Genomic DNA, 57,671 nt, shown 5'->3' with positions numbered 1-57,671 from the left:
CAGGCGCAGCTACAGGCTGCAACTCGAGGCGTAGTGTTCGTAGACGAATTTCTTCTGCGCACCCACGACTTTTATTATAGCTTCCGAGTTCCCCCAGGGCTGCGCTTTCGCAGCTACCTCTCCCGCGACTCGGTGCGGGTACTGCCGGGTGAGAAAGTCTGGCTGCTCCTCAACCGCAGCACCCTCACCAACGAAGAACTCACGCGCAAGCTCATCCGCTACTCCCCCGACTCGGTAACAACGTGGTTCCCTCAACGCAAACTAGTAGCGCAAGACGGCAAAGTGGAGCTGTATGAGGTTGTCAGGTGACACCTCGTGTCCCTTCCGCTTTAAGCCAAGAGAAGTGGCTGACTGTAGCTAACACCAATCAGGCTTGCCAAAAACGCATTTCCAGCGAAATACGCGTAGCATCGGCGTTTAGATTGACGGCACCGCCGTGGAGCAAGTAGGGCGAGAACAGCAGCACTTCCTCGAAACCAGGGTTAGGGCGGATAAGCGCTAAAGGTTCTGGAGCACCCTTCACGCCGGGCACCGTGTAGCTGATACCATTATAAACGGCTCCTTGTTGGGTGCGCTCGGTCTGGTTTTCGGGCCACCAATGGCTGCCGGGAATTAAGCTTAGGGAAGAATCGGTGGTGCTGCCCGCTACGGGCACGTAGATGTTGAGGCAGTTGTCGTAGTCGGGTAACCACACGTCCCGGTGTAGGGGATTGTTGTCGGAGCGGCCGGGCCGCACGATGCGCAGGTGGAAAATGCGGGCGTCGTCGAAGGGATTGTGCGCTTGCACGGGCCGGCCGCATAGCTCACCTACCCTGGCTTCCAGCAAGGCCGCGGGCACCGGCAGCCGGTCGAGCGTGTATTCTTTCGTCGTATTCACTACGGCCAAGTGCCGCGCTTGGTCGTCGCCGACTACACGGTGATACTCACTGACCGGAAAATCGGGGGCAACCGGCATACCCGCGCCTCGCAGCGCCTCCCGTACCAGTTCGGCCAAGCCTTCTTGCAATTGCTGCTGCTCAACCGGGGCCAGAAAAGGCGCAACAATGTAGCCCGCGTCCGTCCAGGTAGTACCGGCCGTAAGGTCGAGGCTGCTGGCCAGCAGCACCCGGTTTTCGCCCGGGTTGCTTTCCCCTTCTATCTGATAGGTAACGAGATGCTGATTGACGCTAACTTTCATTGATGAGCAATTTAAGGCTCGCAAGATACTAGGACGACTTGACGAACCATGCAATTCCTTTCTCAGTCAACACGAAGTTCGCCTTGTGGTTCAAGCCAAGGTTGATGCAATTGCCCACGTTGTTAAGCAGCCGCGTAGCGACTCAAGGTTTGTAGCTGAGTGGAGCATATTCCCTTCTCGCTCAGCTTTTCGCCCACAAGCGGCTCCACTGCCCTAGCACCCAATCCAGCGGCTGCTGTTTGCCGGTTTGCCGGAGCAGTTGGCAGAGAGTGGCGGCATCGGTGTTGCTACCCCAGCGGATAGCTTGGCGCATTTCCCAGCGCAGACGCACGGCCAGGGCATCCCACTCGTCGGGCGTTTCGCACAGGTGCAGGGCTTTGCGGCAGGTTTGGATGGTGGAAGCTAAATGCGGGTCGTGGGGGCGGTAGGCCCGGCGCGACATAGCCTGCGGGTGCACCCGTTTCTGGGTGGTCACCTCATCCAGGAAGTAGAACGCCCATTTACGCGCGGCGCGTACCCAGAAGTCGAAGTCCTCATAATAGAGCGTTTCGTCGTAGCCCTCGAGCTCGTCGAGCGTGGCCCGGCGCATCATCATGGTGGGAGTGCTGATGAAGTAGCGGCGCAGCACGTCGGCGAAAACGTAGCCCGAGGCGGGCCGGGGGTGCAATCCTTGCGGGGTACGACGAAAATGGAAGCGCACGTGTCGCGAGGCTTCATCAATCAGTTCAGCATCAGAGTACACCATCCCGTAGTGGGGCGGCAACTGCTGAAAGGCGGCTACTTGCTGGGCTATCCGCTGGGGCAGCAGCACATCATCAGTCGCGAAATCAAGCAGAAACTCGCCTTGTGATAATCGGTAAGCTTGGTTGAAAGCGGCGCACAAACCCAAGTTGCGCGGTTGGGCCAAGAGTTGCCACGTTGGGTTAGCCTGCGCGTATTGCCGCATGATAGCCAGGCTGCCATCGGTGCTGGCATTGTCCACCAGAATCACCTCCAGTTTCGGGTACGACTGCGCCAGAATGGAATCCAGCGCGGCCGGCAGGAAGCGGGCGTGGTTGTAGCACAGCGCCACTATACTGACGATGGGCAGGTCGGCGGGGTCAGGCACTAAATAAAAGGTAAGCTGAAAGGAATTGCGGTGTAGCTGCGGCTCAAAGATCAACAAAGCGCCGTTGTGTTGCTACTGCGCTCCTCTGCCTATATGAACAGGGCAGTTTGTCCTTCCGGCGCAGGAGGAATCTAAGTTAAAGTCGTTTAACTAGCATACGCAGATTCCTCTCGCCGCTTGATACGCGGAATGACAAACTCTCTCCTAAATGGCGGCCTCTCAATACGTGAGTGCCCACTTTTTCAGCGCAATTCAGCGTACCTGTGCGTGTGTACTTTTGCTCGTCAAAACGATGTAGAGCCGTCCTACTTGGCGTCTCGTCGTTGAACGACTGGTTTGAACGACCTCAGCAACGAGGAGACGCGAAGTGTCGCGTCTCTACAACAGGCCACAATCCTACAAACTCGGGCCTAGCTTCTTGCTTTGGCCGGGCTTTAGATTCAGGGTGATTACCTTTTCTCCGTAGCGCACTTTGGTGGTGGTTCCTTTGAGGCTGCGGATGGTGCTATTTACCAGTTTGCCGTTTTGCCAGGCCAGGTCCACTTCAAACCCGCCGCGGGCCCGCAACCCTTTCACGCTGCCTTCTTTCCAGGCATCGGGCAGGGCGGGCAGCAGGTGAATGGCGCCATCGTGGCTTTGCAGCAGCATCTCACTCATGCCCGCAATACCACCAAAGTTCCCGTCGATTTGGAAGGGCGGGTGGGCGCAAAACAGATTGGGATATGTTCCGCCGCCTTTACTATACTGGGTGTTTTCCAGGCCAGTGAGGTGCAGCAGGTTGCGGACCAGCTTGTAGGCGTGGTTGCCGTCGTGGAGGCGGGCCCAGAAGTTGATTTTCCAGGCGATGCTCCAACCCGTGCCTTCGTCGCCCCGAATTTCTAGGGTGCGACGGGCGGCGGCAGCCAGGCTCGGCGTGGTGAGCGGTGAAATCTCGCGGCCGGGGTGCAACCCAAACAGGTGCGACACGTGCCGGTGCTGGGGCTCGGCATCTTCCCAATCCTTGTACCACTCCTGCAAGTTGCCTTTCTTGCCCACATGAAATGGGAAAAGCTGCGCCTTTTTCTCGGTCAGCGTCTTGCGGAAGTCGGCATCTACCCCGAGCGTTTCCGAGGCTTCTATTACGTTGGTGAACAGGTCCCGGATGATGGACATGTCCATGGTGGAAGCCATGGATATGCTGCCCTTCGTGCCTTTTTCGGTGATGAACACGTTTTCCGGCGACGATGACGGCGCGGTAACCAAGAGGCCATTTTTGTCGGGCACGAGGTAGTCCAGGCAGAAGACGGCGGCTTCCTTCATGAGCGGATACGCCATGCTGCGCAGGTATTCGGGGTTGTTGGTGAAGCGGTAATGCTCCCACAAGTGCTGACTCAGCCAGGCACTGCCCATGTTCCAGTTGGCCCAGGTTGGCGCGCCTTTGCCCAGGTCGCCGACGGGGTTGGACGTGGCCCAGATGTCGGAGTTGTGGTGCACGGCCCAGCCCTTGGCGTTGTAGAAGTTCTTGGCCGTTTCGCGGCCGGTTTCGGCCGTAGCGCCAATCAGCTCCAGAAACGGCTCTTGCATTTCCGACAGGTTGGTGACTTCCGAAGGCCAGTAATTCATCTGGGCGTTGATATTGGTGGTGTAGTTGCTGCTCCACGGCGGCCGGACGCTGTTGTTCCAGATGCCTTGCAGATTGGCCGCCCGTCCGCCGGGCCGCGAACTGGAAACGAGTAGATAGCGCCCAAACTGAAAGTACAAGGCCTCCAACGCCGGATCGGTCCCACCGTCGGCGTACAATTTCATGCGCTCCAGCGTGGAAAGCTTAGGCTCCGGGCTCTTGTTGAGCGTGAGCGTAACCCGGTTGAAGTAGCGCTGATAGTCTTGCACGTGGCTCCGGCGAATGGCCGCGAAGCTTTTCGGGAAGGCCTTGGTCATGGCGGCCGTAGCCAGCTTGCTTTCGTCTTTGCCATCTTGGTCGGGGCACTTGTCGAAGCCGTTGAAGCTGGTGGCGGCGGAGAGGTAGAGCACCACTTCGGTGGCGTTGCGCACGTGCAGGCCGGTGGCATCGGTGGTTACGCGGCCGTCGGTGTTGCGGGCCTTGAGGCGTAACTCGTAGCGCATACCCCGGCAAGAACCAGTAGGCTCATAAAGTACCGGGTCGGCAGTGGAGCGCACGTAGTTGGGGTCGGCGTGCGAAGGGGCTTTGCCGCGCATTACCAGCTCGTCGGAGGCGCCGGGAGCCATCGTGAACTGGAGCTGGCTTTTGGTGGTGGCATCGAAGGTGAGGCCGCCTTTTTTGCTGCTCTTAAGTTGAATAACAATAACCTGGTCGGGTGCCGACGACAGAATTTCCCGGCTGTAGCGGGTATCCCCTACCGTAAACTGGGTGCTGGCGGTGGCCTCCGAGATGTTTAAGTCGCGGTAGTAGTTGGTGGGCGGGCCAGTGAAGTCCTGCTTGATAAGCAAGTCGCCGAGCGGCATGTAAGCTTCCGTGTATAGGCCCTGCATTTTGCGGCAGAGGTCTTCGGCTTTCTTGTAGTCTTCGTTGAAGAGCGCCTCCCGGATCTGGGGCAGGTAGCTGGCGGCCGTAGGATTGGGGTTCAGGTTGGCCGGCCCACCCGACCAAAGGCTGCTTTCATTGAGTTGAATCAGTTCCTCGCCGGGCCGCCCAAACACCATCGCGCCGAGCCGCCCGTTGCCCACGGGCAAGGCCTCGGTCCAGGTGCTGGCGGGTTCTTTGTACCACAGCTTCAGATTCTGCTGGGCTTGGCTTCCCGACAACGTGCTTATAACCAGACCGCCAATCAAGAGCAATATTTTCACCTGACGCATGACCATAGAAAACCGTGCTTGATAAGAAAAACCGGTAAGCGCCGCTGTTATTGTGCTTTACCGAACCGTGAGCGGCGGGAAATTACAAGAATTTCACCGCCGCCAGTATTCCCGGAAGTACCACGCGCACCACAGCAGCAGCAGTCCTTGGCGGCCTACCCCCGCCAAAAGTGCTCCGTACAGCCCATAGCTAGGCACCAGCACTGCCAGCGCCGCCGCGTACGCCACCGCCGAACCAGCTTGCACCGCCACGTAGCGCCCCACCCGGGCCTGGGCCGTAAACACCATGATAAGGGGCCAAGCTATAAAACGGAACCAATCGGCCAGCAGCTGAGGTGCCAGCAGGTCGGCGGCCGGCGCAAAACGGGCTTCGAAGAGCAGCGGCAGCAACCAGTTGCGCAGCCAGTAGAGCAGCAGGAAGCCACCGGCCAATACGGGCACCAGCAGGCGCAACACCGTACGCACCCATTGTTGCTGGGCCGCGGGTTGGGCCGCCAGAGCTGCTAAGCGCGGGTAGTACACGCTGCTCATGACGGCGGCTAGCACCATGGTGTAGTTGTCGCTGAGCTTGACGACGGCTTGCCACAAGTCGGTTTCGGCTAGCCCAAACTGACGCACCAGTACTTCGCGCACCGCAAAATCCACGGCTTTGCCGAACAGCAGCAACCCCACGGCCATCAGCAGAAACTTGCTTAGCTCCTGCAGAGCCACTTTGCTAAGGCGCCCGCGCAGGGGCGGCAGCAAGTCATGGCGGCGGGCTAGCCAAAGGGCCGGCAGCAGCGTGGCCCCTTGCGCCAAGAGGTAGGCTAGTAAGGCCTCGGAAACAGCAGGCGTTTCTTTGTTGCTCAAGAGTACCGCGGCCACGGCCGCTGGGCCCAATACGCTCAACGTGACAGTCAGACCTATGTAGGCCCGCAACTGGCCCGCCGCTAGCAGCATAACGCCCACCAAAGCGTTCAGAACAAGCAACATAATCCCGAGCCCAAACAGCGCCAGCCACCCGGCGGTGGGCTGGAACACACTCACCAAAGGCCCCGGCACCCACCACAGCAACCCCAGCCCGAGCAGCAACGCGGCGCCATTCAACACTACTGCCGCGCCGAGCCAGGCCCGATACCGCCCGCCCGCTGGCTGTAGCGGCGCCAGATACTTCACCGCTCCTACGTGCGTGCCGTCGTTGGGTAGGGTGGTAAATAAGGCCAGCAGGTTCTGAAAATGCGCCAGCAGCGTGAGGCCGCCGGGTCCGCCGTACACGGCCAGCAGCTTGTTGAGCAGCAACGCGCCGGCGGCCCGCGCGCCCAGCGCTACCCCCGACCCCAATGAGCCGCGCACGAATTGGCTGCCGCTCGGCGCCACGGCTGTTTTGGGGGCAGATGGTGAAGCAGGTGGCATCAAGCGCAAAAGTAGAAGAGTTGAGCCAGTAGCCCTTCTTGACAATTACCGGAACATCTTAGTCGAGCTTCCACCGTACAGTAATGCGGCTTAATTTTCTTTATGGATTCCTCGACCATCACTCCCGACCAACCGCTTGCCCCTGCTGGCCCCTTCGGCGACGAGCAGCTTTCTTCTATAGCCGACCGCTCCGCCACTCAGTTAGCGCGCGAGCAGCAGGTGGGCCGGCGTCCCGGCACGCTTACCATCCGGGCAGGTTCGCTGAAGCCGCGGCTGTTTCTGCTTTCCTACGACGAGCAACACTACGAAGAGCACGAATACGCCAGCTACGATGAGCTGCTAGCCCAATTTCAAGCGCAGCCGAAGCTGCGCCACTGGATCGACGTGCGGGGCTACGACGATCTTGCCTTGCTTGAGCGCCTTATCACTGATTTTCAACTGCACCCCTTGCAGATGGAAGACGTGCTCAACGACCACCAACGGGCCAAAGTGGACACGTTCGACAACAACCGCTTGTTCATGGTGTCCCGCATGACGGAATTCACGACGCTGCTCGAAATTGACGACGACCAGCTTTCCATCTTCACGGGTCCCAACTATGTGCTCACCTTCCAGGACGATTACCAGGACTGCCTGGAACCGGTGCGGCAACGGATTCGCTCGGGCTTCAGTCAAATCAAACGTAAGCCGCCGCTCTACCTCGCCTACGCCATCACCGATGTCGTGCTCGACCACTACTACCCCACCATGGCCGCCATCGGCGACTACATCGAGAAGCTGGAAAACCGCATTCTGGAAGACCGGCCCGACCGGCGGGTGCTCAACCGCATTCTGCGGGTCAAGAAAGACATCATCCGTTTTCGTCAGCTCGTGTACCCGGAGCGGGAGAAAATTGCGGAAATCCTGCGCCAGCCCGACGAGGTAGTATCAGAGGAAATGAAAATGTACTTCCGCGACTGCTACGACCACGCCATTCAGGCCTTGGAACTGGCCGAGAGCTACCGCGAATCGGTGAGCAGCCTAGTGGATTTGTTTATGTCCAACCAAAGCAACCGCATGAACGAGGTGATGAAAGTGCTGACCATCATCAGCTCGATCTTCATTCCGCTCAGCTTCGTGGCCGGCGTCTACGGCATGAATTTCTCGCGCGAGAATCCCGACGGCACCATCAACCGTCTCAACATGCCCGAACTGTACTCCCCTTGGGGCTACATCGGCGTCCTGACGTTGATGACCTTAATGGTGGCTGGCCAGATCTACTACTTCTACCGTAAAGGCTGGCTCACAAACCGGTAGCCCTTTGCTGGTTTAGTTGCAGACGCATTTTTCGTGGATTGTCCAACGCCTCTTACGAGGTGAATGGAAAGAGAATACTGGCTCTGATTACTTCGAGAGAATTGCCGTAGTAGGATATAAAGTTGGTTCTAAAGTCTTCTTTTGCTGGTTTGATGAACTGCTTGAGCGCGGGAAGTTCATCAATGTTGATTTCAGATTTCTGCTTGCTATATCCTCCCTTCTCTTCCCACTCTTCAATAATCTTAGTTAAATAATTTTCCATGAACCTAATACTTGAAACAATTAATATTTTATTCGCATCATAATCTTTTATAAAATCTTTATCTACTGACGGAACATTTCTCCTGGTTTCGCTACGGCTTTTGAAAATCTTTGCGGGTAAATCATTTAACTCCTTTTTAAGAATTTCCAGGTCTAGTTGAATATCGTTTAGCTTTATAAGCTGTTCGTCGTACTTCGACATGCTTATCATGCATTTGTCACCGGACTTGTAATTGAAAGGCGGTGTACAGGCTGTTGCTCGTAAAACCCTGCGTATCCGTTTAGTGTCGGCATAGTACTTATGCAGCTTTGTCAGTAAGGCTTTTCTAAACTGATCCAACCCTTTTTCGGTTGCTTTGTGAGCATCGTTTCCCTTTATAAAAAACGACACGATGGTTCCTATCACAAAAACCACTAAAAACTGAATAAGAGATTTATGTATTTCCGCAATTAATGGGTCTGAAACTATTCTCGATTTGTACCATGTGTTTAAAACAAATATTAATAGTATATCAATTAAAGCAAGCACAACAATTACCTTAACCAACAAGCTCAGAGGAATTCCCTGCTTGTATGACAGCAACTTCGCTTTTTTATCTTTCTTGTATTTTTCAAAGTTAGCTATATATGCCTGCGGGATTATCTCAGCTACCGCATTTAGCTCCTTCGTTCTTTGCATTTGTTCCATAACGTTGAATTTTACAAGTACACTATTGCTTTAAATCGGTTTAAGCTTTAATATATTAATTGTAATATAAAGCCAATTTGTGTTGCCTGTGGATAGGCCATACTTTATCCTAGACAAACGCCGGTCTGCGTTTTGTGTAGCAGAAGTCTTGGTTTGTATAGTCGGCGTTGCGCGCGTGACAGGATCTTTGTGGGGTAATTAAGATTAGTTGCCATTAGGAAATCCTTCCGAAACCTACTCGTATGAGCCTCACCTCCTTCCGTACCCTCGGCCGTTCCGGCCTGGTTGTTAGCCCACTCGCCCTCGGTACCATGACTTTCGGCACACCCCGCTGGGGCTCACCCGACGAGGTTTCCGAAGTCATTTTCCAGGCCTACGTCGAGGCCGGGGGCAACTTCATCGATACGGCCGATGTGTACGCCGGCGGGCGCAGCGAGGAATTGCTAGGCGGCTACATTGCCGCCCGCCGCCTGCGCGACCAGTTGGTACTCGCCACTAAGTTTTCTTTCAACACCAGCCCTGGCAACCCGCATGCCGGCGGCAACGGCCGCAAGAACATCTACCAGTCCCTTGAAAGCTCCCTAAAGCGCCTCAGAACCGATTATGTAGACCTCTACTGGCTGCACGCTTGGGACATGGTTACGCCCGTGGAAGAAGTGTTGCAGACACTCGGCGACCTGGTGCGCGCCGGCAAAATTCGCTACTTCGGCTTCTCGGATATGCCTGCCTGGTACGCTACTAAGGCCGCCACGCTGGCTGCGGTGCACGCCATTCCCGGGCCCATTGCCATGCAGCTAGAGTATTCGCTGGTGCAGCGCAGCATCGAGCAGGAATACGTGCCTGCTGCCCGCGAGTGTGGCTTAGGCATCACGCCGTGGAGCCCATTGGCCGCGGGTTTTCTGGCCGGCAAGTACCAGCCCGAAGGCGCAGCTGCCGCCGGCCAGGGCCGTCTTACTGGTCCCAATCCGTTCGGCAATACCAAGTTCACGGAGCGTAACTGGCGCGTGCTCGACACCTTGCGTACCGTAGCCACGCAACTCGACCGTTCACCGGCGCAAGTGGCCTTAGCTTGGGCCTCGGCGCAGCCGGGTATGACTTCCCTTATCATTGGGGCCAGCAAACTCGAACAGTTGCACGACAACCTTGGCTCTCTGGAAATCCGCCTTACTCCCGAGCAACTCCGAACGCTAGACGAAGCAAGTGCGCTTGATCCAGCCTTCCCTTATGGCATTTTCACGCCTGCTGTAAACCGCAGCATTTTCGGCGGCAACACCGTGCAAGGCTGGCAATAACTGCTTTCAATTGCCCGAACCCAGAGCATACAGGCCCCTAGGCTGGAAGAAGCAAAAGCCGCCGAACTTGCCCTCGTTTTGTGTAGCAGAAACGCCGGTTTGTATAACTCGCGGCCTGGGTGGCACTCAGATCTTTGTAGAGCAACTTGTTCCCCTCTACACCTTTATTGAAACAGCATGAGTATCATCAAAAAAGTAGCACTAGGAAGCCAAGGCCTGGAAGTGCCAGTGGAAGGCTTGGGCTGCATGGGCATGACCGGCTTTGCCGGTGGCAGTGTGTATGGCCAGGCCGACGAAGCGGAAAGCATTGCCACTATTCACCGGGCCCTGGAGTTAGGCGTGACCATGCTCGACACAGCCGACATCTACGGGCCGTTCGACAACGAGCGTCTGGTGGGCCGGGCCGTGGCCGGCCGGCGCGAGCAGGCCATCATTGCCAGCAAGTTTGGCTTTGAAGTAGACGACGCTGGCACGATGAGCGGAAAGATAAACGGCCGCCCGGAGTACGTGCGCTCGTCCGTCGAACGCTCTTTGCGCCACCTGAACACCGACTACCTCGACCTCTACTACTTGCACCGCCTCGACCCCAACACGCCCATCGAGGAAACCGTGGGCGCCATGAGCCGGCTGGTGGAAGAAGGCAAAGTGCGCTTTCTGGGTTTGTCCGAAGTGCCGGGCGACATTGTTCGCCGCGCTCATCAAACGCACCCCATCACTGCCTTGCAAACCGAATACTCCCTCTTCGACCGCCGGGTGGAAGAGGAAGGCATTGTGCAAACGGCCCGCGCGATGGGCATTGGGTTCGTGGCTTACTCGCCACTGGGCCGGGGCTTTTTGTCGGGGGAAATCAAGACGCCCGACGACTTCGAGCCCACCGACTCGCGCCGTTATTTCCCTCGCTATCAAGGCGAAAACTTCTACAAGAACCTGGCCTTGGTGGAGCAGCTGCAAACGCTGGCCACTGCCAAAGGCGTGACGGCCGCCCAACTGGCGCTGGCTTGGGTGCTGGCGCAGGGCGTAGTGACAATTCCGGGTACCAAGCGCCGCAAGAATCTAGAGCAGAACGTAGCTGCCGCGGCCATCTCGCTCAGCCCGGTGGAACTGGCGAACTTGGAAGCTAGTATGCCGGTCGGCAGCACGGTGGGAGCGGCGTACCCCGAGGGCTTCTAACCCCGCTTTCAAAAGGGTCGAAGAAAAGCTTTCCGCTCGGTTCGTACCAGCGTTTGGGATTACGCTCAATCGTTCTTCGGATTTCGTTGTTCAGCTTCTGAACATGCGTTATAATCACCGGGTTGAAAACAAGTTCAGCTCGGTGAATGCGCGACCATTCTAGCCCTTCTTCGATGAGACCCTGCCCTAAAGACATTCGCGTGCTGAACACGGTGACGGAATTCACTCACTACTACGGTTTTCCGGCCCCGGTGCATCCGCTGCTCACCATCGTTGACTTGACAAGCGCCAGCCACCAACCGGCTCCGGCCCCGGCGGCGCGCAATCTGTTTTCGGTGGCGCTCAAGAAAAACCTGCGGGGCAAGGTGCAGTATGGGCATCAGTCCTATGACTTCAGTGCGGGCGTGCTCGCCTTTTACGCCCCCGGCCAATTGTGCTCAGCCGACGACAGCCAGCACCAACCCGACCTGAGCGGCTGGATGCTGGTCTTCCACCCCGACCTGTTGCTGAAATACCCGCTGGGCAAAAAGATAGCCACCTACAACTTCTTTTCTTACGAAGTGCACGAAGCTCTGCACTTATCAAACCAGGAAGAAGACTTGTTGGATACGCTGTTGCACAGCATCCGGAGCGAGTACGAGCGGCCTATTGATGCCTTCAGCCAGGATGTACTGGTGGCCCAGCTCGACGTGCTGCTCAGCTATGCCAACCGCTTCTATCACCGCCAGTTCCTGACCCGGCGCACAGCCGAGCACGACTTGCTGAGTTGCTTCGAGTCGCTGCTAACTGCCTACTTCAGGCAAGATGGCGAGCAGCCTTTACCCACGGTACAGTACTTTGCCGACCACCTGAACGTGTCGCCCGCTTACCTGAGCGACATGCTCCGCTCCCTTACCGGCCAGAACACGCAGCAACACCTGCACCACGGCCTCATAGAGAAAGCCAAGCGCCTGCTGCTCACCACCTCCCTTTCCATCAACGAAACGGCCTTTCAGCTAGGCTTCGAGTATCCGCAGTACTTCTCCCGGCTATTCAAAAACAAGACGGGCCTTACCCCCGCGGCTTTCCGGTCGTCGGTGAATTAAGGTAGGCGGAAGTCATGCAGCATTTCAGAAAAGCACCCTGGATTTCTGCGGTAGCCCGCTTGTACAGATGCCAGACATTGCGTCTTCTAGTCGAGCCCATACCGATAGACAGGTAGGCCGATTCTATTTGCGGCCAGCGGCTGGCGTAACTTACTCGTTGATATCGGTGCGCCGCAGCTCGGTGCCGACGGTGCGGTAGAGATGAAAGATTTTAGTGCGCGCATCGTATTCCAGGCCCACGGCAGAGGCGCTGCTTTCGAAAGGCCGGCCACCGAGTAGGCGCCCTTGCCGGTCGTAGACGTAGGCCCGGCGCGGGCCCGGCTCGGTCAGGATGTACATGCGGCGGCCTCTGTCAAAATCAAAAAACTGCGCGGGCTTCACCCCTGAAGTCAGGAACTTCTGGCCGAGCAGGCGGCGGCCAGTTGGCTCGAACAAGTCGAGTTGGCCACCTTCTTCGCGGCTCACCACGTAGCCGCGTTGGCGCTGATCGGGAATAAGGCGAAACACGGAGTTACGGCTCCAGGTGGCCACGCGGGCCCGGCTTATCACATCGCCGGCCAAAGAGAAGGTAACCCGCTCGCCGTGCTGGCTAACCACCGTCAGATGGGTGCGGCTGAGCGTTGCGCCGATTTCGGCCAGAGCAGTGCTTTGCAGCCGCGCTCCCACGCTGATCGGGAAACCCGGATACACGCTTCCTTGCGGGTCGCAGGCATACACGTAGCCGTTTTCTAGGAGCACCACAATGATGTCGCGCCCCCCTACTACCAAGTAAAGCGGCGGCGCAGCCAAGTTGAAATCGAAGCGTTTGGGCTGCCAGCCGGGGTAAGCGTTGCCGTCGGTGTCGTAGAGAAACAGGTTGCCGCCGCCTCCGGCTATCAACAGGCGCGGTGCCCCATTGCCTGCCGGCGACACACTTAGCGCCGTAGCTTGCACCGAATCGGGTAGGTTGAGGGGGAAGTTGGACGCCGAGCGGCCGTTGGCATCAAGCAAGTGCAACTGCCCGGCCGTAGCCAGCAAATAGCTAGGCTGCCCCGCCACCACGCGCCGCTGCACCGTACCCACCACCGGCCCCGGCAACGAATCCGACCAAGCCACAACGTTTTCGGGCGTTACGTAGTGCAGCACCTGGGCCGAATCCTGCACCAGCACTCCTGCCCGCCCTGCGCCAGTCACCGCCACCAGTATCGGCGGGCCTTTTAGGGGCGTTTTGAAGGTAAGTGCTGCCCCGGAGGCGCTGGCTCCCTGCACTCGCGCTACGGCCGCCCCCGTCACGGGGCGGCGGAGCAACAGTTCTGTGAAGTATTGAGCATCCGCTTCGGTTTCGTCGCCGGTGGGCACAAACTGCAAGGCTACCTGAGGAAAGCGCTTAAACAACGCCTCGTTGCGCAGCAGCCCGGCCCGGCGCTCTTCAACCAAGCCCCGCAACAGCAGATTCCAGGCATTGCGGGTGTCCAGTAAAATGCGCAAACGGGCCAATGGCTGGGTTTCCTGCAAGAATCCAACTTGGGCCGGCGCCCGGGCCCATACCTCCCCCGCCGTTACGTCGGTTAGTAGCTGGCGCAGCGCCGCCGCATCTTGTCCGAAAACCAAATAATTACCAACTACCGCCACCACTGGCTGCCGAAATCCACTGAACAGCGGCCCCAATAAGCGCGCCGGTAGCTCGGACACGCCGGTGGCGTAAAACTGATACGGTCCTACCCGCTCGAAAGAGGGACTCGCGCCCACGGCTCGCCGCAGTTTTGCTAGCAGCAGCGCTTGTCTGGCGGGCTGTGGGCAGTACGCCAACGCTAGTCGCGTCGGGCTTACGCGCGCCGACGACTGCGTTAAGTAGCACAGAGCCACCTCTTGTTTGAAACCTGTTGTTAGGCTATCCAGCAGCGAATCAACACCCGGCGCCAACGTATCCGACGCCGAGGCGCGGCGCGCACCACGCAACACGTCGGCAGGTCCTACGCTTAGATGCACCAGCAAGGCCGTGCGCAAGCTGAGTATGTCGGCCATGCGCAGGCGCTGCGTGGGCTGGCCGCGGAGTTGCTCGTGCAAACTACCGCGGGTGGTTTCAGGGTTGGCAAAGCCGTTGAAAGCCACTTTGTTGCCGGTCAGCCTCATTTCCATCTGCCCTACGCTGGCCAAGCTGGTAAGGCTGCCTATATCGGAGAGCATCTCCCGCCGAAAAAATACGCCTAGCAACTGCGGCAGTCGGCGATAGTTGACGAGCAGCGTGGCATCCACGTCGCGGAGTCGAAAAAAATCGGTGTTCTGAAAATCGGCGGCTACGGTGGGCTGGGTCGGACCGGCCAGGCGGCGCACGACGGCTTCAATGAGCACCGGATTGGCGCTCAGCAGCAGGTGGTTGCGGTAGTTGAAGAAGGTGATGCCGCGGCCGGTACCCAGCTCACTCACTTCACTAAGAATAGTGCCCTCGTAGTCGCGCGTGGCCACCCGAAAGTGCGGATCGCGCGCAAGCGCGTCTGTCAGGCTGCGCACCTGCCGGTACTCCCGAATGCTGGTTACGGGTACCTGTAGCAGCACATCAAACTGGTTGGGACCGGTGACGTGCACCGAAGTCAGCACCTTTTTGCGGCCCAGAAACCGGCTTACTACGTCGCGGCTACCGGTGAGGCTGTCGATCAGGGCTACATTGTTTTGCAGGCTTTCGAAGTAGCGCACGGCCAGCAGATTGTCCCAGAGCTGGGTTTCCTTGAGGTGGCGCACCAGCATGGGATGGTCGCGGGTGGCCGCCACCAGCACGGCATCGTCGGGTACCAGCGCCCACGGATCAACGGGTACGGCGGCCACGGTGCGCCGGTAGTACACATAAGAGGCCAGAGCCGCCAGGAGCAACAGTGCGGTCAGAATAGCAAGCAGCTTCTTGGACATACGGCGAGACAGGGCGGCGAAAATAGCGTTTTGTTTGCTGGAACCGGGTTTCAAGCTGCACCCAGACCCAGGAGTTGTATCTATTCGATGTGAAAAGTGTATACGGCAATAGCTAACTTACTTGGTGTACCCTACACCCTGCCGCACTAGTACGAACGAGTTCCACTGCCGGGTGTCGTCGAGCTTGATAACCACAGTCCAGCGCATCCGGTTGCCAAGCCACGCTTCTGCTTTCTATCTAGTATATTTTGAGTGGCCTCCCTGATGCAGTCACTGCATTCTTCGTAAGAAAGCGGGTGCCTCCTGACCGCCGTCCAACGCTATGCCACGGTCCACGCTTTTGCTTGGTTGCACCAACAACATTTGACTTTAATGAGACGCAAAAACTTCTATCTCAAGCCGTTTTGTACAGTGTATTCGCTTCAAGAAAATGAAAACCAACTACCAGCAGCCTAATGCCGACGGTGTGGCTACCAGCCCAGCGGCTACCCTAGTATTGGCTGGCTTCCAGAGAAAAGCCTGGCGTTTTCTTTCGTTGCTGATCTTTCCTGGTCTTTCTTCCTGCTTCAGTTTGCGCGAACCCGAAACGCCCGACGCGGCCAGCGACTACCAGGCTCCAACTAATATCGAAATTCTGCTGGCCAACTTCACGGCGGCGGTCCAAACGCTCAACACCGTAAACTACGAGCGCAGCTTTAGCGGTCCGCAGTACCGCTTCGTGCCCGATCCTACGTCGGCGGGCACGGCCGCCACGCTTTTCACGAATTGGAGCGTCAGCGAGGAGCGCGACTACTTCAACAGTTTGCGCCGCCGCTCTGCTGCGCCGTCAAACCAACTTACGCTAACCACCCGGCCCTACCAGTTTTTCACCGCCGACTCGGCCGAAGTATCGGCACTCTACCAGTTGCGTATTGTGCAAACCGACACCGCTTTCCAATCAACGATGCTGGAAGGCAACATCCGGTTGCTGGTGCGCCGACGTAATAACGAATGGAAAATAGCTGGCTGGCGCGACCAACGCACCTCCAGCGCGCTTAGCTGGACCGACTTAAAAAAGTATTTCATTCGCAACTGACCAGCTAGCATGACCGATTGATTTTGCAACCAAGTAATATTTTAAAAATCTTATCTTTATTCGTGCCACCTACTGGCCCAGGCTGTTTCACTGCTTACGGCCTGCCTATGCTACTATTACTTTATGCCCCTGCTACCCCCATTCTTGTTCGTTAATCGCCGTTTTATAGGGCCGGGGCTGGCCGTAGGAGCTATACTGGTGGGCTGCAACCCCTTCGCCCCCGGCCTCGACGACGCGCCCACCGACCCCAACCAGCTCCTGGGAAACCCCGTCACGGTACGTGGCTTTTTCGATAGGTTCCGCAGCGCTTATCAGCTCCGTGACTCCACGCTCTACGGCCAGCTCCTAGACCGCCGTTTCAGCTTCACCTTCCGCGACTTTGCCGCCAACGTGGACCGCACCTGGAACCGCGACGTGGAAATTGCAACCACCTACAAGCTGTTCCGCGCCTCACGCACCACCAACTTGCAGTGGACTCAATATCTCCCCACCACCGACACGCTGTTCTCGGATACGCTGGTGTACGTTGACCGCGCTTTCCAGCTCAGCATCGAGCAAATTGATAACCAGCAATATGCCGGCTCTGGCTCAGCTCGCCTCGTGCTCGTCCGCAAGCAAAAAGGCGACCCGTGGCGCATGCGCAGCTGGTTCGACCGCAGCGAGTTTTAATGGGCTAGGCAATTTGCAAAGCCGTTACTCACCGAAAGAAATCCGCAGACGCTGGCAAAGGAAATTTCTAGTTCGCGAAATTACGCTTTCAACTTCAGCTACTGCGAAGACGAAAGCAAGACAACAAAGCACCGCCGGAATACGCCTGTTCGCCTAGAACAGGCTTTTCTTTTTCTATCTTCCGGCCTAAATCCTGATTCCTCTTCTATGTCCGAACAACAAGGCCACTTTCAGCGGGCCATAACACTTTTTGATGCTATCATGATTGTGACCGGTAGCATGATTGGCTCCGGCATTTTTATCGTTTCGGCCGACATTTCCCGGCAGGTGGGTTCAGCCGGTTGGCTGTTGGTCGTATGGGCAATCACAGGATTTATTACGTTGGCGGGGGCGGTTAGCTACGGCGAGTTAGCGGCCATGTTTCCGAAGGTGGGCGGGCAATACGTGTATCTGCGCGAGGCCTACAACAAGCTGGTTGCGTTTCTGTACGGCTGGTCGTTGTTTCTCGTGATTCAGACCGGCGTAATTGCGGCGGTGGCGGTGGCGTTTGCGCGGTTTGTGGGCGTGCTGCTTCCCTGGTTCAGTCAAACCCGCATATTGTTTAGCATCGGAGCGTTCAAGTTCAACTCCGTGCAACTACTGGCCATCATCATGCTAGTGGGTCTTACGTGGGTGAACTCACGCGGAGTGCGGGGCGGCAAGCTTATTTCCAACATCTTCGGCAGCACCAAGCTGGTAGCTTTGGCCCTGCTGATCCTCTTTGGCTTGGCGCTGGGCATCAATGACCAGGCCGTGAGTTTGAACTTCCAGGACATGTGGAAGGCGGCCAGCTTCTCGCCTACCGGCGAGTCGGTACCGCTTAGCGTTTGGGGGCTGATTGGCGCCATCGGCCTAGCCATGACGGGTTCGTTGTTTAGCTCGGACGCCTGGAACAACATCGGCTTTTCGGGCGACGAAATTGTACGCCCCGAGCGTACCATCGTGCTAAGCATGGCCATTGGCACAGGTATCGTTACGGCGCTCTACTTACTTATCAACCTCGTGTATCTACTGGTGCTGCCTCTGCACGGCGACCCCAACGCGGCGGCGACCGACGTCGTGAGCCGGGGCATCATGTACACCAACAACGACTTGGTGGCTACGGCCGTGGCGGAAAGCATTCTGGGCCGCGCCGGAGCGTACGTAATGGCCGTCCTGATTATGATTAGTACGTTCGGCGCCAACAACAGCATTATCCTCAGTGGGGCCCGGGCTTATTATGCCATGGCGAAAGACGGCTTGTTTTTCCCCGGCATGGCGCGGCTCAATAAAGCGGGTGTACCCGGCGTAGCCTTATGGGCGCAGTGTTTGTGGGCCTGCGGGCTGTGCCTGTCGGGTTCGTATGGGCAGTTGTTGAACTACGTAATGTTTTCGGTGATTCTATTCTACGTCATCACCATCATCGGCATCTTCATCTTGCGCCGCACTCGCCCCGACACGCCCCGGCCGTACCGCGCCCTCGGCTACCCCATAATACCGCTATTGTACGTGGTACTGGCCTCGGCTTTCTGCGTGGTATTGCTTGTGTCGCCCGCCACTGCCCGCGACTCAGGCATGGGTTTGCTACTCGTAGCGCTGGGAGTGCCAGCGTATTTTTTATTCGGCAAAGGCTTTGCCAACCCCAAATAAATCGGGTGGTAAGTTATACGCTCTAGCTGCTTATAGCGCTAAAGGCATTACGCTCATCACTGTCTTGTCAACAAAAAAGGCCGCGCTGGAAATTCAGCGCGGCCTTTTTACGAACTATAGCTTATCACTTAATTACGCCGCCGCTTACCGCCTTCGGTTGGCAACAGGGTTACGTTGACGGGCTGAGAACCGCGAGTATGTACTTCCTGGTCTTGGTAGCCACCGTAGCCGAATACCAGTTGATTGTCGCCGGCGGGGACTTCCAGGGCATAGATACCGTTAGCATCCGTGCCGGTACCTTTGCGCGAGCCTTTGAGCAGGACAGTGGCACCAGCCAGTGGCCGACCGTTTTCGTCGAGAATACGTCCCGACAGCGTATAAAAGGTAGGCGCAGTGGACGCCGCAACAGCAGGCGCAGCTTCTTCCACCACTTGCTCGGCTACTGGCTCCGCAGCCGGTAATTGCCGGCTGTCGAGGCTGGTTTCAACTATAGGCTGTGCTGTGCGCCGAGGAGTTGCTTTGGCAACAAGCAATTTTTCAGTTTCAGGAGTGGTGTCCTCTTGCGCGGCAGCTTCTTTTGCTTCTGCCGGAACTTCTTCTTTCGCTGGCTGGGCACCCGTAACACTAGCCTCACCAAGCATGACGGAAGGCATTACGCCATTAATAGCATTGCGGCCTCCGTCTTCGGGCAGGAAATAGCCAATTGTAGCTAGCAAAAAAATAACTCCTACTACAATGGCCAACCACTTATTGCCAGAGGACAGGGATTCTTCTTCCTCGCTGAGATAGGTGTTTTGATTGTCGGTTTTGGGCAGGGTAGAATTGTTGGGCATAGAAAAGAAGGTGAAATGAATGAGGGAATTTCGTTCAGCTAGCAGTATGCTTGGTAGTACAGAGAGTACGGGAAACGACCATAGAAATTAGCACTGGCTCCTAAAGATAGAATATTACTTTTCAGCTATCCTAACTTTACTAAACGCCGAGGTTCTATTGCTACCATATACTCGCATAAACACAATTTCAAATTGAGCTGATCCTACGTGGCCACAACGGAAACAGCTGCGGCACCCGGCGCTGATAAAGCTGATAAGCCTCACCGAACTGGCGCTTTAGTTTGCGTTCTTCTAGCTGCGCCCCAACCACTACATACGCTGCCGCGCAACCCACGAATATCAACCAAGGCACTGTGGGATAAAGCAATATCCAGCCTACAAGCAAAACTAGCATACCCAAGTAAAGCGGGTGCCGAACCACTGCATTTAAACCTGTAACGCGTAGCGGCCCGGCACCAGCACTGGAACCGTAACGCACATAACGCCAGCCAGCAAACTCACCCAAATCATATCCTCGCAGGGCTAGTATAGCCAGCACCAAGCCTGCTACCAACAACCCGCCACCCATACTTACAAATTCCACTTTATGCTTCCAAAGGGCAGTGGCTGGCAGCGTAGCCTGATACCGTAACACAGCCAAAAACAGCCACACGGATAGTTGATTGTAGGCGAGCCGGTAGAAGCGCACAGTGGCTGGCCAGCGCGCAAACACGGCAGCCTTCCACCGTGGAGCAGCCAACAGGCTGTGCACAGAATAATACAGAATCCAATAGGCCACAAGAAGCTCCAGCATAGCTGGCATAAACGAACAAGAGGCTACTTTCGGATTGCGTGATAATGCAAAAAGCCGACCTCCTGTATGGGAAGTCGGCTTTTTGCATTAAACACTTATGCGTTCTATCGCAAAACAGCGCGGTTAGTTAATCGTGTGCGGTGGTAGAGGGGCCGCTTGTCGTCTTGTCGCCAAACTCTTGGTGGCGAGTGCGCAAAGTGTGATCTAGCTCCACGCTGCCCTCCGACTCGAAGCCAGGACCCGATGAGGTTTCGCCGGAGTTGCTATGGTCGTTGCCGCCTTGCGGCTCCGTTTCACTGCCTCCAATGTGCAGGTTTTCGAGTTGGTCTTTTTGGTCGCTACGCTGCGTGTAGCCCTGAGCGCCGGTATTGCGTTGGGCCGAAGGGTCATTGGCTTCTTTGCCATTGCTCTGGTCGGCTTTGTACGCCTTTTCCTCTTCAAGCTGCTTGTTGTAAGGAGCGGGTTGATTATCGGTGATCTGGCTATTTTCTTTGTCCTCGTCGTTGACTTCGTCTTTGCCGAACAGTTTTTCGAATATCATGATCGTGAGAATTAAGGGTTAGGTGTTGCCTTGATTCTTACGAGTGGCTGGCGGTGAGGTTGTAAGGCACAGGAAATCAGCTGCACTCCAGCAATCGAATTTAGCGCGGGCGTCTGCTATTTCCGATCGTTCAGCGTCCAGTCGTAGGCGTAAAAATCGGTGGTGGCAGTGGCTGGAATACGCTTGGAGCCTCGGTACTGATTAATGTAAGCCAACGTAGACTTGCCAGTGGCTTTGAAATCCGCCTCGTACCACTTGAAAATTTCCGACACCAATACTTTTTTGCCGTTCGCATCAACCCGGATAAACTGCGGATCCTGCAACACCTTGCGGGCTTGGTCGGTGAGTTGGGCTTCGAGGGTGGCAGGCGCGTAGGCTTCGGCCCGTAGTCGGGGGCAGCCCCGCGCCCCGCACACCAACGCAAAATGAATGCGCGGATCGGCGTATACCTTGCGCAGTTTGTTGTTTTCCAGCTCGTTGAGCGTCAGCAATTCTCCAGCTATAGCATGCTCCTTTTTATCGAAAAAGCCGGGCATCTTCATCACTGACGCTAAGGGATACGCATCCACCACGGCTTTGATAACGGTTAGGTTGTAGGCATTCAAATAAAAGGATTTGCGTTCGGCGGGAGTTTTTCCATAAATATCAAAACTCTGCACTCGTTGTACTAGTGTTTGCAAGGTGGCGGCTTCCCGGTTAGCAGCGGTGTAGTTGACTTGTCCGTCGGGGGTCACTACTTTTTTCAGAAAGGCCGTAACGTCTTCATGAAATGGGCGCGGCGGGTTGCCCGCAACGGCTGGAAAGCTCGGCAACCACCCCAGTAGGAGCGTCCCCAGCAAGAAAGACACTAGGCAACTCACGGCGAGGCGGCGAGCAGCCAATAAGAAAGTCATAAGCAAATCAGTAAAAGAACAGGAAAGTAGAGCCCAGCACAACGCAACAGTAGGTAATATAAACCTAACGCCACTTACAAAATTAAAGCTCGGCGCTCAGTGGTAATTTCTGCCCAACTTTACGACAACTTGCTACCTACTGGGTTTTCTACCTCGTATATTTTTCACTTATGCATGTAGTTGTTATCGGTAATGGAATTACAGGCGTCACGGCGGCGGTTACGGTCCGGCGGCTGCGCCCCGACGCCCGCATCACGCTGGTATCCGACGAAACGACGCACCACTACTCGCGCACCGCGCTGATGTACTTGTATATGGGCCACTTGCGCTACCAGGATATCAAGCCGTTTGAAGACTGGTTTTGGACGGAAAACCGCCTGGAGTTGGTGCAGGCTACGGCCACCAACTTAAATACTACGCGCAAAGAGCTAAGCCTAAGCACAGACCAAACTCTATCCTACGACCAACTGTTGCTGGCCACTGGCTCGGTGAGCCGCTTCGCCGACTGGCCCGGCCAGCACTTGCGCGGCGTGCAAGGCCTCTACTCCTTGCCCGACCTCGAGCAGATGACCCGCGAGACGCACGGCATCCGGCAGGCAGTGGTGGTGGGCGGCGGGCTGATTGGCATAGAACTAGCCGAAATGCTCCACTCCAGAGGCATCCAAGTTACACTGCTGGTGCGCGACGACCGATACTGGGCTTCGGTATTGCCCAAGCCGGAAGCTGAACTTATCAACCTGCAATTACAAGCCCACAACATCAACGTCCGCTACCGCACCGAACTCGCCGAGCTTCTGCCCGATGGCGAGGGCCGGGTGCGCGCGGTGCGCACCACCGCTGGCGAGGAAATAGAAGCGCAGTGGGTAGGCTTGGCCACGGGCGTGAAACCCAACTTGGCCCTTGCCCAGGCGGCGGGCCTGGAAACCGACCGGGGAATTCTGGTGAGCGAGTTGCTCGAAACTAGTGCACCCGGCGTTTTTGCGGCCGGCGACTGTGCGCAACACCGCCAAGTTGGCACCCACGAAGTGCCGATAGAGCAGCTCTGGTACACTGGCCGGGCGCAGGGCGAAACCGTGGCGCACACCATTTGCGGGCAGCCTACTCCTTACCGGCGCGGCCCCTGGTTTAACTCGGCCAAGTTCTTCAACCTCGAATACCAGACCTATGGCCGCGTGCCCGCCGAACTTGTTGAAGGCGAAGAATCGTTTTATTGGCAACACCCCAATGCCCTGCACGCGCTGCGGATCAACTTCCAGCCCGCGGCGGGTTTTGCCGTGACGGGCATGAACACGATGGGGGTGCGGCAGCGCCACGAAGTATGGGAACAGTGGCTGCGCGCGAAGAAGCCCATACACGATGTGCTGCGGGAACTGGGGGCCGCCAATTTCGACCCGGAATTTTTTCGGCAACACGAGGCCGCTATTGTCGACCAGTTCAACAAGCAATTTCCGGGGCAGCCGGTTGTATTGCAGCGGCGCAAGGGGTTGGTTGCCCGTTTATTATCCGCATCTGGTACCTAAACGTGCGTCTTGTTGCTCGTTGCTAGCCTCATCGGAAGGTTGGCTCCACGACAAAAAGCTTGTTGTAAGCGTAGGTTAGATGCAGGACAGATTTTCTTAATGAACCACATGGATTTCAACAAACTATACCGGCCAAGCGCCCTCAACAGCTTTCAGTTCATTGCTGTCACGGGCCTGATCATGAGCGGCGCTGCCCATCTGATTTTGCATTACTTCACCCATAGCACGCCGGTGGGCTTCAACTGGCTCTACGTGTGCTGGTTGGCGTTGTATGCGGGGGGCACGCTGCTCAACTATTTCGGCAAACCCGATGAGCCCCATCATCACCATCACCACGATGACGACCATGACCATGACACCTAAGCTGTTGCCCTTCCGATGCAGGAGGAATCTGGGTGTACTAGTTGAACGCTTTTAACTCAGATTCCTTCTGCATCGCAAGGACAACAGCTTGAATGGATATGCTTTAATAAGTTTTAAGTAGACCACACTTACTGGTGCACCCAGTTTTGTGCACCTGTTATAAAGGAATGCTTTTTCATTGATTCATTATGCCCTCTCTCTCTCTTCCGCCGCCACCGCTGTCCGACACGTCGGCCATTGAAAAAATCTTACTTACGGTTATCGGGTTGGGACTACTGGCTCTTTCCACCGTAGCTTTTGATGCCGACGCAGAGCGGGCGCGACTAAGTATGTACGTAGCGCTGGCTCTTGTTAGCGGCGGAACGCTTGCTTGGGCTTGGTGGAAATTTGGGCGGGGTGATGCGGGCGTCAAGCAAGACAACCTGTGGTTGCGCAGCAGCACCGGCCGCGGCGCGGTGGCCTGGCTTACGGCCGTGGTGCTCACCGGCTTCTACGTGGTACTCTACTGGTTCAGCAGCCCCGACGACCAAGGTAACTTCGGTCCCTTCAACCAGTTAGTACACGCTCTGGACCCGTTCAGCGCATGGTTGCGTCACAAGCCCGCCGACCAATGGCTGCTCTACGGCACTTTTTACACCCTGGCGGTGCTGGTAATGGGGGGCCGGGCGCTGTGGAAGTATCGGCACTCGCCGTACCAGCGCATCCGCACGGTTTCGGTGATGTTCTTCCAGCTAGGCTTTGCCTTTCTGCTGCCTGGTTTGCTGCTGGCTTTTCAGAAGCCCGAGTACTATTTCAGTTATTTTTGGCCGCTGAAATACGACTACTTGTTTCCGGGCACGGTTGGCTACCTGCTGAAAGATGGCGGCCCCGGCCTCGGGGTGTTCATGGTGTTCTGGGGGGCGGTTATGTCGTTTGTGGGCACCCCCATCCTCACCTACTTCTACGGGAAACGCTGGTACTGCTCCTGGGTATGCGGCTGCGGCGGCCTGGCCGAAACGGCCGGCGACCCCTACCGCCATCTCTCCGACAAAAGCCGCACCGCCTGGCGCTGGGAAGTGCGCATCATCTACCCCATTCTGGTAATTATTGTGCTGCTCACCGCCATGCTGTGGCTGGCGGCCTCCGGCGCGGTACCGGCCTTGCAGCCCGTTGCCGAGCCCTTGTCCAAGGCCTACGGCTTTGCTATCGGCTCGGTGTTCTCGGGCGTAATTGGGGTGGGTTTCTACCCCTTGCTAGGCAACCGGGTGTGGTGCCGGTTTGGATGCCCGATGGCCGCGTATCTGGGGCTGTTGCAAAAGCACTTCTCCCGCTTCCGTATCACCACCAACGGTGCCCAGTGTATCTCGTGCGGCAACTGCTCGAACGTCTGCGAGATGGGCATTGACGTGAAGCAATACGCCCAGCGCGGTGAGCCCATCATCCGGGCCTCCTGCGTAGGCTGCGGTATGTGCAGCACCGCTTGCCCTCGTGGCGTGCTCAACCTTGAAAATGGCCCGCGGGAAGGCCGCTACCAAGCCTCATCCCTCATCCACGCGGATTCGTTGCGGATTTTGAGCTAGGGGGCGACGACTCTATGGTAAAGCTCAAGGGGCCCTTGGGTTTCAGCCACAGTTTGATGTCGGCGTAGGTGAGTTGATAATCGGAGTCCGGCTGCAAGGCTTCGATGAGGTGCGGGAAACCGAAATCGTAGTAGAGCACCAAACCAAACGAGGTAACGGCAAAGTCGTAGAGGCGAGGTTCGCCGGCTTGCAGCTCGACCGTGCTGGTGCTGTCGTTCCAGTACAGCCGATGCTTCACGTCGGCTAGCAAATTGGTGTCGGTTGCCAGCTGCGGATACTCTTCGGGCAGCGTACGCAAGTGCTCGGTTACGCGGCGGCTGATGGATTGCTGCCAGCGCTGCTGTAGGGCTAGCGTATCGGCCACCAAGTCGCGCACTGCCATAAGGCGGCCGGTGCGCAAGTCGAAAGTGGCATGGCGCTTCACGGTGGATGGGTACGCGCCACGATACTCGGAAGTGAATTCAACTGACAGCAAGCCGTGGTCATTATAAAGCACCTCGTAGCGGGACTCCGTGAAGTCGCTTTTCTTGCCCTCAAACTCGGTGTGCGCCTGCTCGATAGCCGTGCTGACGGTAAGCGGCTGCGGAACATCCTCCAGGTCTTCGCCCAGTGCCACATCAACCAGCCCAAGATTAACACGTGCGGCGGCGGCGGCATCTGGCAGTTGCACCTGCGGCACAATAAAGCGTCCTTTAACAGTGTCGCTCACACTCGTAACAATAGCCCTTTCAATTCGGGCAACCCCCGGCTTAGCAGTTGATTTCGATGCCTTCGCCTTGGTGGCTGGTCGCCGGACAGTGCCTTTGGAGGCTGGCTTCGGCGCCTGAGTGACTTTAGGCGAAACCGATGGTTGGGTTAAAGTAGGTAGAAGAGGATTAGGATTCTGCTGCTGTTGCGCCTGCGCAAGAGCGGCCATCAATAACAGCGCGGGCAGCAGCCCATGCAAATATGTATTAACCATAGAAGACGACAATCGCGCGAAACTGAGTGCAACTTACGGCTTGCCGCCCGAATGCTTGTCTGACCACGAAGAATTGCGCTCCGGCTGGGTGGCTGGCTGGTCGGGTAGGTACTGCTGTAAAGGCAGTTGCTGTACCCCGCCTCCCGCTCCTTCTCTACTCTGCGCGGCTGCCTGCGGCATTTTGCTACCCGCCGAGCTAGGCACGACAACACGGAGCGTATGCGGTTGACTACGGTACGAGTTGCCGGGTGCTAGCTGCGGCGGTTGCTGGGCAGTCACCCGCCCGGAAGACCGAGGCGGCAGCTTGAACTTTTCGCTTAGCCCTAACTGGCTCGGCGGGGCTGTTTGTGCCTGGACGAAACTCGGTGTAGCCAGCAAGAACAAGGAAAGCAGAAGAGTTTTCATTGATTTATTTCTAATTGCTTAGGGATAACACTCGCCTTTTCTATTGACTTGCTTGACCGCAAGAAGGTTGCATAACGAGTTCATTGCCAAGCAGTAGCGCACACCCTACAAACAACGACAGCCCTACCGCACAAACGCCAACAGCGCCGCCAGAAATTGCGGAGTGGCTTCCAAGTGCGGAATATGCCCAACGCCTGGCAGAGGCACTAGCTTTGCCCCCTTTATTTGGGCGGCCGTGCGCTGGCCTAGCGCCGGATACTGCCCCATACCAGCCAGTACCTTCGGGTTTTTGATGAGGCCCTTGCCTACCACTGTCCGGTCGTCTTGCCCAATAATCAGCAACGTGGGCGTGGCAATAGCACCGAACTCGTAGCTCACGGGCTGCTGATAAATCATGTCGAAGGTGAGGGCGTTGGCGCGGGCTACTTTCGGGAAATCGGGGTGGCGGGTTTGGGCCGCTAGCGGCAACAGCCACTCATCATGGGTTTTGGGGTACCCTTTGGGATAATAAGTGGCGTGGTATTTTCGGATGCTCTCCTCAGTGCTTTTTCGCTCGGTGGCTTCAGCCTCATCAACGGTTTGGAACGGCACGCCCACGCGGTAGTCTTCCAAACCAATAGGGTTTTCAAGCACCAGCTTCTCGGTAGCGGCGGGATAAAGCAGCGCGAACCGCGTCGCAAGCATACCGCCCATACTGTGCCCGACAATGGTGGCTTTCTGGATTCCTAGCGTATCGAGCAGGTGCTTGGTGTTGTGGGCTAGCTGGTGAAAGGAATAGTGAATGTCGGGCTTATCGGACTTGCCAAAGCCAACTTGGTCGGGTACCACCACGCGGAAACCGGCCGCCGCCAGCGCCTGGATGGTTTCGCGCCAGTACGCCCCAAAAAAGTTTTTGCCGTGCAGCAACACCACCGTACGGCCGTTGGCTTTGGCACTGGCGGGCACGTCCATGTACGCCATTCGAATGCGCTGGCCTTCCAGCGTAAGCGGCAGAGTACGCACCGGAAACGGGTACTCGTATCCGTCGAGGGTGGCGCTAAGAGAGGGGGGCGCGGTTTGGGCTACGCTTAGCGTGGCAGAAAACAGGGCGAAGAAAAGCAACAGCAACTGGCGGCAGCAACGCATAAAAACAATCGACATGAATTTCAATTCTCAGCTTACGCAAACCCGGTGGTTTTGGTGGTTCGGCCAAATTTGTGGCTGGACGTGTCGTCTTTCGGATAGCAGTACAAGGCAATGGCGCGCCGCACCCGTTGACCAACCAAGTGAAACGCTTCACCGATGGTTTTCAGAATGAAATCGGGGGCAGTGTCACTAAGCTAGAGCATCAAGGACACCGTTTAGGTTGAAACCACAAGAGTAGCGTGTGAGGTCAGAAGTTGAGTGAGTAAGATTTTATGGCCCTAGAAACCGCATCTTTGCACTCTCCCAACGCTTGTTGGAGGACGGAACAGGCGCGCAACAACCCAATTCAGTTACATAGAAACCGATGGAATGCCTTTGATTGATGTTATTATCCCGGCCTATAACGAGGAGCAGTCAATTGGGAAGGTGCTGGCGGAAATTCCGGCTGGGTTGGTGCGCGAAGTCATCGTCGTTGATAACAACTCCTCGGACCAGACCGGCGCGGTAGCACGCGCCGCGGGGGCCACCGTATTGCGCGAGCCCCGGCCGGGCTATGGCCACGCCTGTTTAGCCGGCATGGCGCGCTGCTATGCCCGCCCCGCCGCCGAGCAGCCCGAAATCATTGTCTTCCTCGATGGCGACCATTCCGATTATCCCGAGGAATTACCGCTGCTGCTGGCCCCTATTCTGCGCGGCGAAGCGGACATGGTGATTGGCTCACGGGCTTTGGGAGAGCGGGAGGCCGGCTCCATGATGCCTCAGCAGATCTTTGGCAACTGGCTGGCCACTACTTTATTGCGGCGTCTCTACGGAGCCAGCTTCACCGATCTAGGCCCCTTCCGAGCCATCAGAACATCGGCCCTCACGCGCATTGGCATGCAGGATACCACGTACGGCTGGACCGTGGAGATGCAGCTTAAAGCGGCCAAGCTCAAGATTCCCAGCACCGAAGTGGCCGTGCGCTACCGCCGCCGCATCGGCACGAGCAAGGTATCGGGTACGGTGCGCGGCACGTTGGGCGCCGGCTACAAGATCCTTTGGACTATTTTCCGGTATTTATGAGTAGCGTACCGCGTGCTCAAAGGTTATTCCAAGAGGAGCTGTCATTCCGTTGAGTTGGCACTTTATACCTTTGGCATGACGTTCTTTGTGTTCTTTTATTTCCTGCATGCTTTTTCTTGAAGTCACGCTGCTGGTGCTTTATGGGCTGTGTCTGGCTTTTATTCTGGGCTTCAGTGTCACGCAGTTTCAGCTGACCCAACTGGCCCGCCGGGCCTACGCACGCGGACTACCAACTGAGCCACCCGCGCCGGCTCCTTGGCCCCGCGTGGCAGTGCAGCTTCCTATCTACAACGAAGTGTTTGTGGTGGAACGCCTACTCGACGCTTGCGCCACCCTCGACTACCCCGCCGATAAGCTCCACCTGCAAGTCCTCGACGATTCCACCGACGAAACCGTGGGACTCGTGGCGGCGCGCGTTGCTCACTACCGGGCCCGCGGCCTGCGCATCGACCATGTGCGCCGCACCGACCGGCAGGGCTTCAAAGCCGGTGCCCTACGCCACGGCCTGGAGCTTACCAACGGCGAGTTCATAGCCATTTTCGATGCCGATTTCGTGCCCAAGCCGGACTTTCTGCGCCGGACCATCCCCTACTTTGATGCTCCCGACGTGGGCGTGGTGCAAACCCGCTGGGGCCACCTCAACGAATACTATTCCATCCTAACGCAGTTACAGGCCTTTGGCTTGAACGCCCACTTCTACCTCGAGCAAGTAGGCCGGACCAGCGGCGGATACTTTATCAACTTCAACGGTACGGGCGGCGTGTGGCGACGCTCCTGCATCGAGGATGCCGGCGGTTGGCACACCGATACGCTCACCGAAGACCTGGACCTGAGCTACCGCGCCCAACTCCGTGGCTGGCGCTTCCGCTACCTGCCCCAAGTGGTAGCCCCAGCCGAGTTGCCCGCCGCCATGGACGCCCTCAAGTCGCAACAGTTCCGCTGGACCAAGGGGGCCGCCGAAACGGCTCGTAAGCACCTGGGCACGGTGTTGCGCTCCAACCAAACCGCCGCTACCAAGCTGCACGCGGCGTTTCACTTGCTGAACAGTACCGTGTTCGTGGCTATTCTGCTGATGGCGCTGATAAGCGTGCCGTTGGTGTATGTGCGCGTCGATTTGCCGCAGCTCAAGCCTTTGCTACAACTATCGTCGGTGTTTCTGCTGGCCTTCGTTCCCCTTATTCACTACTACCACACGAGTTGGCGCCTCGATAAGCCAAAGGCTCCGGGTTGGCGGTTTGTCCCTAAGTTTTTGCTGTTCATGTCGATGTCGATGGGGCTGACGCTGCACAATGCGCGGGCAGTGCTGCTGGGCTGGCTCGGCAAACAGTCGGCCTTCGTCCGAACCCCCAAGCTCGGGCTGGTAAACCGGCAAGGTACCTGGCGGGGCCGGCGCTACCGCACTGGGTCCCTCCTCGACGGCCTGACCATTTCGGAGGGGGTGCTGACGCTGTATTTTGCTTTTGGCATCGGGGCCGGCCTTTATTTGAATGACTGGGGCTTGATTCCCTTCCACTTGATGCTAACCGTTGGCTACGGCCTAACTTTCTACTATTCTATGCGGCACCGTAAGTGAACGGTGGCTGCTATCCGTTAGGCAGGCCGCTACTAGTTGCCCACAGCGCACTGCTCATTGCCGGCCTGTTTATCTTAGCTTTTCTCTGCCCTTGCTTATTCGGTCTACTTTCCGCCCCGTTCACTTGCTCGCCCTGCTTCTTTCGGGGTTGGCGTACGGGGCGCTGGCGTATGCCACTCCCAGGGCAGAATTCAAGCAATTGCTGGCGTTACTGGCGGTTGCGTTTGGCTTGTACGCCTATTTGCTTGGGACGCACCTCCCGTTGCGGGCGGGGCTGGTAGCGGCGCTACTGCTGCGCCTACTCTGGCTCCCCGTCCTCCCCAATCTCTCCGACGACTACCACCGTTTCCGCTGGGACGGATTGCTGACAGCCCACGGCCTCAACCCCTTCCAATACCGCCCCGATGAGCTGGTTTCCAACTCAGTCAAAGCAAGCGTTGATCCGTCGGATTCCACCATTCTTCAACAGTCAACATTTCGCCAACAACTTCCGGCAAAGGTCAATCACCAACTAGCCACACTGTACCCAAAGCTGAACTCGCCGCACTACTACTCGGTGTATCCGCCGGTGTGCCAAGCGGCGTTCGGATTAGCGTCGGGCCTGTTCCCTACCACTGAACTAGGAGCGGTTCTGGTACTGCGGTTGGTGGTGTTGCTAGCAGAAGCAGGCACCGCCGCGCTGTTGCTGGCGTTGCTGCGCGCATTTGGGCAGCCAGCACATCGGGCGTTGTGGTACCTACTCAATCCGCTGGTAGTGGTGGAGCTGACCGGCAATCTGCACTTCGAAGCCCTGATGATTTGCTTTGGGCTGCTGGCCTTGTGGCTGCTTGTGCGGGGCCAACGGAACTGGTCGGCGGGGGCATTGGGATTGGCGGTGGGCACCAAACTGCTGCCACTGCTTATGCTGCCGCTACTGATACGGCGGCTGGGCTGGCAGCAGTTCTTGCGCTATTCGGCGGTGGCAGGCTTTGTTGTACTTATACTTTTTTTGCCTTTCATTTCGCTTGATTTACTGCGTAATATCAACCGCAGCCTCACGCTTTACTTTAGCAAGTTCGAGTTCAATGCCAGCGTGTATTACGTACTCCGCTCCATCGGCTATCACCTTACGGGCTACAACGAAATTGCTCTTATCGGGCCGGGCTTAGCGCGGGCTACGGCGGTGCTGGCTCTGTGGCTGGCGTGGCGGGAGAAGCCTGTTATCTGGGAGACCTTGCCCCGCACGCTGCTCTTCACGCTCACCATCTACTACTTGTTTGCCATCGTGGTGCATCCTTGGTATCTGGCCCCGCTGGTAGCCCTGAGCGTGTTCACCAGCTACCGTTACGCACTAGTCTGGTCGGGCATGGTTGGGCTGTCCTACGCCGCGTATCAAACCAGCGCCTACCTCGAAAACCTGTGGCTGCTGGCGCTAGAGTACCTCACGGTGCTGGCGGTGCTGGCTTGGGAGTTGCGGCGAAATGCCCGGAGCGCTTAACACTTAGGGTTTGGGGGTCAGTTAACTGCTTAACTGATACCGAGGCACGAAGCACTGTCCTTAGTTAGCCGGCACTGAACCGGTAGTAGGATGGGTCCAGTAGGCGTAGCGACTAACTTTCCTGAGCGTCAGCTGGCGGCCGTCCCAGGTGGTTTGGCGCAACAGCAGGTTAGGATATTGCTTGGCAAACCAATACCGGCTCGTCTTTTTCGGACCCAGTTGTACCCGCACTAGCCAGGCCGGCTCTGGCGTATCGGCAGCGGGGGCTTCCTGCACTTTGATTTCCGCATCGTAATACGTGGGAGGTGCGGCTTTGCTGGTTTGTTGCAACTCGCAGAGGGTAGCCTGAAAAGTGGGGAGCGTTGCAAAGCGCAAACTGCGCAACGTGTAGGGCAACGCATCTTCAAACAACAGGTCGCGGCGTAGGTTGCGCTGGCCGGCTCCCTGCGTGTCCCAGTAGGAGTTATAAGTTTGCACGTACTGCAAACCGTCGTCCTGAAATGCTTTGAACGTATTGCCGCACCACTCCTGCGACGAGTTCGTGAGCTTGTAGACACTCACCGGGTTATCACGGCGAAAAAACAGAGACGTAAGGAAATGATAGGGATACTGGTCGGTGGGAATACGGCAGAACTGGTTCACCTTCATCACCGGAAACAAGTCGGCACGCTGGTAGTCGTCGGTCTTGACCTTGTACTGGGCGTTGAATTCCTCTTTCACCGTAAGTTGCACGTATTCGAAGCGTCGCACTTTGTCGTACACAACCCGCTTGGCGTCGTAGAGCGCCACTTCCGCCAAGCCATCTTCCCACAGCTTGTTCATGGCCCACAAACGCTCGAAATAAGGATCTAAGCGCCGCAAAGCGTTAAGTGAATTCTCGGCCTGCAACCCGGTTGTGGCCGATGGGCCCGGCTTGGTGGTCGGGTCCGGTGATGAGCAGCCATTTACACCCAGGCCTACTATCAACCCTACACCTAGCAGCCAAAACTCAACGAGACAACGCATAACACAAAGTTGGAAAGTGACGCCTAAGTAAGTTGAAAGCAAGCAAACACGCTTCCGCTATGCTTTATCTGCCTTACTGCTTGCCCGCCACGCTTGCAAGTCATTGGCATCGTCGACATCGCGCAGGGTTGGCAACTGCGCTACTTCAAGGCCAAGCCGGTCGGCATCCGCTAGCGTATGGGCCAGAACTGAATCGGTGCTCCAACTTTTATTGCTAAACAAATCGGTATATAACTCTCTCATCCCTAACAAGTAATACCCACCATCCTCAGCCGGCCCTATAACTACTTCATGGGTTGCCAGCAACGTGTAGGCCTGCGTTAGAAGTTCGGTTGTTAGACCAGGGCAATCAGTGCCGATGATGAGGGCACTGGTGGTACCAGCCGCAAAAGCATGGGCAAAGGCCGTCTGCATCTTCTGTCCCAAGTCGCCTGGCAACTGGTGCAGTTGCTCGTAGCTGTTCCATGCTTCGGGGAAAGCAACGGGAGCAGCGAGAGGCTCGGCTAGCCACAGCGTTTTGTGCGCGGCTATCTCGGCGGTAACGGTGAAGGTGTGGTGCAGCAGTTCCTGGTACACGGCCAGCGCGGCTTCGTCGCCGATACCCGCCGCCAGCCGCGTTTTCACCCGCCCCAGCTCCGGATACCGGGCGAATATCAGCAGATGGGCCAAACTGCCCTTGTCGTTAATGGGTGCGGGTGCTGTCATGCAAATTGAGGATTCGACGGGGTGGTGCTGAGTAGATGTTGACCTGAATTCTTACTTGTAGCTGGAAATTTATTCCACCACCTAGCAAGGCGAAGCTTCGCCAGCCGAAAGGAATCAGCAACTAGTTGTACGCAAACTAGGACAAGCTGAAGCAGCTACCGGGGATAAAAACTAAGATAGCAATGACGGCAGACCAATACATTTGTCAGCATGAACTCGTCTTATACGCATGCAAGAATTGCCATTGTTTGGATTCTCCCTATCCTCTTGCTATCAACAACTTGGGTTATTTTTGGGTGCTATTACGAGACGAATGATGATGTTGCCATCACGCAGGTAGTACGTGGCGAAACGGCTTTAGGGCCGGTATCCAATCTGCATCTATATTTTCATGGTTTGTCCTACGGGTTAGCTGCGTTATATCGGCTACTACCTGCTATTCCTTGGTACGGCCTGCTACTTTACGCATTGCTTTATATAAGCCTAGTCTTGTTGTATGGGATGCTCTTCCACTTGCTAGCGCCCACCCTATCCCTGTTGGGAATTACCGCGTGTTTTATCGTCGTCTACTGGCTTACCTGGCAAGAAACTGCCCTGTTGATGAACTATACGCGGCTACCCATTTTGCTGGTAGCAACAGGGACACTATTTGCCGCCAGCCGACGGGGACAATTTTTACCGCTATTAATTGGGTTGGCTATAGTAGCCTTGGGATGGTCAATACGACCAAGCGCCGCCGTATTAGGTTTGCTAGTAGCCATTCCCGGTGCTTGGTGGCTGGCGGGCTTTCGGGCTACTATACCTCTTGCCAGTGCCGGCTTATTGATAGCCGTTGCCACGGTAGCAGTAGCAACTACTTATTCCCCTGTTGAAAAAACATATCGACAAATTGATATGCTGTTGGTGAGCTATACCGATTACTCATTGTACCAGCTCCGCCCAACTACTGCCGCTGATAGCCTAGGACAAATAGCCGTCGATAATTGGGCATTAGGAGATTCTACCATAGTCAATGAAAGGTTTTTTAAACGAAACGCCTATTTCGATAGCCCCTCTTTCCTACGGCAAACCTTAGTCCGCAAAGCCTTCACTTTCTACTATCTGTTGCGCAATCATTACCTAGGGTTGATTTTGTTTCCCATTGTGGTCGGGCTTTGGCTAAGCCTACGGGATACATGGCGGCGGCACTGGGAGTTCTGGGTGGCACAAGTGCTATTTGCAGCATTTTTACTGCTACTAGCAACGGCCCTGAAGCTGCCTTTGCGCATAGCATCACCACTTTTTAGCGTTTGGACAGTAAGCACTGTAATTTACATAGCCCGGCATAGCATTTGGATGTTGCATCTTACAACCGTTTGGCGCTTAGCGTTTTGCGGTGCGTTGTTTTTTTACAGCTTTGCTATCTGGCATGAAAGCAGAATGTACCACCGGCTACAAGAACAAAATGAGGCCTACATGAGCCAAGTGTACAAACTAGCTAAGCAGCACACGCTGGTTGTGGGTGGCGTGGAGTGGGCCTACATATATCTATCGCCCTTCACTACCTATGAACTATCTGACTCACCGGTTGTAACCCTAATGGGGTGGCTCACTTTGGAACCCTCCCTAGTAGAACTACGCCAACACCTGACGGGAACCCGGGACTTCAGGGAGAGTCTAAACAGGCTAGCTGCCACGCCCAATACTATCTGGATGATGCGCGATTCATTTGCTTCCTATCTACAGCTATATATGCAACGGCATAACTCAAACCCGGCAACTACACTTCGCTTTGTCAGCCAACAGTCATTGTCCTCTAATAGCGAATTCGCCAAAGTGTATGAGGCCAGGGTATCTACTCGCTAGAAAATTACCTTATCAATACCTCGGAGTTGACTGCTTGATGTGATAGCTAATACCAAGTGAAATGGCACTAAATCGGGCGGAGTTAAGCTTCTTGAAGTACATGTCTTCAAGAAGCTAGTACCTCTTCGTTTCCACCTTCTGGCAAAAGGAAACGGGCATTTGCATATACTAACCACTTTGATACTCTGCTGGCGTCCGGGTGTCGAGCAGCAACACGGCTCTTGGCTTCTTCTTTAGCATGGTTGCCAGCTCAGCCGGCCGAACTACAAGCACAGTGTTGCGGTAAAGCGTCCGCAACAGCCGGTCGTAGGTGGTAGGTTTCGTTACCAGTTGATTTACAGCCCAGCCCGGTTAGCGGGGCTGATAGCCCCGCAAAAGTCAAATACTATACATAGCCGCGAAGTATCCGTAAGCTGCTTTTCTCATCTAGAATCTTGTGAGAATATGCCGCTGTTTGGCATACAACAAACTTTTAGGTAGTAGCCCCACCACAACTAGAACCAGCTCCGGCCGTGCAGCCGTAGCAGTGCTGATTAACGACAATAGCGCGGGCGTTAAGAGCCGCTTCGTTGAAGTCGCGGATATGCTGGGGGGCGCGGCTATCCACGGGTAACTCCAACATCTGGTTGAAGTCGCAGTCGTAGAGGTGGCCGTCCCAGCCGATGCTCAGCGTCGAGCGGCACATTACGTTTTCGGCAGCGGCCGGATTGTAGGCCCCTACCAGCTTCTCCATGTAGCCTAGGTAGTTGCCGCTTTCCAGCAGGTATTCCAAAAAGCGACTGATCGGCAGGTTGGTGATGGTGAGCAAGTTGTTGAATACCACCCCATGCTCGCGAAGCAGGCGCTGCTTGAAGTCACGTTCTAGGCCGGTTTGGCTGCCTGGCAAAAACGCGCCCGAAGGGTTGTACACCAAGTCGAGCGGCAAGCCTGAGTTATCTACCCCATAGCCTACCTCGTTTAGCATTCGCAGAGCCCGAATCGAGCGTCCAAACACCCCGTCACCACGCTGGGCATCGGTACGGCTAGCCGAGAAGTGCGGCAACGACGAGACGACGCGTACGCCATGCCGGGCAAAGAACTCGGGTAGGTCGTGGTACTTTGAATTGGCCACAATGATGGTCAGGTTGCAGCGCACAATCACCTGCCGACCTAGCGCCACTATTTGCTCGACCAGCCACCGAAAATCAGGGTTCATTTCCGGCGCGCCACCCGTTAAATCAACCACTTCAATCTCGGTCTGGGCCAGCGCATCCAAGCAAAGCTGCATGGTTTCGCGGGTCATGATTTCGGTACGGTCGGGGCCGGCGTCAACGTGGCAGTGGCGGCAGGTTTGGTTGCACATCTTGCCCACGTTGATTTGCATCACCGTTGTTCTGGTAGGACGCAGCGGCAACAACCCTGTTTCACGCAGCTTACGGGCAAAAGGCATGATATGCGCTCCTTCCGCGTCGGCCTGCGAGAGTACCGTAAGTTGGTAACCAGTATCGGCCAACGGGTGATGTTGAGCGTGTAATGACTTCATACAACGAAACAGAATGTCCTCTCGGACCTAAAAGAAGAGCACCTTTAGTTGGGATAAGGCCGTCGGAGTAGCAAAACATAGCGCCCTGCTCCTGTACGCAACCAACACCATAACAATCCAAAGGCGGTTTATCTTCCAGCGAAAGCCAATCAATTTACATGCTTAATTCCTTGGCTTTATTCATCATTTGCACGCCATGCACCAGCACTGCGCCGCCTTTGATGGCCGCGGCTACGTGTACGGCTTCCATCATCTGCGCTTCATCAGCGCCTTTCTGAAGCGAGTCGGTGGTGTAGGCATCGATGCAATAAGGACACTGCACGGCATGAGCCACAGCCAAAGCAATCAAGGCTTTTTCGCGCTCTGAAAGGGCTCCCTCCTTGAACACCTCGCCGTAGTAAGCAAAGAACTTGCTGCCCATCTCGGCTTGCCACTCGGTGATGTTGCCGAACTTGGCTAGGTCAGCGGGATTGTAGTAGGTTGACTTTTCCATATGCTTTTAAACAAAAAGAGATAGTAAGAGAAAAAGAAATAGCCACTTGAACACGTCCTTTGGGCTACCCGGTAGTAGTATTAGTGACGCTTTAAGCGTGCCCAGCAGGCCGGCGCCGCACCCGAATTAGCACCCGCTCACCATTCTCGCTGGTTTCGGGCTCTACCACAATACGGTCGGCCTCATCGAAATAAGTGGCGAGACCCCGCACGATACCTACCGCCAAGGCGCCCATCCGCCGTTGCGACACGTAAGTTATTTCCAGTTCATCGGGTGAATGCCGCACTACATGCAGGACGGGAGGCGCGTTGTGGGTGTGCTCGCTGCGCACTTGCTTATGCATGGTGTTTTCGGTGTGCTCGATCATATCCAGCGTTTTCCAGTCGGGCTGAATAAGCTTCTGGTACATGTACATAAGGTCGGGCACCAGATATTCGCCGAACTTCTCGTGAAGCTCATCGACTGGAATTCCTGTCATTTCGGCGGCTTTTCCCACTAAAGCATACATGTGCTCATCCGGATACACCTCCTTATGATCGAAGTGACCGGAAGTGAGGTTAGCCGCTTCCACCAAGCGTACCCAAGTACTATGATCGTACTGGGTCTGGACGTAGCGCTTGAGAAGGATAAAGACAGTCCCGTGCATGGCTAATAACTATCAGCGGAAATAAGCCCCCAACTTAACACGAATTCGGTGAAGACAACTGAAAGGAAAAAGCAAGGAGCGCAGAAGGTGACTTCTGCGCTCCTTGCTTTTAATCTGTTAAAACTAAATATTCCCTACCACGGTCATCGTTGACAGCGTGGGGGTTGGACTGCCGCCCACATTTTCCACCGTCATAGCAAATGCTTGGGCGCTGGCAATGTCTTTCATTTGCTGTAGGCCTTCGCCAGCAGCCGTGGTAGCGGCTAGTACCCCGGCATCAACAGGCTTCCCTTTGTCGAGAGCCCATAGCTGGTATTGCTTGCCAGCCGGGGGGGTAGGCAGGCTGCGCACGTCCACATACACGGCGCGGGTGGTAGGGTTGTAAAGCACGCGGGCCTTGGCAGTAGGCGCAGCCGGCGTACCAGCCAACGTCACATGCCGAAACTGCTCGTCGCGCAGCACGGCCAACTCCTGGCGCTGCGTGGTCACGAGCTTTTGCGAAGCCTGCTGGGTGGCGGCAAAGCGAGCCTGCTCATTCTGCACCGCAAACAACTCGGACTGCGTATGCTGCCAACGGTTGTAGAGCACATAGTTGCCACCGAGGCTGAGCAGTAGGGCCACCGAGGCAGCCATCAACCAGTTAACTCCGCGGGCCGGAGCCTGCGTCTGTACCGGTTCAGGTGCACTGCTAATGGGCCGCACTACGGGCGCTGAGGCAGGTGTGTTAGCCGGCGAAGGAGTGGCTGCCACTGGTTGCGAAGTTGGCGTAGGCGCGGCAGGCCGCGGCAGCACCTCGTTTGCATTCTTCTCAGAATTCTGCTCGTGAATGGCTTGCTGCCAACCGGCCAATACCCGCTCCCGCATGTCCGCCGGGGGCGTTAGAGAGTGGGCTTCCGCATAGGCATCCAGACCTATGATAATGGCGTCCAGTTCGTGGCGAATTTCGGGATGAATGACGGCGAGACGCTCCACTTCGGAACGCTCGGATTCCGACAATATGCCCAGGGCATATTCCTCCAGAATACCTGATTCGATGTATTGCTGAGTGTCCACGGCTATCGAATCAATTTAGAAAGTACTTTAATAGCTGCCCTAGCACGGGTTTTTACCGTGCCAAGGGGCAGATTCAGCTCTTCGGCCACTTCGCTCTGGGTGTAACCTCCGAAGTACAGCATATCGACGACCTGCTGCTGGTCGGGGTTAAGTTTTTTGGTCATTTCCTGCAAGCCGATGTGCTCGGGCCGGAACGTAGGCGATGCGGGCTCACGTACTGCGGCACTGTCCTCAAGCGGTTGGGTACGACTACCTACGCGGTACTGTCGAGACCGGATTTTGTCAATAGCCAAATTCCGGCATACATTCATTACCCAGGTAAAGAGTCGCCCCTTTCCAGCATCATATGATCCAAAAGAGTTCCAAATTTTAACCATACTCTCTTGGAGCACGTCTTCGGCTTCCTCTTCTTTTTTGACGATGCGCATGATGACGCCGTAAAGCGCCGCCGAGTATCGGTCGTAGAACAAGGTCATGGCCGACTCATCCCGGTCTCGCAGGCGCTGCACCAGCAAGTCCTCGTCGGAGAGAGAGGGTACGGCTTCGGGGGGAATTACATTCACGGGCTACAGCAGTATGGAACGATGGGCAATCACGAACCCTTCGCCGGACGAAAGTACACTTCTAATGCATTTGTTTTGAAACGCCGGCTTCAAAATCACGCACGAGCTTTGTAACCTGCGTGCTACGGCTACGTTTTGCGGCTAGTTGCACGAGAGCGACGAAACAACGGAATAGCCGAGTGAAGTAATCTACGGCGCTATTTGCTTGGCCGTCAGTTATCGTAGACATCCACTCACCCGCCATTCATTTAGTCACTCAATCAGCCCTACCTTATACAGATGCCAATAGCTTCCATCAATCCGTATACTGGCCGCGTTGAGCGCCGTTTCCGCGCTTTTAGCTGGCTCCAAACCGAACGCATTCTGGCGCAGGCGCACCGGGCGGCGGCTCAGTGGCGCACCACCACTTTCGGGCACCGCGCCCAACTCATGCACCGCGCCGCCGAGTTGCTCCGGGAGCGACAAGACGAGTTGGCCCGCATTATGGCCCTGGAAATGGGCAAGCCCGTGGTAGATGGCCGCGCCGAAGCCCTAAAGTGTGCCCTTTGCTGCGACTACTACGCCGACCACGCCGAAGAATTTCTGGCCGACGACCTCATTGAAACAGAGGCGCAGCGCAGCTTTATCAGTCACGAACCGATTGGGGTGGTACTGGCCGTAATGCCCTGGAATTTTCCCCTCTGGCAAGTGGTGCGCTTTATTGCGCCGGCGCTGATGGCTGGCAATGTGGGTTTGCTTAAGCACGCTTCCAACGTACCGCAGTGCGCCTTGGCCCTGGAAAAAATTTATCATGATGCTGGCTTCCCGCCGGCCACATTCCGGGCGCTGCTGGTTGGTACGGAGATGGTGGAGAAGCTGATTGAAGACGACCGGGTACGGGCCGTGACCCTTACTGGCTCGGAGCCGGCCGGCGCGCAGGTAGCTGCTACCGCCGGCCGCCACATCAAGAAGACCGTGCTGGAGCTGGGCGGCTCTGATGCCTTCATTGTGCTAGCCGACGCCGACTTGGAGCTAGCCGCCAAAACCGCTGCCCAAGCCCGCATGATCAACGCCGGACAGAGCTGCATTGCGGCTAAGCGCTTCATCGTAGAGAAAGCAGTGGTTAAAGAGTTCATCAGTAAGATGAAAACGCACTTGCTGGCTTTTCGCACCGGCGACCCGCTGGCCGAGGACACCCAATACGGTCCCCTGGCCCGCCCCGACCTAGCCGACGAAATCACGCAGCAAGTCGAGGACTCGGTAAAGCAGGGTGCTAAGGTGGAGCTGCACGGCGGCCAAAGCAAGCCCGGCACTGCCCTGTTCCGGCCCATGATCCTGAGCAACATCAAGCCCAAGCAGCGCGCCTACCACGAAGAGCTATTCGGCCCCGTAGCCCTAATCTTTGAAGCCAACGACGCCAACGACGCCGTCCGCCTCGCCAACGATTCGCGTTTTGGCCTGGGCGGCTCGGTCTGGACCCGGAATGTGAAGCGCGGCGAAGAGCTAGCCCGCCAAGTGGAAGCCGGCGCCGTGTTTGTGAACAGCATGGTGAAGTCGTCGCCGGAAATGCCTTTTGGGGGCGTCAAAAAGTCGGGCTACGGCCGGGAGTTGTCGTACCTGGGCATCCGGGAGTTCGTCAACCAGAAATCTATCTGGATAGCCAAGGAAGAGAAGCCTGAAAAGCAGAAGAAGGTGGAGTAAGCAGTGAAATGGTGCGTTTGAGATTGGGGCCGCACAAGTGGCCCCAGCAAAGCGTTGAACCCGCCATTCCACTGCTTCAGCGCACGTAACCCAGCAGCCGATAAGTCAGGTAGCCGGCAATTTCGTGCAGGAGCAGGCCCCAGGCGCCGAGCGTATCGGTGCCGGGCACAAGCCAGTAATCGGGGGTGAAGGCACGGTCGGTGGAGCGGAAACCGGCGGGAAACGGCAGCGGGTGCAACCCAACTCGGTGGAAGCAGCCCAGGGCGCGGCGCTGATGAAAGGCCGAGGTCACCAGCACCAGGGTGTCCAGTTCGGGGCGGGCGGTTACTATTTGCTTGGTGAAGAGGGCATTTTCGCGGGTATTGCGGCTGCGGTCTTCTTTGATGATAACCGAATCAGGGACGCCGGCCAGATGCAGCAGACTGATAAGATCCGCAGCTTCGGTGTGGGCTTTCTTCAGCATGGCCCCCGAGCCACCCGACACCAAAATGTGCCGCACCCGGCCGGCCCGCCACAGCCACAACGCATTGGTTAGGCGGTCGGCGCCTTCGTGCAGATATACCCGGTCGTGGGGCGACTTGTTGACGCTGGTTATGCCCGTAAGCAACACGGCCGCGTCGGCGCGGCGCGGCAGACTCTTTAGCTTGACGGGAGGTAACTCCCACGCCAGCAGGGCCTCGTTGAGCAGGGCGTTGTTGGTGCCCAGCACAAGCAACAGCAAGGCGAGGCGCAGCAGGTTCCGCCGCCGCGCCGGACGGCGCGTTAGCAGGGCCGCTACCAGCAGCAAAAGCAGCCACAGCACCGGCAGCAACACAAAGTCGAGGAGTTTGGAAAGCAGGAAAAACACCAGTAAGTTCTTGGGCGAATGGGCGCTTGAATAACAAGGGCAGAAAGGACAACCGTCTTATGGCAGGTCTAGATCAACTTTCGCCTGGGAACAGCAGCATTAAAGGCGTGGCTGAAACGGGGCCGCGCCCACGCGTCTTTGTGCCACCGCAGTCTTTCACACCGATAAAGGCTCTAGCGCCCGCAACCGTTGCAGCATAGCCGCTACCTCCTGCTCCTCGGTTAGCGAGTCGCACTCCAGAATACGGCCTTGGCAATACGACACGAAAAACGGCGCTACTTTTTCCTGCATTATCTTCTTGGCCACAGGATTTTCGTCGGAGTTCAAGCGCAGAAACAAGACGGTCTTGAATTTGGGGTTGCTGGCAAACTTAGCGAAAGGGGGCGCCAGCAATTCACAGGTTTCGCAGCTCTCGGAGGTGAACTTGGCAAATACTTTCAGGTGCTCCTGCGTGAGTTGCCGTAACTCTTCGTCGTTGACATCATGCACTTGTTGACGATCCACTTCTTTCATAAGACAATCACTGTAATTAAACGAATAGACGTAACTAAACCAGTAAGTACGGGCAGAGCAGCCACTGAGATATCTAGGCTCAGGCGGCCTTTGCAAACAAAACGGCCCCAAACTTTGCAGCTTCGGGCCATTTTGCGTTGACTTGCAACCACTTACTTGCTTTAGGACTTTTTCAGCATCAGGGTCCGGATGTACTTCACGGGCGCACTACCAAAACTCAAAAACTGTTCGTTGAACGCTTTCAAATCGAAGTGAGTGCCCTCGGTTTTCTTCAGTTCTTCCCGCAAATCACTGATTTCAGTGTAGCCTGTGAAATAGCTACTAAGCTGCACTTGACTCAGAGTGGCGCGGCGCCATTTGTTGGTAGTTTCCGCTTCTTCCTGAAACCCGTCGCGGAGTAGTAGGCTTTTCACGGCTTGCTCGCTGCTATTGTTGACGTGGACCTCGTGGTCGAGGATGGCGTTAAGGGTTACGCGCATGTTCCACTTGTCCCACATCAGCCAAATTTCGTCGGAGTTGCTGCCGTAGCCGCTTTCCAGCATCATGCGCTCGGTGTACACGGCCCAGCCTTCCACCATGGCTCCATTGCCGAAGACAGATTTAATTAGGGAGGGGCTGCGGTTGGCATATACGAGCTGCGTGTAGTGCCCCGGAATGGCCTCGTGGATATTTAGAATTTGCAGCGTGTAGTTGTTGTATTCGCGCAAATAGCTCTCGGCGCTGGCGGCGGGCTGGCCGGTGAGCGGCTCTACGTTGTAATAAGTGTCAGCGGCTTTGTCGTAAGGGCCGGGGGCCGAAATGCTCGCGCCCGCACCGCTGCCACGCATGTAGAGTGGGGTTTCGCGCACCACCAGCGGCTTGGTGGGGTCCTGCGTGAGCAGCTTCTTATCGTTGACGAACTGCACCAACTGCGGAATCTGCGCCTTGACGGCCGCCACGAACCCGGCCGGCGTAGCATGCTCCCGCGACAACCGCTCAATCACTTGCTTAACTATGGCCACCGAATCGGTGGGTAGGGGCTGGTTGGGGAAGTATTTGGGGTACAGCCGGGTTGCCCGGGCTTTCATATCGCGCAACAACTCGGCCCGGTGCTGCTGCGCTTTGGCGTAGACTTGGTCGGCGGTGTAAGTGGACTGAATATCGTAGTGAAACTTCCGGTCGAAAAGGGCTTTACCGAGCCGGAAGCTGCGAAATTTGCCCGCTGGCAACACCTCGGCTTTCAAGAAGCGCAGGTAGTCTTCGATGCTGAGCCGCGTGGTAGCCACCCGGTTCTTGAAGTCCTCTTTCTCGCGCGCCGTCAGCCCCGACTTGGCAATGGAATCCTGCAAGGCTTTGCCGAATACCACCAGGCCGCCTTCGTTTTGCTTGATTCCCAGTTGCGTATGCTCCTTGGTCGGCTGCTGAATGCTGCTTTCGGCGGCGGCATAGTACTCGGCCGAACGAGAAATCTTGCTGCTGATAGCGCGCAGGCGGCGGTCGAGGGGCCAGTAGCGACCATTCAGGATTTCCGCCACCGAAGCGCCCAGGTTATACGCAGCGGGGTTCCACTCCCACTCCCGCAACGTATCCAACTGCCAGCGGCCGGCCTGCAAGTAGTTCTGCATCAGCCGCCAATCGGTTTGGTTGTTCACCGACAAGTCGGCGGGCTTGAACGTGGCTAGCTCTTTGCCGCGCCGCTTTAGCGCCTTGGTGTCGCCGAGCCGCCGGGCGGCCGTCGGAATCACCAGCACCGAATCGTAGCGGTGGTAGCCACTGCTACTAGCAAACTCCGGATTGTAGTACCACAACGAGTCGAGGAAGCGCGCCTTGTACCGCTCAAAGCTGGCATTGGCAGTTTCGGCATCCACGGTTTCGTTGATTTCACCGGATTGGGTGCAACTGCTCAAGTAAGCGAAACCCGTAAGGGCAGTGGCGGCTAACAAAAGTTTCAGGTGTAAGGGTTGAGGCATGAGGAGCAGTTATGAGAATCTAAATTTAAGAGACAAGGTAGTGGGCACTGACGAGGTTTGGGGTTTCATTGTTGCCGAGTGCCTTTTCTCTATTCTTCTTTTCGTTGAAAAACGCAATTGGTTTTATAGAGAAACTGAGCCACCGCCTATACGCAGGAGCTAGAGGTCCAGATGAATGCGCTGGTGGCAGTCCCACAAGGTTTAGCTTGCAAGGGCCTGCACTACTGGTCGCCCGAAACTACCCCGCCACAAAAAACCAAGCCTATCCGGCTGGGTTTCTCATGGCGAATCAATACGTTGATTTGTTTGCTGCTACTGGGGCTACGAACGTGGCTTTATCACTTATAAAGCACGCTGCTGGTGGAAGTGGTGTAGCGGACGGAACCGCCAAGTTCCTGGGCAATAGCTTCCAGCTCTTTCCATTCCGCACTGATTCCAGTGCAGGGTTGCGCCCACTATCAAGGAGGGAGGCGTGTTCAATTCGTACATGCGGAGGAGTAGCATCTGCCTGATAACCATCCCTGTCACGCGCACCAGAGAAGAGCTTTGGCCTACTACAGAATGCGTGGAAAGTGTCAGCAACTCTTTGTCGCTGTATTCATGCTGTAGCCTCGCTGCATAAGTACCTGCGCCAACCGTTTCCAACCGGCTTCGGGCGCACCCTCTAGCTCGAGCACAATAGTATCATCATTCTTGCTGAGGGCAGTGTGTGGAGCCACTGTGGCCGGTGTTTGGGCGTGGGCCCTTGGGAAAGCCCAGGCCACTATGGCGACGCAGAATAGTTTCTTCATAAGTCGAAAGAATGCTGAGCTTTAAATTAGTTTCGAGGCTAACGAGCCGCTTTATTATCCAACTTGCTACTGACAGCTACTTGCCGCGACCAATCAACGTCGCGCGCCCTAAGCGGAGCAGCATAGTTCACGCCACGGTCAGCCAACGATAGTTCAACACCCTTCTCTTATGCGCCTCCTGCCCGCCCTCCTATTCCCTTTGCTAGCTTGCTCGCAACAAGCCGCCGAAACCAGCCGTCCGCCCCTGCCTACCGGCCCGCCCGTCATTGATGTGCAGGCGTCCGCCCAGCAAGGTGCAGTTGGCAGCTTCCCCGAAACGTTCGAGGCAGGCGGCAAAGGTGGCTATGCCGAGGCCGATGAAACGCTGGGCTCCGGCTCGTGGCATTTTGTGGAAGCGTTGATTGGAAGCTCCGAGCAAGACCACAAAAACGGTCAGCACGCGGCCCGCCTTCGGGAACAGGGGCGGCTGCGAATGAATTTCAACGCGCCAAACGGGGTTCGTACTATCCGCATCAGCAGCGCTGCCTACGGCACCGACCCCGCCAGCACCTGGGAGTTGTGGGGTAGCGTAGACGGAGGCCGCAGCTTCCGGCGTATTGGGCAGCCGGTGCGAACGCAGGGCCCGCGCTTGGTGGCCACTCCGTTTCAGGGCGGCATTTCCGGCCCGTTGCGCCTGGAAATCCGCAAGACGGATACGGGCAAGGGGCGGCTCAATATCGATGATATCGTGCTGGAAACTGCCGGTGGCGCAGCCGTTACGGGCGTTGCTAGCACCCCGACCCCGGGTTCAACGCCGCCATCCGCCGCTCGGCAACAAGCTACGGCCATCGTAATGAGCCGGGACGATAACATGGCCCTTGGCAACCCGAGCGGCGCTACGGCCACCCTCGGCACGCCCAACAACTATCTGATGACCAAGCCGCAATACGTGCTGAGCTACAACAACCAGCGCGGTATTCCGAACTGGGTGAGTTGGCACCTGAACCGTGCTTGGATGGGCTCGGCGCCTCGGCAGGACGACTTCCGCCCCGATCCGGCCTTGCCCGGCACGTTCTACACCGTGACGCGCAATTCCTACACCGGCTCCGGCTTCGATAAAGGCCACAACTGCCCTTCTGCCGACCGCACCACCGACCTCGACGATAATTCGGCCACCTTCCTGATGACCAACATGCTTCCGCAGGCTCCCAACAACAACCAGCGCACCTGGGGCGACTTAGAAGAATGGACCCGGCAACAAGTTCGGAACGGGCAGGAAGTATACATCGTGATGGGCAGCTACGGCAAGGGCGGTACCGGCCTTAACGGCCCCAAAACCAGCATCGACAACGGCCGCGTGACGGTACCCGCCCACGTCTGGAAAGTCCTGGTTATTTTACCGGAAGGCGCCGACGACCTGCGCCGCATTGCTGCCGGCCAAGCCCGCATCATCGCCGTTGATACGCCAAACGACCAGTCCGTAAGCCCCGATTGGAGCCGCTACCGCGTAAGCATCGATGCCTTGGAGGCTGCTACGGGCCTGGATTTGCTAAGCAAGCTGCCCTTGGATGTACAAACCCGTCTGCAAGCGCCGGTTGATGCCGGACCGGTGCGGTAACTAAACGAATCTGACAGAAACACCCCGCCGGGGCGCGGAAAAGGCACACTAAGAGCCTGGGTGGTTGTCTTTCCGACGCAGGAGGAATCTGGGTATTGTCATTGAACGTCCTCAGATTCCTCCTGCGTCGGAAGGACAACCACCAACCATCCAGGCGGATAGGCTCTAAGACCTTCTCGCCGTGCCCCGGCAAGTTGTTTCCGGCTGTTCTTCCACTTCGAGTCTTCTTTTCGTAGAAGTAGTGCGTAATTTTTAGAATATCTTTGCCTTGGCTGCGCTTCTGGTGCGGCTGCCGTCCCTCCGCTTCCTTCCCGCCCATTATGCACTTGCCGGTGCGTCGTGGGCTTTTTTTATAGCTGCTTTGGGGTTACGACGCCTTTGCTACAAGTCATTTACTACGTTTTCGGCTCATTCTAAAGCGTGTGAACACGCTGCCACTCCTATTCGCTTCTTCGAAATGATTACCGAAACATATCAGTCGCAACCGCCCGCTACTTCGCGCCTTGTTCACCGGGTGGCCGTGGGCACATCGTTTTTTCTGCAAGGACTTTGTTTTTCCTCTTGGGCCGCCCGCATTCCTACCGTGCAGCAGCGTTTGCACCTCACCGATACCGAGTTGGGCGGCGTATTATTGGCCGTGCCAGTAGGGTTGCTGCTATCGTTGCCGCTTTCCGGGTGGTTGGTAGCGCGCTACGGCAGCCGGCGCCTCACCGTGCTGGGACTATCGATCTACGCTACCGTGCTTACGCTGCTAGGCTTAGCTGAAACCACCACGCAACTTATGGCAGGCCTAGTGTTTTTTGGCTTGGCCGCCAACATGTCCAACATTAGTGTCAACACCCAAGCTGTTGGCGTCGAAGCCCTCTACAGCAAGTCCATTATGGCTTCTTTCCACGGCATATGGAGTCTGGCGGGCTTTATTGGAGCGGCTATTGGCACGCTCATGATTGGCTACGGCGCGCCTATTCTGGTGCATTTCGCACTTATTACGGCCGCGGTGGCGCTCGGTATTTTGCTGATGCGCCCCTACCTGCTTCCCACCGATGCCGGCCACGACCCCAACCAGCCCGTCTTCGTGCTCCCCGATAAATCCTTGCTGCTACTGGGCATACTGGCGTTTTGCTCCTTGCTCGGCGAGGGCACCATGTTCGACTGGAGCGGGGTGTACTTCAACAAGGTAGTGCACGCTTCAACAGCCTGGGCAGGAGTTGGCTTCACGGCCTTTATGAGCACCATGGCCGCCGGCCGCTTCGTCGCGGACTGGTTTACCGACCGGTTTGGCCGGCAGCGTACCCTGCAACTGAGTGGCTTGTTCACGGCGGCCGGTTTGATGCTGGCCGTGCTGCTGCCTTCTTTGGTGCCCGCTACCATTGGCTTTATGCTGGTAGGCGTGGGCGTGTCGTCGGTGGTACCGCTGGTCTATGGGGCCGCGGGGCGCTCCACGGTGATGTCGCCGGGCATGGCGCTAGCGGCGGTATCCACGGTGGGGTTTGCGGGCTTTTTGCTGGGGCCGCCGCTCATCGGATTCGTGGCCGGGGCTACCAACCTGCGGGTATCATTTGCCATTATTGCCCTGATGGGGCTATGCGTTACGGCCCTGGCCAGCCGGGCCCGCGTGTAGGTGGTTGACTGGCGTGCTCACCAGCAGCAGCATTGATGTCGATGCATGTCACCTGTTAAACCGAGAGAGTTGTGTTGTCCTTACAACGACGCAGGAAGGTGAGGTAATTGTTGAAAGATCGTACCCAGATTCGTTTCGCCGCTTAATGCGCGTAATGTCGCAAGGACAATGTGTAAATTGGTGTACCTCCACCTTGTTCTACTCTCGCCATGGCTGATAATATCTACTCTAGCCGGCAACAGTCCGTGCTGCTGATTACCTGTTTGCTGGTGCTGGCGGGCCTTATCTTGTTTGGGCTCGGCGGCTATATCACCGGCTTTTTGGGTGCGGGTATTCTGTTCGTTGTGTTCCGGCCGTGGTTTAAGGCGTTGGTGCACCAGCGCGGTTGGAACCGGCAGGTAGTAACCATCGGAATCCTGATTTTCGCGCTGGTAGTCATCATTCTGCCCTTCACGGCGCTTACCCTGATGCTCGTCAACCGCATCAGCTACTACGGCCAGGACACCAGCCAGATCATGGCCGTGCTGCACACCATTGAGCGCAAGATCGGCTACACCTTTACCAACGAGCAAACCGTACGGTCGTTGCTGCAGCAAAGCGTGGCGTGGCTTAGTCAGCGGCTACCGTCGCTGGCTACCAGTTTGCTGCATTTTATAGTCATTATTGGCCTGATGCTGTTCACGCTGTACTTTATGTACACGCAGGAAGGCAGTTTTCTGAAAGGTTTGCGCCGCTACCTCCCCTTCCGGGATGGCACGTTGGAGGAGCTAGGCGAATCGTTGAAAAACAACGTGAATGCCAACGTGCTGGGGCAAGCTCTTATCTCGTTTGTACAAGCCGTACTCACGGGCGTTACACTCTGGATTTTTCAGGTTCCGGATGCGTTGTTCTGGGGGATGGTGTCGTTTTTTCTGGCTTTCGTACCGGTGCTGGGCACTCCGCTGGTTTGGGTGCCGGCAGCCGTTCTAAAGCTAACCCAAGGCGCCACCGGCCAGGGCGTAGGCATTTTGCTGGTCGGCCTCATCCTCATCATGAACATCGACAACCTATTGCGCATCATGTTGGCCCGCCGCATCGGCGATATTCACCCGCTTATCACCCTGGCCGGCGTGGTGTTAGGCGTGAATATCTTCGGCATCCTTGGCCTCGTTCTTGGTCCGTTGCTTCTCTCCTACTTCATTGTATTGATGAAGGTGTTCGAGCGGGAAAACCGGTTGCGCGCCATTACCAAAGCAAAAACCTCCAACTTAGAAAGCTGATCTTCAACCGCGCCTTGGTTGCAAAGTAAGATGGTCACCCGCTCAGAAGGTACTAATGCACAGATTACTTTAGAGTTGCTTACTTCTTTGCAAACCGCTCCCCAAAGAAATTGCCCGTGTTCCAGGTCGGGCGCGTGGAGTTATTCGCAATTAAGTAGCCAATCAGAAAGTTTAGTTGCGCGTATTTCCGGCCGGCGTTGAAGTCGAACTGGCCGTTCATGCCGTCCTGTGGCTTGTGGTAGTAACGGGCACGCCACTGCTGTACTTGCTGGCTGAGGTTGTTTTTACCGTCGGCGGTTTTGTTGCCGTATTTGATGTGCAACGCTGGAATGCCTTGGGTAACGAAGCTGTACTGATCGGAGCGGATGAAGCGGTTTTGGGTTGGCTCGGGGTCGGCTTCCACCGTCAGGTTGAGGGCTTTAGTGGCTTCAGCCACGGGAGCAGCCAGGGAAGAATTTTCAACTCCCAACGCCACCACCGACAGCAGCGGCGCAATGATAGTAGGCATATCGGTATTGATGTTGGCCACTATCTGGGTTTTAGGCACTGTGGGATTGCGCGCGAAATAAGTGGAACCGAGCAAGCCCATTTCTTCGCCGGTTACCATGGCAACAAGCACCGAGCGGAGCGGCTTCTGTTTCAGGCGGCTGTACACGCCCGCAATTTCCAGCAGGCTCGCTACGCCCGTAGCATTGTCGTGGGCGCCGTTGTAGATGGAGTCGCCTTCCACGGCTGCCCCTACGCCGAGGTGGTCGAGGTGGGCGGTGTGCACCACGTATTCATCGCGCAGTTGGGGGTCAGTGCCTTGGATTTTGCCTACCACATTGTAGCTGTCCACATCCTGGTAACGGCTGCGCTGGGTGGCCGTGAGGCGCGGCAGCAGAGCCACCGAAGCTGGTTTGCCAGCCCGCAACGACGCTAAAGCGCGCGTGGTATCAGTAGTGGCGCCGCTGAAAAGTTGCTGCAAAATGGCGGCACTCACGGAGCCTAACACGCGCAGCTGGGGGCCGCCGTAGGTCCGCGATACGGCCACTTTGCCGTCGGTGCCCAACACGCTGATTACGCCTTTAGGAGGTTCGGGCAGGTGAGCAGTCGGCTTCACCGCGGCCAGAAGTACGCCCACTGCGCCGTGGCGGGCCGCCGTTTGCAGAATGGTAAGCACATCGGTGTTGTAGAGGCGCACCGCGTCCGGAAACTGCTTGGGCTCTTGCCGGGTCACCACCACAATTTTACCGGTGGCATCTAGGCCGGCGTAGTCGTCGTAGCCTAACTCGGGAGCGCTGATGCCGAAGCCGGCAAACACCAGCGGCGCGGCCACCGTCGTGCTGGCCTCGGCCGGATTGGGATAGAGCGTGAAGTCGGGACCGTAGGCGAGCGTCTGCTCCGGGCCTTGCGACGGTTGCAGACGCAGCGTAGCGCCAGGCTCGGTGAAAGCGCGGCGCAGCCGGACGGTTTGCAGGTAAGTGCCGTTTTCGCCGGCGGGCAGTACCCCGCGCTTTTTATATTGCTCGACCACGTAGTCTACCGCCATCTGGTAGCCCGCCGTGCCGGGTAGCCGGCCTTGCAGCTTGTCGTCAGCCAAGTACTGCACATGCGCCTTGTAGTCGGCTGCACTGACTTTATCTAGAGGTTTGCGAAGCGGCTTGGGTAGCGCAGTGGATTGGGCGGTTGCTGATACTGCGGCCAGCAAGGTGCAATGCAGCAAAAGCAGAGTACTTCTTATCATGCGTATGTTCAGTCGGATTAGGGCAACAGTTGAAATACTAAGTTGAGTAAAACAAAGCAGTGACCAACGCAGCCGTGCTGCAAAGCACTGCTGCGCGGCCTTGCGGCACGGCTGCGTTGGCACGTCATCCTGGCAACTGGTTACGAAGCAGCACTTTGCGTTGCAATCTTTTTTTGCGGGCGCACCAACAGAACTTTCTGCTACGTTTCCGTCAGCACCGTTTTGAAGCCCGCTAACTTGCCATCCTCGGTGTTGCCCAGCGCATAAACTTTTATCTGCGGACCGGTGCCAACGCGGTACACCTTCGTGTCCTGCAACTCCTGCTTCATAAACATTTGCAGCGCCTTGAACCGGTTGGCTTGCGCCGGGTCGCCGAGCACGCCTTGCTCGGCGGTATGGTTGCGCAGAAAAACAGTTAGCTCCTTGGTTTCGACTTTGGTATCCGCGGGCTCACCAAGCAGTTCGAGCAGCGCCTCATTCGTTAGCTCGCCGTTGGGGGCTGCGTAGCTCACGGGCTCTAGCGGCGCATCCGATTCACTTATGAACACAAGGCCCTGCGTGAGTTGCTGCAACTGCCCCATCGCGCCATCGGGGGCAGTTTGGGTGGCGGAAGGCTCGTTGGCCTGGGTGGTTTCGCGGGTGCTCTTCGAATCGGGCGAAGCCGATTTTTGCGGCGACTCGCCAGCAGCGGAAGGCACTTGCGCGGCAATAGCCGCGGCCAACTCCTTCATGCGGCCTTCAGCTACTTTTATCTTGGGATTGGCAAAGTTCAGGTCCGACACCTTGTTCATCGGAATCAAATGGATGTGCGCGTGGGGCACTTCTAGGCCGATAACCGCGACGCCAATACGCTTGCACGGCACGGCCGCCGCTACGCCTTTGGCTACGCGTTGCGCGAACAGGTGCAACGCTGCCAACTCCGCGGCCGGCAAATCAAAAATGTAGTCCACTTCCCGCTTGGGAATTACTAGCGTGTGGCCTTCCACAAGGGGCGTGATGTCGAGAAACGCCAGGTGCTGGTCGTCCTCGGCCACCTTGTAAGCCGGTAGCTCGCCAGCCACAATACGGGAGAAAATGGAAGCCATACTTCAGGGAGAATAACTGAGAAGTGAGTAAGTAACTGAGTAAGTCAAGTACGAGGCTAAACGCAAAAGAGCGAAGCCGGTGGCTTCGCCCTTCCTTAGGTACGTGGTGCTCAGCTACTCAGCTTCTTTTATGCTAGCGGCTAATTTCCAAAATCTCGAAATGCAGTTTGCCAGCCGGCACCGTTATTTCGGCGGTATCACCGGCCGATTTACCGAGCAGTCCTTTGCCAATGGGCGACTTCACGGATATCTTCCCGGCGGCAAGGTTCGCTTCTTCCTCGGCCACGAGCGTGTAGTCGAGTACCATGTTGTTCTTCAAATTCTTGAGCTTCACTTTGCTCATGATGAGCACTTTAGTGGCGTCTAGATTCGACTCGTCGAGCAGACGAGCATTGCCAACTACTTCTTCCAGCTTCGAGATTTTGAGTTCGAGTAGACCTTGAGCGTCTTTGGCCGCGTCGTACTCGGCATTTTCGCTTAGGTCCCCTTTATCACGCGCTTCGCGCAGCTGCTCGGCGGCGTTGGCCCGGCCGCGAATTTTAAGGTCCTGCAACTCGTCTTTGAGTTTCTGCAGCCCCTCGGCGGTGTAGTAATTTATGGTGGCCATGGTTGGGTTGATGGTAAGCTAAAAAACAAGGAGAACGGTCAGCGGTGCCGACCGTTCTCCCAAACCTGGTTTAGGCAAATATACATAGTTTCTGCATTGAAGATACCCGCTGCCCCCACTTGCTTGCCGCCGACAACAAGTTCGGGCCACTAACTAGCAGCCAGTCAACCTTCCATCTTCGCTTGGCCCTCAGAAACCAAAAAATCTTTCAGCTTCCCCGCCAGCACTTCGTTTATGCGGCGGTACGACTGAAACGTCCAGCCCCCGATGTGCGGCGACAAGAGCACGTTCGAGGAACCGGCAAGGAAGTCGAAGCGGGCCTGCTGCTCTGGGGTCAGGGTCGCTAGCTTTTCATTGTCGAGCACATCCAAGGCCGCGCCGCGTACTTGGCCGCTTTGCAGGCTCTGCACGAAGGCGGCGTGGTCGAGCACTTCGCCGCGGGCCGTGTTGAGTAGCCAAATCGGGTTGCGGAAACCTTGCAGCAACGCTTCGTTCACAAAATGATGATTTGCTGGCGAGTACGGAATATGCAAACTAAAAACCTCTGCCCGCTCCTGTAGCTCGGCCAGATCAACCAGCGTGGCGTAGTCGTCGGGCAGTACAGCGGGGTCGTGGTCGTAAGCGAGTACCGTGCAGTTGAACGCCGACAGCCGGCGCGCAAATGCCCGGCCCATGTGGCCGTAGCCCAATAAGCCAATGGTTTTCCCTTGGATTTCCTCACCCCGGTTTGCTTCCCGTCGCCACTGCCCGGCCCGCACTTCGTGGTTGGCGCGCACGATGTTGCGGAACAAAGTCAGCAGCAGCCCTACCGCATATTCCCCCACCGCGTCCCGGTTGCCTTCCGGCGCGTTGAGCAGCGTCACGCCCGCCGCCGCCATAGCTTCCTCGTCGATGTTATCAACCCCTGCTCCGGCCCGCGCTACATAGCGCAACTGTGGTCCATGAGTCAGCAGCTCAGCCGTTACGCGCAGCTTCGAGCGGACCATCAGCCCGTCGTAGGGATGCGCGGCAAGGGCAGCGGGTACTTCCGCAGCTTTCAGGTTGGGACGGTAGTGCAGCGTCACCCCTATCTCCTGCATATAGTCAGGCAAACTAGGGTGCATTTCGTCGATGACGAGGCAGAGGGACATTTTTTAATTAAGAATTAAAAATTAGGAATTAAGAATTGGGGAGGAATTTGTTGGCGGTTTGCCAGCAGAACACTGCGTCCTTCTGCGCTTTCCTCTGCGCCCTCTGCGAAAACCAACGTCAGCTACTATGTGCTTCCACCCGCTTCGTCAAGCCCACGAAATCGGCAACGCTCAATTGTTCAGCGCGCTTATCGAAAAGAGGGTCCGTAGTGGCTTCCGGCGGCATACCAAACGGCTTCAGCGCGTTGCGCAGCGTTTTGCGCCGCGTGGAAAAGGCCTGCTTCACTACTTTGAAAAACAGCTTCTCGTCGCAATCTAAGTGCTTGGTATTGTTGCGGGTGAGGCGGATAACGGCCGACTGCACCTTGGGCGGCGGGTTGAAAACGTGCGGCGGCACCGTAAACAGGTACTCGATATGATAGTAGGCTTGCAGTAGTACGCTCAGGATGCCGTAGGTTTTCGAGCCCGGTCCCTCGGCCAGCCGGTCGGCCACTTCCTTCTGAATCATTCCAACCACCTCGCGCACTTGCTGCCGGTGGGCCAGCACCTGGAAATAAATCTGGCTGCTGATGTTGTAGGGAAAGTTGCCGATGATGCTGATGGGCTGCTGGTTGTAGAGCTTGCCTAAATCCATCTTCAAGAAGTCCTGGCTATGAATCCGGTCGGTCAGCGCCGGAAAGTGCTTTTGCAGGTAGGCCACCGAATCCCGATCAATTTCCACTACCGATGTCCGGTAATTCGAGTTTTGCAGCAGGGTTTCCGTCAACACTCCCATGCCCGGCCCAATTTCCAGCACTTCCGTTACGCCGTCGGGCAGCTGCAAGGCTCCTACTATTTTGCGGGCGATATTGGTGTCGGCCAGAAAGTGCTGACCTAAGTGCTTTTTGGCTTTAACGGAATCCATAGGACGCGGGAATTTTTGGTTTTCGGTTAACAGCTACTGTAGCTGTATCCATCAGTTTACTATCGTTGTGACGGTACTAACTCGTTTTCGTGACAGGGTTGTATCCGTCTGGCGGCGCTAGTCGAAGCAGCCTTCTCACGGTACCAATCAGCTTGCTTCGGCAACGAAGCAGACAAAACACTTCGGCCAGCGCCGCCTTTCGATTACGTTGGCAACCCCAGGATTCGGGAGGCTTCGAGGCGGCCCCGCCCCCAGAAGCTTACTACTAGCTCTCGGTGCATCCACCAGAAACTAGCAACCAGCTACTAGAAACTTCAATTACCTTCACGCCCAAAGGTACGCCGACGTCGTTAAAACCGACGGTGGCGAGCTTACCCTCCGGCTTTCACTGCTTTTTGTGCTTCCCATGTCGCTTGAACTTGCCCACGCCGCCGATTTTCCTTCCATTGCGGACACCGTTTTTATTCTGCCCGCCGGCACTACGGAACTGCCCATTTCCGCCGCTGCCGACTTACCCGAAGCCGCCCGCCGCTACGTAGCCGACCAGCTAGCCGCCGAATCCAAGCTGATTCGCCTCAATCAGTACTCGCACCATCATTATTATATAGTGGCGCCGGCCACCGACAAAATCACGACGCATCTCGCCGCCGAATCGTTGCGCAAAAGCGGCCACCAACTGCATGCCCAACTGAAAACCGACAAAGTGCATGAGCTATACGTCTGCGACCTAACCGAAACTGGGGCTTTGCCTTTGGCCGAGGGCTTGGCACTTACGGCCTACCAGTTTGAAGGCTACAAAACCGATGAAAAAGCCAAGAAAGCCCCCGATCTTCAGAAGCTAATCTTGGTCGGCTCCTATATAACGGCGGCGCAAGTGCAGGAGTTAGCCGGTGTGCTGCAAGGAGTATTTCTGGCGCGTGACTTAGTGAATGCGCCGCTCAACAAGCTCAACGCCACGCAGTTTGCCGAGCGCATGGCCGCTGCCGGCGAAGAAGTGGGTTACCACACTGAAATCCTGGATTTAGTCCGCATCGAGGCGTTGCGCATGGGCGGTTTGCTAGCCGTCAATCAGGGCAGCCCCGAGCCGCCCACGTTTACCATCATGGAATACAAGCCCGCCGGCGCCACCAACGCCAAGCCGTACGTGCTAGTTGGCAAAGGGGTGGTGTTTGATACGGGTGGCCTGAGTTTGAAGCCTACGCCTAACAGCATGGACATGATGAAGCTCGATATGGCCGGCGGCGCAGCCGTTACGGGTGTGCTCTACGCGCTAGCCAAAAACCAGGTACCCCTGCACGTCATCGGCTTGGTGCCCGCCACCGACAACCGTCCTGGCGGCCTTGCCTTCGCCCCCGGCGACGTCATCACGATGTACAGCGGCCTGACGGTGGAAGTATTGAACACCGACGCCGAAGGCCGCTTGCTGCTGGCCGATGCCCTGGCGTTTGCCAAGAAATATGACCCCGAACTAGTCCTCGACTTCGCGACGCTCACGGGCGCTGCTGCCCGCGCCATCGGCAAGGAAGGCATTGTGGTGATGGGCACCGCCGGAGACGAGTGGATGCTGGAGTTGAAGCAGGCCGGCCACCGCGCGCACGAGCGGCTGGTGGAGTTTCCGCTCTGGGAAGAGTACGCCGACCACATCAAATCCGACATTGCCGACATCAATAACGTCGGCAAAGGCGAAGCTGGCGCTATTTCCGCTGGCAAATTCCTGGAGCGCTTCATTGAAGGCTACCCGTGGGTGCACTTCGACATTGCGGGCCCAGCCTACCTCACCGCTCCCGACTCGTACCGCGGCAAAGGCGGCACCGGCACGGCCGTTCGCCTCACGTACGACTTCTTGAAAAGCAAGGCGTAAACTGATTGCACATCCTTAGGCGGTCGTGCTTGATCTGGCGTTTGCTTGCTGGCATGACCGTCTTACTTTCCTTACACACCTACTCTCCTTCCATGCTCCCACGCATTGGCATATCCGTTGGCGACTTAGCTGGCATCGGGCCGGAAATCATTTATAAAACTTTCCTCGACGCGCGGCTGCTCAGGTTCTGCACGCCGGTTGTATACGGCACGGCTTCGGTGCTCTTCGACGATTTTCCGGTAGCCAAAGACGGTGAATCCCTTACTTTCCGCCAGGTACGCGAGGCCGCCGACATTGCTCCCGGAAAGCACAATGCAGTAACTTGTTGGGACGAGGATTTCGTGCTTACCCCCGGCCAGCCTACCGCCGCTAGTGGCACCGCCGCCCGCCTAAGTTTGCTCGCTGCTTCCCGCGACTTGAAAGCCGGTCTGCTCGATGCCCTCGTCACCGCTCCTATCAGCAAGGAAAACACGCAGGCAGACGACTTTCGCTACCCTGGCCACACGGAATTCCTCACCAGTTTCTTCGGTGCCTCCGAAAGTCTGATGCTGCTCACGAGCGAGGAATTGCGCGTAGCCACTGCCAC

General features: G+C 56.7%; 49 protein-coding genes (1 of these 49 running past the window's edge). 21 read left to right on the top strand and 28 right to left on the bottom strand.

The genetic code is table 11. The features are described from left to right. Positions 1–309: the final stretch of an ArnT family glycosyltransferase gene (locus tag ACFE7X_RS11560; protein ID WP_375435824.1), read on the top strand. 1,368 nt of this gene lie to the left of the window's left edge; 309 of the gene's 1,677 nt are visible here — the last part of the coding sequence; the start codon falls outside the window, past its left edge; its stop codon occupies positions 307–309. Between the two features lie 58 nt (positions 310–367). On the opposite strand, the gene ACFE7X_RS11555 is transcribed toward ACFE7X_RS11560, so the two are convergent. The 4 genes from ACFE7X_RS11555 to ACFE7X_RS11540 all read right to left on the bottom strand — a co-directional run bounded on the left by ACFE7X_RS11555 (position 368) and on the right by ACFE7X_RS11540 (position 6,491). Then, positions 368–1,177 (bottom strand): phytanoyl-CoA dioxygenase family protein, encoded by an 810-nt coding sequence (locus tag ACFE7X_RS11555; RefSeq protein WP_375435823.1) that lies wholly within the window; start codon positions 1,175–1,177, stop codon positions 368–370. A gap of 181 nt (positions 1,178–1,358) precedes the next feature. Continuing rightward, the gene (locus tag ACFE7X_RS11550) at positions 1,359–2,285 is read right to left on the bottom strand and encodes a glycosyltransferase family 2 protein (RefSeq protein ID WP_375435822.1); all 927 of its coding nucleotides are present in this window, start codon (positions 2,283–2,285) and stop codon (positions 1,359–1,361) included. 396 nt (positions 2,286–2,681) lie between these two features. Continuing rightward, the gene (locus tag ACFE7X_RS11545) at positions 2,682–5,105 is read right to left on the bottom strand and encodes a glycoside hydrolase N-terminal domain-containing protein (RefSeq protein ID WP_375435821.1); all 2,424 of its coding nucleotides are present in this window, start codon (positions 5,103–5,105) and stop codon (positions 2,682–2,684) included. Between the two features lie 87 nt (positions 5,106–5,192). After that, entirely contained in the window at positions 5,193–6,491 is a 1,299-nt protein-coding gene (locus ACFE7X_RS11540; protein ID WP_375435820.1) for a hypothetical protein, read from the bottom strand. Positions 6,492–6,593: 102 nt separating this feature from the next. Between ACFE7X_RS11540 and corA the strand changes: the two genes are divergently transcribed. Continuing rightward, complete coding sequence (corA, locus tag ACFE7X_RS11535) at positions 6,594–7,787, top strand: magnesium/cobalt transporter CorA (protein ID WP_375435819.1); 1,194 nt, start codon at positions 6,594–6,596, stop codon at positions 7,785–7,787. 52 nt (positions 7,788–7,839) lie between these two features. Here corA and ACFE7X_RS11530 read toward each other — a convergent pair whose 3' ends face one another. After that, entirely contained in the window at positions 7,840–8,736 is an 897-nt protein-coding gene (locus ACFE7X_RS11530) for a hypothetical protein (protein WP_375435818.1), read from the bottom strand. Between the two features lie 242 nt (positions 8,737–8,978). On the opposite strand from ACFE7X_RS11530, the gene ACFE7X_RS11525 reads away from it, so the two are divergent. The 3 genes from ACFE7X_RS11525 to ACFE7X_RS11515 all read left to right on the top strand — a co-directional run bounded on the left by ACFE7X_RS11525 (position 8,979) and on the right by ACFE7X_RS11515 (position 12,283). Continuing rightward, on the top strand, positions 8,979–10,028 hold the full coding sequence (locus ACFE7X_RS11525; RefSeq protein ID WP_375435817.1) for an aldo/keto reductase: 1,050 nt from the start codon (positions 8,979–8,981) through the stop codon (positions 10,026–10,028). A gap of 177 nt (positions 10,029–10,205) precedes the next feature. Beyond that, positions 10,206–11,198 (top strand): aldo/keto reductase, encoded by a 993-nt coding sequence (locus ACFE7X_RS11520; protein WP_375435816.1) that lies wholly within the window; start codon positions 10,206–10,208, stop codon positions 11,196–11,198. A 173-nt stretch (positions 11,199–11,371) separates the two neighbouring features. Beyond that, positions 11,372–12,283 (top strand): helix-turn-helix domain-containing protein, encoded by a 912-nt coding sequence (locus ACFE7X_RS11515; protein ID WP_375435815.1) that lies wholly within the window; start codon positions 11,372–11,374, stop codon positions 12,281–12,283. Between the two features lie 150 nt (positions 12,284–12,433). Here ACFE7X_RS11515 and ACFE7X_RS11510 read toward each other — a convergent pair whose 3' ends face one another. Next, complete coding sequence (locus tag ACFE7X_RS11510) at positions 12,434–15,166, bottom strand: hypothetical protein (RefSeq protein ID WP_375435814.1); 2,733 nt, start codon at positions 15,164–15,166, stop codon at positions 12,434–12,436. 430 nt (positions 15,167–15,596) lie between these two features. On the opposite strand from ACFE7X_RS11510, the gene ACFE7X_RS11505 reads away from it, so the two are divergent. From ACFE7X_RS11505 to ACFE7X_RS11495, 3 genes are all read left to right on the top strand, one after another. Beyond that, entirely contained in the window at positions 15,597–16,241 is a 645-nt protein-coding gene (locus ACFE7X_RS11505; RefSeq protein WP_375435813.1) for a hypothetical protein, read from the top strand. A gap of 123 nt (positions 16,242–16,364) precedes the next feature. Beyond that, a complete protein-coding gene (locus ACFE7X_RS11500; protein ID WP_375435812.1) occupies positions 16,365–16,910 on the top strand; it encodes a hypothetical protein in 546 nt (181 codons plus the stop codon). 207 nt (positions 16,911–17,117) lie between these two features. Beyond that, complete coding sequence (locus ACFE7X_RS11495) at positions 17,118–18,578, top strand: APC family permease (RefSeq protein WP_375435811.1); 1,461 nt, start codon at positions 17,118–17,120, stop codon at positions 18,576–18,578. 128 nt (positions 18,579–18,706) lie between these two features. Here ACFE7X_RS11495 and ACFE7X_RS11490 read toward each other — a convergent pair whose 3' ends face one another. The 4 genes from ACFE7X_RS11490 to ACFE7X_RS11475 all read right to left on the bottom strand — a co-directional run bounded on the left by ACFE7X_RS11490 (position 18,707) and on the right by ACFE7X_RS11475 (position 21,638). Continuing rightward, positions 18,707–19,411, bottom strand: a complete 705-nt coding sequence (locus ACFE7X_RS11490) for a carboxypeptidase-like regulatory domain-containing protein (RefSeq protein ID WP_375435810.1) — start codon at positions 19,409–19,411, stop codon at positions 18,707–18,709. A gap of 187 nt (positions 19,412–19,598) precedes the next feature. Continuing rightward, complete coding sequence (locus ACFE7X_RS11485) at positions 19,599–20,204, bottom strand: methyltransferase family protein (RefSeq protein WP_375435809.1); 606 nt, start codon at positions 20,202–20,204, stop codon at positions 19,599–19,601. 127 nt (positions 20,205–20,331) lie between these two features. Beyond that, on the bottom strand, positions 20,332–20,745 hold the full coding sequence (locus tag ACFE7X_RS11480) for a hypothetical protein (protein WP_375435808.1): 414 nt from the start codon (positions 20,743–20,745) through the stop codon (positions 20,332–20,334). Positions 20,746–20,861: 116 nt separating this feature from the next. Beyond that, positions 20,862–21,638: a DUF547 domain-containing protein gene (locus ACFE7X_RS11475; RefSeq protein WP_375435807.1), complete on the bottom strand. Its 777-nt coding sequence runs from the start codon at positions 21,636–21,638 to the stop codon at positions 20,862–20,864. Between the two features lie 170 nt (positions 21,639–21,808). On the opposite strand from ACFE7X_RS11475, the gene ACFE7X_RS11470 reads away from it, so the two are divergent. From ACFE7X_RS11470 to ACFE7X_RS11460, 3 genes are all read left to right on the top strand, one after another. Next, entirely contained in the window at positions 21,809–23,158 is a 1,350-nt protein-coding gene (locus tag ACFE7X_RS11470; protein ID WP_375435806.1) for an NAD(P)/FAD-dependent oxidoreductase, read from the top strand. A 108-nt stretch (positions 23,159–23,266) separates the two neighbouring features. Then, on the top strand, positions 23,267–23,521 hold the full coding sequence (locus ACFE7X_RS11465) for a hypothetical protein (protein ID WP_375435805.1): 255 nt from the start codon (positions 23,267–23,269) through the stop codon (positions 23,519–23,521). Between the two features lie 188 nt (positions 23,522–23,709). Next, entirely contained in the window at positions 23,710–25,080 is a 1,371-nt protein-coding gene (locus ACFE7X_RS11460; RefSeq protein ID WP_375435804.1) for a 4Fe-4S binding protein, read from the top strand. Here ACFE7X_RS11460 and ACFE7X_RS11455 read toward each other — a convergent pair. The 3 genes from ACFE7X_RS11455 to ACFE7X_RS11445 all read right to left on the bottom strand — a co-directional run bounded on the left by ACFE7X_RS11455 (position 25,046) and on the right by ACFE7X_RS11445 (position 27,586). Next, positions 25,046–26,041, bottom strand: coding sequence for a hypothetical protein (locus tag ACFE7X_RS11455; RefSeq protein ID WP_375435803.1), 996 nt, complete (start codon positions 26,039–26,041; stop codon positions 25,046–25,048). The genes ACFE7X_RS11460 and ACFE7X_RS11455 overlap by 35 nt on opposite strands. A 33-nt stretch (positions 26,042–26,074) precedes the next feature. After that, the gene (locus ACFE7X_RS11450; protein WP_375435802.1) at positions 26,075–26,446 is read right to left on the bottom strand and encodes a hypothetical protein; all 372 of its coding nucleotides are present in this window, start codon (positions 26,444–26,446) and stop codon (positions 26,075–26,077) included. Between the two features lie 123 nt (positions 26,447–26,569). Continuing rightward, the gene (locus tag ACFE7X_RS11445; protein WP_375435801.1) at positions 26,570–27,586 is read right to left on the bottom strand and encodes an alpha/beta fold hydrolase; all 1,017 of its coding nucleotides are present in this window, start codon (positions 27,584–27,586) and stop codon (positions 26,570–26,572) included. Positions 27,587–27,940: 354 nt separating this feature from the next. Here ACFE7X_RS11445 and ACFE7X_RS11440 point away from each other — a divergent pair, with 354 nt between their 5' ends. From ACFE7X_RS11440 to ACFE7X_RS11430, 3 genes are all read left to right on the top strand, one after another. Further along, positions 27,941–28,633 carry a glycosyltransferase family 2 protein gene (locus ACFE7X_RS11440; protein ID WP_375435800.1) on the top strand — a complete coding sequence of 231 codons (693 nt, stop codon included), beginning with the start codon at positions 27,941–27,943 and terminating at the stop codon, positions 28,631–28,633. 106 nt (positions 28,634–28,739) lie between these two features. Then, positions 28,740–30,206, top strand: coding sequence for a glycosyltransferase (locus ACFE7X_RS11435; protein ID WP_375435799.1), 1,467 nt, complete (start codon positions 28,740–28,742; stop codon positions 30,204–30,206). Positions 30,207–30,297: 91 nt separating this feature from the next. Further along, positions 30,298–31,683 (top strand): hypothetical protein, encoded by a 1,386-nt coding sequence (locus tag ACFE7X_RS11430; RefSeq protein WP_375435798.1) that lies wholly within the window; start codon positions 30,298–30,300, stop codon positions 31,681–31,683. Between the two features lie 60 nt (positions 31,684–31,743). On the opposite strand, the gene ACFE7X_RS11425 is transcribed toward ACFE7X_RS11430, so the two are convergent. Both ACFE7X_RS11425 and ACFE7X_RS11420 read right to left on the bottom strand, forming a co-directional pair. Further along, positions 31,744–32,688 (bottom strand): hypothetical protein, encoded by a 945-nt coding sequence (locus tag ACFE7X_RS11425; protein WP_375435797.1) that lies wholly within the window; start codon positions 32,686–32,688, stop codon positions 31,744–31,746. 57 nt (positions 32,689–32,745) lie between these two features. Then, the gene (locus ACFE7X_RS11420) at positions 32,746–33,393 is read right to left on the bottom strand and encodes a TIGR04282 family arsenosugar biosynthesis glycosyltransferase (protein ID WP_375435796.1); all 648 of its coding nucleotides are present in this window, start codon (positions 33,391–33,393) and stop codon (positions 32,746–32,748) included. A 210-nt stretch (positions 33,394–33,603) separates the two neighbouring features. Between ACFE7X_RS11420 and ACFE7X_RS11415 the strand changes: the two genes are divergently transcribed. Next, positions 33,604–35,238 (top strand): hypothetical protein, encoded by a 1,635-nt coding sequence (locus ACFE7X_RS11415; protein WP_375435795.1) that lies wholly within the window; start codon positions 33,604–33,606, stop codon positions 35,236–35,238. A 472-nt stretch (positions 35,239–35,710) separates the two neighbouring features. Here the strand turns inward: ACFE7X_RS11415 and arsS are convergent, their stop codons facing one another. From arsS to ACFE7X_RS11390, 5 genes are all read right to left on the bottom strand, one after another. Then, on the bottom strand, positions 35,711–36,760 hold the full coding sequence (gene arsS / locus ACFE7X_RS11410; RefSeq protein WP_375435794.1) for an arsenosugar biosynthesis radical SAM (seleno)protein ArsS: 1,050 nt from the start codon (positions 36,758–36,760) through the stop codon (positions 35,711–35,713). Between the two features lie 154 nt (positions 36,761–36,914). After that, positions 36,915–37,253, bottom strand: coding sequence for an arsenosugar biosynthesis-associated peroxidase-like protein (locus ACFE7X_RS11405; RefSeq protein WP_375435793.1), 339 nt, complete (start codon positions 37,251–37,253; stop codon positions 36,915–36,917). A gap of 91 nt (positions 37,254–37,344) precedes the next feature. Next, a complete protein-coding gene (locus ACFE7X_RS11400) occupies positions 37,345–37,899 on the bottom strand; it encodes a heme NO-binding domain-containing protein (protein WP_375435792.1) in 555 nt (184 codons plus the stop codon). Between the two features lie 123 nt (positions 37,900–38,022). Further along, the gene (locus tag ACFE7X_RS11395; protein WP_375435791.1) at positions 38,023–38,952 is read right to left on the bottom strand and encodes an anti-sigma factor domain-containing protein; all 930 of its coding nucleotides are present in this window, start codon (positions 38,950–38,952) and stop codon (positions 38,023–38,025) included. Positions 38,953–38,954: 2 nt separating this feature from the next. Continuing rightward, on the bottom strand, positions 38,955–39,515 hold the full coding sequence (locus ACFE7X_RS11390; RefSeq protein WP_375435790.1) for an RNA polymerase sigma factor: 561 nt from the start codon (positions 39,513–39,515) through the stop codon (positions 38,955–38,957). A 279-nt stretch (positions 39,516–39,794) separates the two neighbouring features. On the opposite strand from ACFE7X_RS11390, the gene ACFE7X_RS11385 reads away from it, so the two are divergent. After that, positions 39,795–41,195 (top strand): NAD-dependent succinate-semialdehyde dehydrogenase, encoded by a 1,401-nt coding sequence (locus ACFE7X_RS11385; protein WP_375435789.1) that lies wholly within the window; start codon positions 39,795–39,797, stop codon positions 41,193–41,195. Positions 41,196–41,271: 76 nt separating this feature from the next. Here the strand turns inward: ACFE7X_RS11385 and ACFE7X_RS11380 are convergent, their stop codons facing one another. The 3 genes from ACFE7X_RS11380 to ACFE7X_RS11370 all read right to left on the bottom strand — a co-directional run bounded on the left by ACFE7X_RS11380 (position 41,272) and on the right by ACFE7X_RS11370 (position 44,504). Further along, positions 41,272–42,042, bottom strand: coding sequence for a YdcF family protein (locus tag ACFE7X_RS11380; RefSeq protein ID WP_375435788.1), 771 nt, complete (start codon positions 42,040–42,042; stop codon positions 41,272–41,274). 156 nt (positions 42,043–42,198) lie between these two features. Further along, complete coding sequence (locus ACFE7X_RS11375) at positions 42,199–42,555, bottom strand: thioredoxin family protein (protein WP_375435787.1); 357 nt, start codon at positions 42,553–42,555, stop codon at positions 42,199–42,201. Positions 42,556–42,716: 161 nt separating this feature from the next. Then, positions 42,717–44,504, bottom strand: coding sequence for a DUF885 domain-containing protein (locus ACFE7X_RS11370; RefSeq protein WP_375435786.1), 1,788 nt, complete (start codon positions 44,502–44,504; stop codon positions 42,717–42,719). A 960-nt stretch (positions 44,505–45,464) separates the two neighbouring features. Here ACFE7X_RS11370 and ACFE7X_RS11365 point away from each other — a divergent pair. The 3 genes from ACFE7X_RS11365 (at position 45,465) to ACFE7X_RS11355 (ending at position 49,772) form a co-directional block, all read left to right on the top strand. Next, entirely contained in the window at positions 45,465–46,892 is a 1,428-nt protein-coding gene (locus tag ACFE7X_RS11365; protein ID WP_375435785.1) for a DNA/RNA non-specific endonuclease, read from the top strand. Positions 46,893–47,349: 457 nt separating this feature from the next. After that, positions 47,350–48,513, top strand: coding sequence for an MFS transporter (locus tag ACFE7X_RS11360; RefSeq protein WP_375435784.1), 1,164 nt, complete (start codon positions 47,350–47,352; stop codon positions 48,511–48,513). Positions 48,514–48,722: 209 nt separating this feature from the next. Then, a complete protein-coding gene (locus ACFE7X_RS11355) occupies positions 48,723–49,772 on the top strand; it encodes an AI-2E family transporter (protein WP_375435783.1) in 1,050 nt (349 codons plus the stop codon). A 79-nt stretch (positions 49,773–49,851) separates the two neighbouring features. Here ACFE7X_RS11355 and ACFE7X_RS11350 read toward each other — a convergent pair whose 3' ends face one another. From ACFE7X_RS11350 to rsmA, 5 genes are all read right to left on the bottom strand, one after another. Beyond that, positions 49,852–51,498, bottom strand: coding sequence for a M28 family peptidase (locus ACFE7X_RS11350; protein WP_375435782.1), 1,647 nt, complete (start codon positions 51,496–51,498; stop codon positions 49,852–49,854). Positions 51,499–51,698: 200 nt separating this feature from the next. Continuing rightward, entirely contained in the window at positions 51,699–52,583 is an 885-nt protein-coding gene (locus tag ACFE7X_RS11345) for a nuclease A inhibitor family protein (RefSeq protein WP_375435781.1), read from the bottom strand. A 133-nt stretch (positions 52,584–52,716) separates the two neighbouring features. Continuing rightward, positions 52,717–53,190, bottom strand: coding sequence for a transcription elongation factor GreA (gene greA, locus ACFE7X_RS11340; protein WP_375435780.1), 474 nt, complete (start codon positions 53,188–53,190; stop codon positions 52,717–52,719). Positions 53,191–53,354: 164 nt separating this feature from the next. Then, positions 53,355–54,320, bottom strand: coding sequence for an NAD(P)-dependent oxidoreductase (locus tag ACFE7X_RS11335; RefSeq protein WP_375435779.1), 966 nt, complete (start codon positions 54,318–54,320; stop codon positions 53,355–53,357). 118 nt (positions 54,321–54,438) lie between these two features. Continuing rightward, positions 54,439–55,224 (bottom strand): 16S rRNA (adenine(1518)-N(6)/adenine(1519)-N(6))-dimethyltransferase RsmA, encoded by a 786-nt coding sequence (gene rsmA, locus ACFE7X_RS11330; protein WP_375435778.1) that lies wholly within the window; start codon positions 55,222–55,224, stop codon positions 54,439–54,441. 406 nt (positions 55,225–55,630) lie between these two features. On the opposite strand from rsmA, the gene ACFE7X_RS11325 reads away from it, so the two are divergent. Next, a complete protein-coding gene (locus ACFE7X_RS11325; protein WP_375435777.1) occupies positions 55,631–57,085 on the top strand; it encodes a M17 family metallopeptidase in 1,455 nt (484 codons plus the stop codon). A 92-nt stretch (positions 57,086–57,177) separates the two neighbouring features. Next, on the top strand, positions 57,178–57,671 hold a 494-nt coding region (locus ACFE7X_RS11320; protein WP_375435776.1), incomplete at its 3' end, for a 4-hydroxythreonine-4-phosphate dehydrogenase PdxA.

Origin of the sequence: uncultured Hymenobacter sp. (assembly GCF_964242765.1) — a bacterium.
GTDB lineage: Bacteria > Bacteroidota > Bacteroidia > Cytophagales > Hymenobacteraceae > Hymenobacter.
The sequence above is the reverse complement of the archived record's forward strand: the minus strand, read 5'-3'. Positions and strand labels throughout refer to the sequence as shown.

Excerpts from the sequence above, each read along its gene's own strand:
- ACFE7X_RS11385 (WP_375435789.1), top strand. The coding sequence starts at position 39,795 with ATGCCAATAGCTTCCATCAATCCGTATACTGGCCGCGTTGAGCGCCGT.
- ACFE7X_RS11480 (WP_375435808.1), bottom strand. The coding sequence starts at position 20,745 with ATGATATTCGAAAAACTGTTCGGCAAAGACGAAGTCAACGACGAGGAC.
- ACFE7X_RS11435 (WP_375435799.1), top strand. The coding sequence starts at position 28,740 with ATGCTTTTTCTTGAAGTCACGCTGCTGGTGCTTTATGGGCTGTGTCTG.
- ACFE7X_RS11405 (WP_375435793.1), bottom strand. The coding sequence starts at position 37,253 with ATGGAAAAGTCAACCTACTACAATCCCGCTGACCTAGCCAAGTTCGGC.
- ACFE7X_RS11400 (WP_375435792.1), bottom strand. The coding sequence starts at position 37,899 with ATGCACGGGACTGTCTTTATCCTTCTCAAGCGCTACGTCCAGACCCAG.
- ACFE7X_RS11515 (WP_375435815.1), top strand. The coding sequence starts at position 11,372 with ATGAGACCCTGCCCTAAAGACATTCGCGTGCTGAACACGGTGACGGAA.
- ACFE7X_RS11350 (WP_375435782.1), bottom strand. The coding sequence starts at position 51,498 with ATGATAAGAAGTACTCTGCTTTTGCTGCATTGCACCTTGCTGGCCGCA.
- ACFE7X_RS11545 (WP_375435821.1), bottom strand. The coding sequence starts at position 5,105 with ATGGTCATGCGTCAGGTGAAAATATTGCTCTTGATTGGCGGTCTGGTT.
- ACFE7X_RS11425 (WP_375435797.1), bottom strand. The coding sequence starts at position 32,688 with ATGCGTTGTCTCGTTGAGTTTTGGCTGCTAGGTGTAGGGTTGATAGTA.
- ACFE7X_RS11420 (WP_375435796.1), bottom strand. The coding sequence starts at position 33,393 with ATGACAGCACCCGCACCCATTAACGACAAGGGCAGTTTGGCCCATCTG.
- ACFE7X_RS11450 (WP_375435802.1), bottom strand. The coding sequence starts at position 26,446 with ATGAAAACTCTTCTGCTTTCCTTGTTCTTGCTGGCTACACCGAGTTTC.
- ACFE7X_RS11370 (WP_375435786.1), bottom strand. The coding sequence starts at position 44,504 with ATGCCTCAACCCTTACACCTGAAACTTTTGTTAGCCGCCACTGCCCTT.
- corA (WP_375435819.1), top strand. The coding sequence starts at position 6,594 with ATGGATTCCTCGACCATCACTCCCGACCAACCGCTTGCCCCTGCTGGC.
- ACFE7X_RS11365 (WP_375435785.1), top strand. The coding sequence starts at position 45,465 with ATGCGCCTCCTGCCCGCCCTCCTATTCCCTTTGCTAGCTTGCTCGCAA.
- ACFE7X_RS11335 (WP_375435779.1), bottom strand. The coding sequence starts at position 54,320 with ATGTCCCTCTGCCTCGTCATCGACGAAATGCACCCTAGTTTGCCTGAC.
- ACFE7X_RS11520 (WP_375435816.1), top strand. The coding sequence starts at position 10,206 with ATGAGTATCATCAAAAAAGTAGCACTAGGAAGCCAAGGCCTGGAAGTG.
- ACFE7X_RS11360 (WP_375435784.1), top strand. The coding sequence starts at position 47,350 with ATGATTACCGAAACATATCAGTCGCAACCGCCCGCTACTTCGCGCCTT.
- ACFE7X_RS11445 (WP_375435801.1), bottom strand. The coding sequence starts at position 27,586 with ATGTCGATTGTTTTTATGCGTTGCTGCCGCCAGTTGCTGTTGCTTTTC.
- ACFE7X_RS11375 (WP_375435787.1), bottom strand. The coding sequence starts at position 42,555 with ATGAAAGAAGTGGATCGTCAACAAGTGCATGATGTCAACGACGAAGAG.
- ACFE7X_RS11460 (WP_375435804.1), top strand. The coding sequence starts at position 23,710 with ATGCCCTCTCTCTCTCTTCCGCCGCCACCGCTGTCCGACACGTCGGCC.
- ACFE7X_RS11510 (WP_375435814.1), bottom strand. The coding sequence starts at position 15,166 with ATGTCCAAGAAGCTGCTTGCTATTCTGACCGCACTGTTGCTCCTGGCG.
- ACFE7X_RS11555 (WP_375435823.1), bottom strand. The coding sequence starts at position 1,177 with ATGAAAGTTAGCGTCAATCAGCATCTCGTTACCTATCAGATAGAAGGG.
- ACFE7X_RS11440 (WP_375435800.1), top strand. The coding sequence starts at position 27,941 with ATGCCTTTGATTGATGTTATTATCCCGGCCTATAACGAGGAGCAGTCA.
- arsS (WP_375435794.1), bottom strand. The coding sequence starts at position 36,760 with ATGAAGTCATTACACGCTCAACATCACCCGTTGGCCGATACTGGTTAC.
- ACFE7X_RS11475 (WP_375435807.1), bottom strand. The coding sequence starts at position 21,638 with ATGACTTTCTTATTGGCTGCTCGCCGCCTCGCCGTGAGTTGCCTAGTG.
- greA (WP_375435780.1), bottom strand. The coding sequence starts at position 53,190 with ATGGCCACCATAAATTACTACACCGCCGAGGGGCTGCAGAAACTCAAA.
- ACFE7X_RS11345 (WP_375435781.1), bottom strand. The coding sequence starts at position 52,583 with ATGGCTTCCATTTTCTCCCGTATTGTGGCTGGCGAGCTACCGGCTTAC.
- ACFE7X_RS11500 (WP_375435812.1), top strand. The coding sequence starts at position 16,365 with ATGCCCCTGCTACCCCCATTCTTGTTCGTTAATCGCCGTTTTATAGGG.
- ACFE7X_RS11495 (WP_375435811.1), top strand. The coding sequence starts at position 17,118 with ATGTCCGAACAACAAGGCCACTTTCAGCGGGCCATAACACTTTTTGAT.
- ACFE7X_RS11470 (WP_375435806.1), top strand. The coding sequence starts at position 21,809 with ATGCATGTAGTTGTTATCGGTAATGGAATTACAGGCGTCACGGCGGCG.
- ACFE7X_RS11485 (WP_375435809.1), bottom strand. The coding sequence starts at position 20,204 with ATGCTGGAGCTTCTTGTGGCCTATTGGATTCTGTATTATTCTGTGCAC.
- ACFE7X_RS11490 (WP_375435810.1), bottom strand. The coding sequence starts at position 19,411 with ATGCCCAACAATTCTACCCTGCCCAAAACCGACAATCAAAACACCTAT.
- rsmA (WP_375435778.1), bottom strand. The coding sequence starts at position 55,224 with ATGGATTCCGTTAAAGCCAAAAAGCACTTAGGTCAGCACTTTCTGGCC.
- ACFE7X_RS11355 (WP_375435783.1), top strand. The coding sequence starts at position 48,723 with ATGGCTGATAATATCTACTCTAGCCGGCAACAGTCCGTGCTGCTGATT.
- ACFE7X_RS11465 (WP_375435805.1), top strand. The coding sequence starts at position 23,267 with ATGGATTTCAACAAACTATACCGGCCAAGCGCCCTCAACAGCTTTCAG.
- ACFE7X_RS11325 (WP_375435777.1), top strand. The coding sequence starts at position 55,631 with ATGTCGCTTGAACTTGCCCACGCCGCCGATTTTCCTTCCATTGCGGAC.
- ACFE7X_RS11540 (WP_375435820.1), bottom strand. The coding sequence starts at position 6,491 with ATGCCACCTGCTTCACCATCTGCCCCCAAAACAGCCGTGGCGCCGAGC.
- ACFE7X_RS11455 (WP_375435803.1), bottom strand. The coding sequence starts at position 26,041 with ATGGTTAATACATATTTGCATGGGCTGCTGCCCGCGCTGTTATTGATG.
- ACFE7X_RS11530 (WP_375435818.1), bottom strand. The coding sequence starts at position 8,736 with ATGGAACAAATGCAAAGAACGAAGGAGCTAAATGCGGTAGCTGAGATA.
- ACFE7X_RS11525 (WP_375435817.1), top strand. The coding sequence starts at position 8,979 with ATGAGCCTCACCTCCTTCCGTACCCTCGGCCGTTCCGGCCTGGTTGTT.
- ACFE7X_RS11415 (WP_375435795.1), top strand. The coding sequence starts at position 33,604 with ATGAACTCGTCTTATACGCATGCAAGAATTGCCATTGTTTGGATTCTC.
- ACFE7X_RS11505 (WP_375435813.1), top strand. The coding sequence starts at position 15,597 with ATGAAAACCAACTACCAGCAGCCTAATGCCGACGGTGTGGCTACCAGC.